Source organism: Nonomuraea sp. NPDC052634 (assembly GCF_040678535.1).
Classification (GTDB): domain Bacteria; phylum Actinomycetota; class Actinomycetes; order Streptosporangiales; family Streptosporangiaceae; genus Nonomuraea; species Nonomuraea fastidiosa.
Genome location: NZ_JBFATY010000003.1, coordinates 285,744 through 333,618 on the forward strand (window position 1 = coordinate 285,744; position 47,875 = coordinate 333,618).

Below are 47,875 nucleotides of genomic sequence, written 5' to 3' on the forward strand. Positions count from 1 at the left end.
TGCGCGGCGAGCACGGCACCCACCGTCTGGTGCGCATCAGCCCGTTCGACAACCAGGGGCGGCGGCAGACCTCGTTCGCGGGCGTCGACGTCGTGCCCGTCGTCGAGCAGACCGACCACATCGACATCAACGAGGACGAGATCCGCGTCGACGTCTACCGGTCGAGCGGCCCCGGCGGCCAGGGCGTCAACACCACCGACTCCGCGGTGCGCATCACCCACCTGCCGACCGGCATCGTGGTCTCCTGCCAGAACGAGCGTTCGCAGCTGCAGAACCGCGCCACGGCGATGGCCGTCCTGCAGGCCAAGCTGCTGGAGCTCAAGCGGCAGGAAGAGGCCGAGAAGATGTCGGAGCTGCGGGGCGCGACGACCACCTCGTGGGGCACGCAGATCCGTAACTACGTGCTGCACCCTTATCAGATCGTCAAGGACCTGCGCACCGGCACCGAGGCCGGCAACCCGTCAGCGGTGCTCGACGGCGACCTCGACGAGTTCATCGAGTCGGAGATCCGATGGATGCGGCGGCAGGAGTCAGGCGCCGCCGACTAGGTGCTCGGCGGCCAGCGTCAGCAGGAGCAGGGCGACGAGCAGCAGCGCGACGAGCGCGGGTGACAGCCCGGCGAAGCCGTGGTTGTGCATCCGCTCTCGGCTCGCCCGGCACATGGGGCAGCGTCCCTCGATCACGGGGTGGGCGCACTGCGCGCATACGAGGTGTTCGCAACTCATGACAGCCCCAAGTCTAGCCGCACAATCGTTTTGTTTCCGTTATGGACGTTCCATGCCAGTCTTCCCCCTAGACTGTCGTCTGGCCAATCGGAACGTCGATCATCAGTAAAGAAGACGTAACCGATGGTCGCCCGGCGGGAAGTGGGCATATGCCACCCTCGCTTCCGTCCTGACCCCTAGACTGGCATGCCGTGATGCTCTCGTGATCCATTTCGATAATGTCACCAAGGTCTACGCGAACCAGAACCGGCCCGCCCTCGACCACGTATCCGTTGACGTGGACAAGGGTGAGTTCGTGTTCCTCGTCGGTCCCTCGGGATCAGGCAAGTCCACGTTCCTGCGTCTGATCCTGAAGGAGGAGCGGCCCAACTCCGGCGCGATCCACGTCGCCGGCAAAGACCTGAGCCGCCTCTCCAACTTCAAGGTGCCGCACCTGCGCCGCCGCATCGGCTGCGTCTTCCAGGACTTCAGGCTGCTCCCGAACAAGAACGTCTACGAGAACGTGGCGTTCGCGCTCGAGGTCATCGGAAAGCCGCGGCGCTTCATCCGCAAGGTGGTGCCCGAGGTCATCGAGCTGGTCGGCCTCGAAGGCAAGGCGCACCGCATGCCCGACGAGCTGTCCGGCGGCGAGCAGCAGCGCGTCGCCATGGCCCGCGCCTTCGTCAACCGGCCCATGATCCTGCTGGCCGACGAGCCCACGGGCAACATCGACCCTGCGACGAGCATCGGCATCATGAAGGTGCTCGACCGCATCAACAGGACTGGCACCACGGTCGTCATGGCCACGCACGACGCGGCCATCGTCGACTCCATGCGTAAGCGTGTCGTGGAGCTGGAGGACGGCAAGATCGTCCGTGACCAGTCGCGTGGCGTGTACGGCCAGGCGTACTGACAGGGAGCTGCAGACAAGACATGCGGGCGAATTTCATCTTCTCCGAGGTCTGGATCGGCCTCCGTCGTAACCTGACGATGACGATCGCCGTGATCATCACGGTGGCGGTCGGTATGGCGATGCTCGGCGTCGGCCTGATGATCAACACCCAGGTCGGGCTGATGAAGGGCTACTGGGACGACAAGGTCGAGATCTCCGTCTTCCTGTGCAAGAAGGGGACGGCCATACCGGACTGCAAAGGCAAGGCGATCACGCCCGCGCAGATCAAGGCGCTCGAGCAGCACATCAAGGGCACCAAGGGCGTCAAGGAGGTGTTCTTCGAGACCGAGGCCGACGCGTACCGGAACTTCAAGCAGTCGTTCTCGTCCTCGAACCCGGCCCTGGTCGACGCGACCAAGGTCGAGGACCTGCCGCAGTCGTTCCGCATCAAGCTCGAGGATCCCGACAACTACCAGCCGGTGATCCAGGCCGTGACCGGGCAGCCGGGCGTGGCCCAGGTGATGGACCAGAAACAGCTCATCGCCCCGTTCTTCGACATGCTCGACAAGCTCGCGCTCGCCGCGCTGACCGTGGCCATCATCCTGGTGCTCGCGGCGGCGCTGCTGATCGGCAACACGGTGCGGTTGTCGGCGTTCAACCGGCGCCGCGAGACGGGCATCATGCGGCTGGTCGGCGCCTCCAACCTCTACATCCAGCTCCCCTTCGTCATGGAGGGCGTCATCGCCGGTCTCGTCGGCGGCGTCTTCGCGGCGATCATTCTGATCTGCGCGAAGGTGTTCCTCTTCGAGGAGATCGTCGGCTTCTTCGGCGGTGCCACGGCTCAGCTCAGCTGGAACGACCTGGCCCAGACGATCACCATCACCATGATTATCGGTGTCGTGATCTGTATCCTGGCCTCGTTCGTGACGCTACGTCGCTATCTGCGGGTGTAGCGGTGCGCATGGGCTGCGAGCGTCCCTGTCGCCGGTAAAGTCGAAGCATGCCACGTGAGACCGGGCGGAAGGTCATCGCCCAGAACAAGCGCGCTCGGCACGACTACCACATCGAGGACACTTTCGAGGCGGGTCTCGTGCTGCAGGGCACCGAGGTGAAGTCGCTACGCGAGGGCCGCGCCTCGCTCGTCGACGGCTACGCCACGATCGACGGCAACGAAGCGTGGCTGCTCAACGTGCACATCCCCGAATACGCGCAGGGCACCTGGACCAACCACGCGGCCCGGCGCAAGCGCAAGCTGCTGCTGCACCGCAAAGAGATCGACAAGCTCGCCGCCAAGATCAAGGAGGGCGGGCTGACGATCGTGCCGCTGTCCCTCTACTTCAAGGACGGCAGGGCGAAGGTCGAGATCGCCGTCGCCCGGGGCAAGAAGGACTGGGACAAGCGGCAGGCGCTGGCGGAGCAGCAGGCCAAGCGGGAGATGGCCCGGGCGCTGCGCTACCGCAACAGATGAGACGGCGGCACTGCGACCGATGAGACGCGGACCTTTCAGGCGTACGGCGATGCACCGCGCCCGCCGCCTGCTGGCGGCGACCGCCACGCTGGCGGTCGCCAGCACGACGCTGACCGGCTGCTTCGAGGAGTCGTCACCCCACGACGCGGTGCGCGACTTCCTCGTGGGCTGGCAGTCGGAGGACTACGAGCTGGCCGCCCGCCGCACCGACGGCGACCCGGCGAAGGTGCGCAAGGCGCTGGAGGACGCCAAGCTGGAGCTCGACGCCGCCTCCTTCCGCTTCAAGATCACGGCCATCAGCGTCGACGGCGACGAGTCGGAGGCCGACTTCCACGCCGAGGTCGACCTCGGGGAGAACAACCCGCTGTGGCAGTACGACAGCAAGCTGCCGCTCCACCTCGTCGACGGCGCGTGGAAGGTCCGCTGGTCGCCCTCCGTGCTGCACCCGCAGCTCAAGGAGGGCCAGCGCTTCGCGGTCGACACCGAGCCCAAGCCGCGCCAGCCCGTGCTCGACCGCGACAACGACCCGCTGCAGAGCGACACCATCCTCTACGTCGCCGGCGTCGTCCCCGACGAGCTGGGCGACCGGGCCGAGGAAGTGGTCGCCAAGCTGTCCGACGTCACCGGCTACGCCCAAGACCGCCTGCTCAGCCGGGTCAGGTCGTCGCCGCCCGACAAGTTCGTGCCGCTGGTGACGTTCGGACGCTCGCGCTACCAGTCGATGCAGACCAAGCTGGCGATCGACGGCATCAAGATCGTGTCGCAGAAGCAGCCGGTCAACCCCGACGCGCCGCGCCAGATCGTCGGCACCGTCAGCGCGCTCACACCCGAGACCGAGCAGAAGCTCGGCGGTCCGCAGCGGGCCGGCGACTCGGTGGGCAAGAGCGGGCTGCAGCAGGCGTACCAGGACTATCTGACCGGCTCCACCGAGACGAAGGTGATCACCCTCGATCTCAAGACCGGCCGGCAGGTCGCGCTGCTGGAGGAGTGGCCAGGACGGCAGAACGTCTCGGTCAAGACCACCATCGACAGGAAGGTGCAGGCCGCGGCCGAGCAGGCGGTGGCCGAGACCCAGACCAGCGCCCTGGTGGCGGTGCAGCCCGACACCGGCGAGATCCTCGCGGTCGGCAGCAAGGGGCTCCACCAGGAGCGGCATGGGCTGGCCGGGAAGTTCCCCGCCGGCACCGCGTTCTCGATCATCGCCGCCGACGCGCTGCTGAAGGCCGGGGTGAGCCCCAAGCAGCGGCTGGCCTGCCCGCAGGAGCGCACGGTCGGCGGCGCCAAGTTCGTCCAGGCGGCCCACAACGCCCCGCTGCCGGCGTCGGCCTCGTTCCAGGACAACTTCGCCAAGGGGTGCGTGACCGCGCTGGCCTCGCTGGCCCGCCGCGTCTCGGGTGACGATCTGCTCAGGAGCGCGCAGGCGCTGGGCTTGGAGCAGCCGTGGCGGCTGCCGCTGAAGTCGTTCAGCGGCAAGCTGCCGAGGCTGTCCAGCGACGCCGACAAGGCCAAGGCCATCGCGGGCCAGAGCGTCCAGGTGAGCCCGCTCAGCATGGCTCTGGTGGCCGCTGCGGTGGCGTCCGGGACGTGGCGGCCTCCCGTACTCGTGACCGAGCCCAAGACGCCCAGCGCGACCGCCACGGCGCCGCCCGCGACCCAGCCCGCGCCCCAGCAGATGGACCCGAAGGTGCGCGCGACGCTGACGACGATGATGCGCGCCGGTGCGGTCGGCTCGCCCGCGCAGGCCGGTAAGGCCAAGGTCTACGGCATCACCGCCACCGCGGAGGGCGGCCTCACCTGGTGGGTCGGCTGGCAGGGCGACGTCGCCGTCGCCGTCCTGGCGAAGAACCACGACGCCGGAGCCGTGGCGGGAGACTTCTTCGCGGGGCTCGCGGACTGACATCGCGGCCGAAGGTGAAAAAGTCGTGACGCTGAGCAACCATCCGGACTTCCCCCGGCGTCTTACTGAGTGACTGGGCCCGCTCGGGGGGTTGCGGTCCCAGTCGCCGTGATGAGATCAGGACTTCATCTCGGGGGAAGTCCTGCCGTCCGGACCGGCTCGACCCTGCCGGTCGGCCCCCGGGAGCACGTGCCTCAGCGCCGGGCTCCCGGGGGTTTCGGCGTTGCCGCGAGGTCCCGCGCCGGCGCGGAATTAAGTTGGCATCGGGGGCGTTGTCCGATGTACATTCCTGTTGCGCCGACCCTCGCGCGGGCCGGCGGTGACGGTTGACAACTGCACAGGGGGTGACTGGCTTCGACTTTGACCTTGCAAGCCAGGTGAAGCGGGCCGAGGACTGCGGACATAACCTCGTTAATCCTGTGACCGCAAACAATAAGTGCCAATTCTAAGAGCACTGTGGCCGCCAGGGACTCCCTGGCCCTCGCTGCCTGATCAGCGAAGCCACTGTCAGCCCGGGAGCGCCTTCGGCCCGGTGTCTGGCATCGCTAGAAGGCTCAACCGATCAACCCGGCCACGGGGGAGATCGGGAAATCTAACAGTGGCTGAGCCCGTCGGCGACTTGCCTGCGTGATCGCCGGGGCCGAGAAAAGCACAGCAGGCTGCGCCCGGAGAAGCCCTGACTTGGGGTTGAAGGACGCGGGTTCGATTCCCGCCACCTCCACCAGCTTTTCGCAACCGCCTCTTCGCCGCGGGCTTCCGCAGGCGAGGGGCGGTTTCGCGTGTCTGCGGTCCCTGCCTGCGTGCCCCCGCTCCCAGGCCGAGGTGCGCCTGCCCTCGCTCACCCATGCTCACGCGCGCCACGCGTGTCCGCGGCGCCGGGCCGCGGTGCCCTCTGCCTCTCTGCGGCCGCGCCGTGAGCGAGCGCCTGCGTGGAGATTCCGTACTGCTCGCCCGCGCTGTAAGGTGATCCGGGGTTTCGTGCGTTTCAGGACCGGTCTGGTCACAGATCTGCCACTCCGTCACTACCCACTGCTGCCGGTGTGCTTAGGTGTTGCTCTGACAATTCCTGTGCTGGAGTGGGGTTCAAGCGTGTCAAGGTTCGACTGGCGCCATTCGGGGTTCGCGCCGCTGGTGGGGCTTCTGGTGTCCGCGGTGCTGCTGATGACCGGGATGGTGCGCCAGTTACTGCAATTCGTGGGGGCGACCACGGCGCCGGGGGCGGCTGAGCTGGTGGTCACGTTGATCATCGCGGTGTTCCTCACCACGGTGTTGCGGATCGTACGGGCGGTGCCCGACATCAGGAAGGAGAGCGTCGCGACGGCCCGGGCCTCGGCCAGCGTGCAGGCCGTGCGGCCCAGCGATGACACGCTGGTCGGGCGGCGGCTGCGGCTGTTCAAGGAGGCGGCCGAGGCCGGCGGCGACGCCGAGGCGGTGCTGAGCGCGCGCTCCGCGCTCGACGACACCGAGATGGTCAACAAGCACCACATCGATCACGCCCTGATCTGGGCGCTGCCGGTCTTCGGCTTCATCGGTACGGCGCTCACCATGGCCACGATGGTCGGCTCGTTCGGCAACGCGCTCGACAACCGGGGCGACCCCGGCGTGCTCATCACGGCGCTCAAGCAGCACGTACTGCCCGAGCTGGCCTCCGCGTTCGGCGTCACCATGATCGCGCTGTTCCTGAGCGTGCTCGCGTTCGGCGCGATGGCGCTGATCGAGCGGGCCGAGCGGGCCAGCGTGGCGGCGGCCGACGAAGTGTTCCTCGTCTACCTGGCCCGGCTGCCCGGCGCCTCGAAGGGCGGCTCATCCGCGCCCGCCGGCCCCGAGCTGCGCGGGCTGACGCAGGAGCTGGCGCAGTCCAGGGACAGGACCGAGGAGCTGATCAAGGGCATCGACGCGCTGCGCACGGCGGTCGAGCGGCTGAGCGCCGTCGAGAGCAAGCCGCAGAAGTACACGCTGGTGAGGGAGCAGTGAGAAAGCAGGCCACGCGGTCGTTCGCGCCACCGCTCGACCTGCGGTTCATCGACCTGTTCATGGCGATCGTGCTCGCCCTGTCGTTCGTGGCGATCATGCTCACGGTCGTGGCGCGGATGCTGCCCACCGAAGAGACCACGCAGCCGCCGCGCAGGCAGACGGTGGCGCAGCTGGAGCGGAAGCTCCAGGAGGCCGAGCAGGCGCGGCAGGCGGCGGAGGCGGAGCTGCGCGCGACCAAGGAGCAGATCTCCGAGCAGACCGCGTTCGCGCTGCCGTGGTGGCTGATCGGGTTCTGCGCGCTGCTGGGCGTCCTGGCCGTGTTCATGAACTGGCGGGTGCGGCTGTGGAACAAGGGCAGCCTGCCGCGCTGGTGGACATGGGCGCTGGTCACCGTCGTGGTCGCGGTCGTCACCGTGGTGATCAGAGAGCTGAGCGACGGGCAGGGCTACCTGCTGCTCGCCGAGATCCCGTGGTGGGCGGCAGACGTGCTCTGCCTGGGGCTGCTGCTGGTGGCGTACGTGCTGATCACCGACATTCGCGACAGGCAGCGCGAGCTGCGCGATATCACGGCGAAGTACGTACCTGATCGGTAGTAGGGTTCCGGACGGACTGGCCGTGGGACTCCGGTGCGACTTCCGGAAACCGCCTTTACCGCGACCTTTCGCAGTTCGCGCCCCCATTCCCCGGCCAGTCCGAGACCACGTCCGGGGAGCCATGGAGACCTACGCCGATCTGATCGAGTGCGAGGACGTGCTGCTCTTCGCCAACGCCGCGATCACCTCGACCGGCCAGCGCGAGTTCCACAGCGACGCCGGGCGGCAGCGCCTCTCCCTGCGCTTCCTGCACGACTACATCCACACCAACTATCCCGGCCTGTACGCCGCCACGCTCGCCCTCGACATCAACGACCACAACGCGGCCCTCATCATCGCCGGGCTGCTGGGACGCAAGGGCGGCGTGGACGCGGGCGAGGCGCGGCTGATCTTCTGGCGGCTGGGCAGGATGAGCCCGCCCCGCGCGTACCGGCTCTTCGGCGAGCTGCGGCGGGCCGGCGTCAACAACCGGCGCACCCGCGCGATCGTCCGCGACTGGCTGGCCGCGCGGCCCGACCTGGCCTTCGACGCGGTGAAGTACCGGGCGGGGGTCAAGGCCGCGGTCCGGCACGCCCACCTGAGGCCGCCGGGCGAGCTGGGCGACTTCCTGTTCGCGCCGTTTCGCCGATCCCATTACGACACGCCGCTGCTGGAGGCGTGGCGGCGGGCGCACTACGACAAGAACGCCCTGTACGAGCTGCCGTACACGGTGGCCGAGGGCTTCGCCGCCCGCCACGGCATCCCCAGGGACCACTTCCTCGAGCACATCGCGCCCCGGCTGACCCGGCTCGAACGGCTGCGCCTGAGCGGTGCCGCCGAGCGCGACGGCCTCGGCACCGACGCGGATCTGGCCGCGCTGCCGCTGGTCAGGGTGGCCTCGTACGTGCTCTCGCTGGCGGCGGACGTACGCGAGCGGCGGCGCGACGAGCTGGTGTCCGCGCTGCGCGCGGCCGCGTCGCGGGCGGCGGGCACCCGGGCCGGCACCTGGGGCACGTGGTGGCGGTGCTCGACGACAGCTTCTCCTCCTTCGCCTCCCCGCAGAAGCGCCGCCGGCCGCTCGCGGTCGCGCTGGCCTGCCACTACCTGCTGGAGGCGCTGGCAGGTGACTACCACGGCCTGTGGCTGTCGCGGCGCGACGACCCGCTCCAGGCCCGCCCGACCGGCCCGACCCCGCTCGGGCGGCGCGTCATCGACGCCCTGGAACGGCGGCCCGGCCTGCTCGTCATCGTCTCCGACGGCTGGGACAACGCGCCCCCCGGCCTGGCCTGCGAGGTGCTGCGGGTGTGGCGGCGCAGGCTCGACCCGGCGCGCGAGGTGGGCATCGTGCACCTCGACCCCGTCTACGACGCCGAGCGGTTCGAGGTCCGGCGGCTGTCCCCTGTCGTGCCGACGGCCGGCATCAGGGACGCCGAGGACCTGCCCGCGCTGGTCGAGCTGGCCAGGTTCGCCGAGGGCCGCAGCGGGGCGGCCGAGCTGCGGGCGTACCTCGCCGAGCGGGCGGCGCGGGCGCTGGAGGCACGATGATCGACCTCACCGGGCTGGAGACGCGGCCCGCCCAGACCTGGGGCGCGCTGCGGCTGGTGCCGCTCGTCCGCCGCGCCCCCATCGAGGACCTGCGGCTGCACGCCAAGGTGTACGGCGACGAGCTCTCCGTGGTGACGCTGCCCGACAGGTCGCTCTACACCGCGTACGTGCCGCACGCGTTCGTCGCGTCGTGGACCGCCGACGGCACCCCGGCGGCGGCGTACGGCACCCAGCTCGGGCAGCCGCTGCGCCACGTGCCGATCAGGATCCGCCGCAGGATGGCCCGCAGGGCCGACAAGCACCGCCTGCGCTTCCTGCCCCTGCACCTGGCCGTCGAAGGCTTCCTCGCGCTCCACTTCGGCGGCCCTGAGACGGCCTGGGACGAGTGGTCGCGGCAGGCGCTCGCGCACGGCCTGTCACCGCGGATCGAGGAGGCGTACAGCGGGGCCGAGGTACGCGGCCTGGAGGACGCGCTGAAGGTCTTCGAGATCCACCCCGGCCAGTGCGGGCTGCTGCTCTACGCGGGTGACACGCTGGCCACGGCCTTCGTGGTGCCGCACCCCGAGGACTACCGCGCGCTGCACCCGACGCTCGTCCGCGACATGTACGGCGACCTGATCCACGAGTACGCGCTGTACTACCCGGCGCGGGATTTCACCGCCGAGCTCGACGCCGACGCCATCGGCTCGCTCGCCGACCTGCGGGAGGCGGCCGCCCGCGTCGAGCGGGAGTGGGCGGAGTTCCACGACTCGGTGATGGCGGCCGGGCCGCTCGGCGCACCCGACCGGGTGACACCGCCGCCGCGCTCGGCGTCACCGAGGCCGAGCTGGGGATGCGGCTCGCGCGGGCCGGGTTCGGGCACCTGCTGCGGCAGGACGTCCTGGACGGCTACCGCAAGGCGGTCAGTGACCGCAGCCGGCGTACTCGTCGAGGCGGCGCAGCATCGCCGCCAGCATGAGCGGGAACATCCCGACGTGCGCGACGAGCATGAGCACGCCGCCGTCGATGGCGCCCGCCCACAGCAGCGGGAACAACGGCACGGCCGGGGCGAACATGATCGCGCACATCTCCAGCGTCGGCGCCCAGCGGTGCCCGCGCACTCGCATCCACGCGGCCATGCCGATGGACATGTCGAGCGCCATCGCCAGATACCACAGCTCGGGCTGCTCGGCGTGCGAGAGGCCGAGGCCGGCGGCGGAGCGGAGCATGCCGATGAGGAGCATCCCGGCGAACATCGCGATGATCATTTCGACGTAGTGGAGGGCGAACCTGCCCCAGTTGCGGCCGGTACGGGCGGCGGTGGTGGTCGTCGTCATGTCCCGACTGTCGCCGCCGGGGTCCGCCGGGGCCAAGGAAGGCGGCCGGACATGTCCGGAAACTTGGGTTCTCGGTCCGCCGGACCTACAGTCGAGCCATGGACCGACGACGGTTCGTCGTGGTGGCGTACGAGGCGGCCGAGCTGCTCGACATCGCCTGCGTGACCTCGACGCTGGAGAGCGCCAACTGGCACGGCGCGTTGCCGTACTACGAGTACCGCGTCGCCACCCCCGGCGGACGCCCCGTCACCACCGGCACCGCGCTGCGCATCGACGCGCAGCTCGCGCTCGAACGCGTCAAGGGTCCGCTCGACACGCTGCTGATCTCCGGCGGCATCGGCTACGCGGACGCCGCGGCCGACCCGCTCGTCGTCGGCCACATCAGGCGGCTGGCCCGCGAGAGCCGCAGGGTGGCGTCGGTCTGCACCGGCGCGTACGTGCTGGCCGCCACCGGGCTGCTCGACGGCCGTCGCGCCACCACCCACTGGAAGCAGGCGCACGAACTGGCCGGGCGCTTCCCCGGCGTGACCGTCGACCCCGACCCGATCTTCATCCGCGACGGCAACGTCTCGACCTCCGCCGGCATCACCGCCGCGCTCGACCTCACACTCGCCTTCGTCGAGGAGGACAACGGCACCGAGCTGGCCAGGACCGTCGCCAGGAACATGGTCACCTACCTGCAGCGGCCCGGGAACCAGGCCCAGATGAGCATGTTCGTCGAGCCGCCGTCGCCCGCCGACGGCCTGGTCAGGCGGATCGTCGAGCACATCGCCACCCACCTGCGCGACGACCTCGGCACCGCCGCGCTCGCCGCCGAGGCGGGCGTCAGCGAACGCCACCTCACCCGCCTCTTCATCAAGCATCTCGGCCTGACCCCCGGCCGCTACGTCCGCAGGGCCCGCACCGAGGCCGCCGCCCAGCTGCTCGCCACGACGTCGCTGCCGTTGGCCGCGGTCGCCGCGCGCTGCGGGTTCAAGACGGCGGAGACGTTGCGGCAGGCGTTCATCGACCGGTACGGCATCCCGCCCTCCCGCTACCGGATGACCCAGGCCGCAGGCTGAGCCCGATACCGGAGACCTTGATGGCGCGGTTGAGACCGTTGTGCGAACTGTGGCAGAGTTTGACCCCACTTGGCGATGGCGCCAGGGCAGGGCGAGGCCGAAGGGCTCGCGCACAAGACGCGAACGCGGCGTGACCAGCGCGTGTGACCCGATCATCCGGACATCGAACGCCGCCCGCCTGTGGTGAGGCCGAACATCCCCGACGACGAAAGTGGACCACACATGCGAAAGTTGTTCGCACCGGCCGTCGCGGCTCTCGCGCTGGCGGGTTGCGGCGTGATCCCCGGCCCGCCGGGCACCGGTGACGGCGAGTCGCCCACGACCGGCGCCGCCGCCGCTCAGCCCACCCAGGAGACCTCCACTCCGGCGCAGCAGCCGCCCGCCCAAGAAGCCACCGTGATCGCCACCCGCACCGCCAAGGTCAGCGCCGGCGACATGACCGGCGCCGCCAGGGTGGACATCACCTCCCTGCGCCGCCAGGGCAAGACCGCCAGCCTCACCTGGACCATCACCGCCACAGAGGGCAAGGTCAACGTGCACAACGGCCTGGGCAAGGGGCCGCTCGACCTGACCGTCTCGAAGGTCTCCCTCATCGACCCCGTCAACGCCAAGCGCTACCGGGTGGCCCGCAACGGCACGACCGAGGACGCCGAGTGCGTGTGCTCCGGCACCCAGGGGCAGTTCCTGGAGCCGGGCGAGTCCTCCACGCTGTACGCGGTCTTCGCCGCGCCGCCGCCGGAGGTCACCAAGGTCGACATTGAGATGCCGATGTTCGGCGTGCTCGACGATGTTCCGATCTCTTAGCGTCGCGCTCGTCCTGGCCGCCGCGTCCGGCCTGATGCCCGTGTCCGCCGCGGCGGGGTTGTCGTCGGCCGCTGCGGTGGGGTCGCCGCCGGTCGCCGGGGCCGCGTCACCGCTGGTCGCCTCGTGGGGGGCGTCGCCGGTCGCCGGGGCCGGGTTGCCGCCGCTCGCCTCGTCGGGGGCGTCGCCGACGCCCGCCCCCACCGTGCCGGACGGCGCCGCCGGCCCCGTCGAGGACCTGGTACTGCCCGTCGAGGACATCATCGGCGAGGTCGAGTCGATGGACGGCACCGAGAGCGAGATCACCCAGGGCAAGCAGGTGACGGTCGCGGTGACCAGCGACGTGCTGTTCGCGCTCGACAAGTGGCAGCTCACCGCCAAGGCCCGCGACCGCCTCGCCAAGGTGGCGCGCAAGGTCCAGGACGAGGTTGACGGCGGAGTCGTCAAGATCGAGGGCCACACCGACGACCAGGGCACCGACGCCTACAACCGCACGCTGTCGATCCGCCGCGCCCAGGCGGTCGAAAAGGTCATGCGCGGCCTGCTCGCCGGCTCCGGCGTCACCCTCCAGGCCCGGGGCTTCGGCGAGAGCCGTCCCAAGTTGCCGAACGTGGTCAAGGGCAAGCCGGTGGAGGAGAACCGCGCCAAGAACCGCCGCGTCGAGATCATCTTCACCGCCAAGCAGTAGGACGCGCGGTCGCCCGGGAGCGGACCTCGGGGAGCCGCCCCGGAGCGGCGGCTTCGCGGCCGTCCAGGAGCGGTGACTGGGGGAGTGGGGCTGGCGCGGCGGCCGCGGGAGTCGTCCGGCAGAGGAGGCTCCGCCCGGTCACCCCAGGAGGAGTAACCGGCTGAAGCAGCGGCCTGGCTCTGGTCGCTCAGTCGGCTTGGAGTTCTCCAAGGGTGACGGTGACGGTCTCCTCTGTGCCGTCGGCGCGGATCAGGCCGACCTTGACACGAGCGCCGGGCTTGAGCGTGGTGATGGTCTCGGCCAGGGCCGCCATGGTGGGCGTCTCCTTGCCGTTGATCGAGGTGATGACGTCGCCGGGCCGGATGCCGGCCTTCTCGGCGCCGCCGCCGCTCTCGACACCGGCGACCCCGACGCCGCTCGGCTGGCCGTCCGCGTCGATGACCGTGCTGCCCCTGATGCCCAGGGCGGCGCGGTGGCTGTTGGTGACCTTGCCGTCCCTCACGATCTGGCGGGCGATGTCGGTGGCCGTGTTGCTCGGGATGGCGAAGCCGATGCCGGGCGCGGCCCCGCCGCCGAGCTGCGGGTCGGTCGCGGCGAGCGTCGGGATGCCGATCACGTTCCCCGACAGGTCCACGAGCGCGCCGCCGCTGTTGCCGGGGTTGATGGCTGCGGAGGTCTGGATGGCGCCCGCGATGGTCGCGCCGGGCGAGCCGGGGTCCTGGGGTTCGGTGACCGTACGGCCGAGCGCGGAGACGATGCCGTCCGTCACGCTGCCGGACAATCCGAGCGGGTTGCCCATGGCCAGCACGATCTGCCCCACCCGCACCTTGGACGAGTCGCCGAACCTGGCCGGGCGCAGCCCGTCCGCCTTGTCCACCTTGATGACCGCGAGGTCTCCGGCCGGGAACGCCTTGACCAGCCGGGCCGTCCTGGGCGCGCCGCCCGTGGCGATGGTGACGCTCATCCGCGTGGCCTGCCCGACCACGTGGGCGTTCGTGATGATGTGCCCGCTGCGGTCGAACACCACGCCAGAGCCCAGCCCGACCTTCGTGTTGATCTGCACGATGGACGGCAGCACGTCCGTGATCACCTTCTCGTACGCCGCCTCCAGCGCCTGAGGCGTGGACGCGGGAGAGGGCGTGGCGGTGGACGGGGGCGTCGCCGTGGAGGCAGGAGCCGAGGTGGTGGGCGTCGTGGCGGCGGGAGTGTCCGTACCCGTGGTCGTAGGGGGAGGACCGCAGCCTGCGAGCAGCACTCCGGCGGCGGCGAGTCCTGCGGCCATTCCCCTCATGGGGATGTGAACTGCCCAGCCGACTCAGAAAGATACGCTTCCCGGACGTTTCTCCTGCTCAGCTTGCCGGTCGGCGTGCGGGGCAGCGACTTCCGGTACTCGATCACCCGGGGGTGCTTGAGCCTGGCCAGGCGCGGCGCGCAGTGGCGCAGCAGCTCGGCGGTCAGCTCGTCATCGCCCCTCACCCCGTCGGCCGGCTGGATCAGCGCCACCACCTTCTGCCCCCACTCCGGGTCGGGCACGCCGATCACCGCGACGTCGGCCACGGAGGGGTGTTCGAGCAGCGCCGCCTCGACCTCCGCCGGGTAGATGTTGACGCCGCCGGAGATGATCAGGTCGGTACGCCGGTCCAGCAGGAACAGGTAGCCGTCCTCGTCGAGGTAGCCGATGTCGCCCGGCGTGTAGTCGCGCCCGCGCATCGACGCGGCCGTCTTGTCGGGGTCGCCGTGGTACTCGAACCGGTTGATGCCGCCGATGTAGACCAGGCCGGGCGTGCCCGGCGGCACCTCCTTGCCGTCCTCGTCGACGATCGTGAACGACATGCCGTCCAGCGCCTTGCCCACCGTGCCCGGCTTGGCCAGCCACTCCTCCGACGACACCATGGTGGCCACCGCCGCCTCCGTGGAGCCGTAGTACTCCCACAGCACCGGGCCCAGCCAGTCGATCATCGCCTTCTTCGTGGCCGGCGGGCAGGGGGCGGCCCCGTGGTAGAGGTGCGTCAGCGAGGACAGGTCGTACTTCTCCTTGTCCGGTACGTCCAGCAGGCGGTGGAACATCGTGGGCACCATGAACGCGTTCGTCACCCGGTACCGCTCGATCAGCTCCAGCGTGGCCACCGCGTCGAACCGCTCGGGCGCCACGATCGAGTGCCCGAACTGCAGCGCCATCATCGCCTGGCCGTACGGGGCCGAGTGGTAGAGCTGCGAGCACACCAGGTGCACGCCGTCCATCGGCAGCCCGAAGTGCCGCCAGCTCTTGCGCATGAGGATCGGGTACAGCTCCTCCGGCGTCAGGTCCAGCAGGCGGCGGCGCACGCCCTTGGGGCGGCCGGTCGTACCCGAGGTGTAGAGCATCATCGAGCCGGCCTTGCGCAGAGCCGGCGGGGTGGCGGGCCGGCCGTCGATCAGCTCCGCCACCGTGAGGGCGTCCGGCGAGATCACCGCCTTGGCCTGACAGTCGGCCACGATGTAGTCGATCTCCTCGGTGGTGAAGTGCCAGTTGACGGGGACGAGGTAGACGCCGATCTGGTACGTCGCCAACATCATCGTCAGGGCGTCGAGCCCGTTCTTCAGCACGGTCACCACGCAGTCGCCTTGGCCGGCTCCGAGCGAGGTCAGGCCGTTCGATGCGCGGTTGACGCGATCGAGCAGCTCTCCGTAGGTCGTGCCCTCGTCGCCGAGGAGGGCGGGGCGTTCTGGGTCGTGGGCCGCGATCTCGTAGAAACCCCTCATGCTCCGTGAGATTACAGAATCATCTTCTGGTGGGGGAATAGCGGAAATATCGTGCTCCTGGGTGCCGTAACCTCATGGCCATGGCGGACGACGGCGACCAGACACCTACGAATGACCCACCCACCACTCCGTTCCGCAAGATCGTCCTGCCCGCGGAGGAGACGGTCAAGATCTCCCTTCCGTCGGCGTCCGACCCGTCCGCCCCAGTGAAGCCCGGCACGTCTGACCACGCCGCCGAGGGGTCGGGCAAGAGCACCGCTGCAGGAAAGGGCGCCGGGCCGGGCAAGGGCTCGGCCGCGGGCGCGGGCGGCGCCGGCGGCGGCCAGGCGACCGGCTCCAAGCCGAGCGCCGCTCCCACCAAGAGCGCCGCTCCGGACAAGAGCGCTGCTCCGGACGCCGCTCCGGATAAGAGCACTGCGGCGAAGCCGGGAGCCGCTTCCGGAGCAGGCGGTACAGCCCAGCAGGGCGCTGCTTCTGGGCCGGGTGGTGCGGCCAGAGAGAGCGCCGGCGCTGGATCGGGTGGTGCCGCCCAGCGGGGCGTTGCGGCCGGGCAAGACGGTGCGGCGAAGCAGGGTGCTGAGGTCGGGGTAGGCGGTGCCGCTCAGCAGGGCGCCGGTGCCGGGCCGGGTAGCGCTGCCCAGCAAGGTGCTGCTTCGGGGCCGGGTGGTGCGGCGGAGCAGGGTGCTGCTGGGCAGGGCACCGGTGCCGGGAAGGGCGCCGGTTCGGGAGCGGGCGCTGCCTCAGGAGCGGGTGCTGGTGGTGCGGCTGCCGGGAAGGGTGCCGGTGCTAGGGCGAAAGCCAGGCAGGGGCATGTCCCGCCCGTGGGCACCGAGACGGAGCTGGGGCGGCTGGTTGCGCCGCTCCCGCCGGCCGGGCAGGACACCGGGCGGAAGGGCGCGCCTGGACCGGCTACCGGTGGCAACGCGGCTCAGGGCGCACCGCCTTATGGCGCGCCGGGGCCGGTCTCGGGACCGCATCCGGTGCCGCCGGGCACCGCTCCCAATGTCGGTGCCGGTCCTAACACCGGGCCGAACGCCGCGCCCAACGCGGGGCCGAATGCCGCCCGTAACGCGGGGCCTGGGCCGTATCCGGGTGGGCCTGTGCCGCCGCCGGGTGCGGGGCCGATTGCCGGTGCTTGGCCGAACTCGGGCGGGCACGCCGTCCCGGGGCCTCATGCGGGGCCGGGCGGTCACGGGTCTGGGCCTCAGGCGGGGCCGGGCCCGCAGGGTTCAGGGCCTCATGCGGGGCCGGGCGGTCACGGGCCTGGGGCTCAGGCAGGGCTGGGCGCTCAGGGGTCAGGGCCTCAGGGGCCGGGCATGGGTCCGGGGCCGTATGTCGGGCCTGGCCCGAACTCCGGGGCGAACCCTGTGCTGCCAGGTGTCGGCCCCCACGGGCCTGGGCCGCAGACCGGCCAGCCGATGCCGCCGGGCAGCGGTCCCAACGTCGCACCCAATGCGGGGCCGGATGCCGCCCCTAACGCGGGGCCTGGGCCGTATCCGGGTGGGCCTGTGCCGCCGCCGGGTGCGGGGCCGATTGCCGGTGCTTGGCCGAACTCGGGCGGGCACCCCATCCCAGGGCCTCAGGCAGGGCTGACCGGTCACGGGCCGGGGGCTCAGGCGGGGTCAGGTGGTCACGGGCTTGGGCCTCAGACGGGGCCGGGTGCTTACGGGCCGGGGTCTCAGGGGCCGATGCCGGGCTCCGGACTCAACCCGATGCCGGGCTCCGGGCCCAACCCGATGTCGGGTTCGGGGCCCAATCCGGTGCCGCCCCATGGGCCGGGCATGCCCCCGGCCGGGCACCCCATGGGACCGGGCCCGCAATCCGGCCCCAACCCAGTCCCGGGCACCGGTCCGCAGGCAGTGCCTGGCACCGGTCCGCAGGCGGTGCCTGGCACCGGTCCGCAGGCGGTGCCTGGCGCCGGTCCGCAGGCAGTGCCCGGCACCGGCGCGCAAGCAGTGCCTGGCACCGGCTCGCACGCAACGCCTGGCACCGGCTCGCAGGCAGCGCCCGGCGCCGGCTCGCACGCAACGCCTGGCATCGGCCCGGCCGCACCGGGACAGGCCGCAGAGCCGGCGGCCGGGGTGGCTCAGGCTCCGGGGCAAGGACCCACTCAAGGGCCAGGGCAGGGGCCCGCCCAAGGGGCGAATGTCGGTCCGGGGCAGGGGGCCGTCCAGGGGGCGGGTGCCGGGGTCGCTGGTGTGCCTGACGCCGGAGCGGCCGGTGTGCCTGACGCCGGAGCGGCCGGTGGGCCTGACGCCGGGGCTGCGGGTGGGCCTGATGCCGGAGCGGCCGGGGGGTCAAGCGCCGGAGCCTCCGGCGGGTCTGACACCCCGGCGGCCAATGGGCTCAACGCCGGGCCGGGGCAGCAGCAACCTGAAGAGCAGCGGTTCGGGCAGCCGGGGGTGCGGCCGTTGGTGCCGCCGCCGAAGCGGCGCGGTATCGGCGACATCCCGATCAGGGTCGTCTACCTGTTCGGTGCCATTGTGGCGACCGTGCTGGCCGTTCTGCTGGTGTTCGTCGTCTTCTCCGGTGACGTGCCGAAGAACGAGCCGGAGGAGGTGGTGCAGGTGGCTCCGGTGCCGACGACGCCGACGCCGACGGCGTCTGCGACGGCGAGCCCGTCGCCGACGCAGAGTCCTATCGTGCTGCCACCGGCCCCGGCGAGCAAGAAGTTCGCGACGTTCTCCGGCAAGGCGTCCGCGGTCACGGGCACGATCACCGACAGGAAGGCCGGTATCACGTATCCGCGGCTGGCTTCGCCGTGGAAGGCGAGGTCGTATTCGCCGTTCTCGGTGGCGCAGCGCATCGGCAAGGTGGAGGCGCCGTACACGGTGATCGCCTCGGCGATGCTGCCGGGCGAGGCGCCGGAGAAGAAGCCGTCGTCCAACGCCGACTACCGGGAGATCGCCACGCAGGCGGCCCGGTGGACGATCCGCACCCAGTTCCCGGAGGGCGCGACGCTGGAGGAGTGGACGGCATCGATGAAGAACCCGGTGGGCAAGGGCTGGACGCTGGGCTTCAAGGTGACGTACACCTCGGGCGGCAAGAAGCAGACGGCGCAGGCGATGGTCTCGGTGGTCGAGGTGGGCAAGACGAAGCCGGCGATGCTCATGGCCTCGATCCCCGAGGCGAACAAGGCACGCTGGCGAGATCTGAACACGCTCGCGCAGCAGGTTCGCCCGATCTGACGGGCAGCCTAGGCCAGAAGCATCCTCTAGAATATGGTTCTGCGCATGACTCGGACCTGGCTGGAGGATGAGTAATGGCGATCGGGTTGAGCGAGGAGCACGAGGCGCTCCACGAGTCGGTGAGCGGCTGGGCCGAGCGGAACATCCCCTCGGAGCTGGTGCGCGCGGGCTCGCAGGGGCGCCCGCCGTTCTGGACGGGCCTGGCCGAGCAGGGGCTGCTCGGCCTGCACGTGCCCGAGGAGCACGGCGGCTCCGGCTACGGCCTGCTGGAGGCGGCCGTGGCCATCGAGGCGCTGGCCGAGCGCATGGCGCCCGGCCCGTACGTGCCGACGGTGCTGGCCAGCGCGGTCATCAACGCCTCGAAGCGCCCGGAGCACCTGGAGCGGTACGCCGACGGCACGCTGACCGCCGCGCTCGCGCTGACGGGGAACCTGACCGGCACGCGTACGGAGGACGGCTCGCTGGTCGTCTCCGGCACCGCCGAGCCCGTGCTGGGCGGTTCGCTCGCCGACTCGCTGGTGCTGCCGGTCACCACGGACGACGGCGAGGAGTGGGTGCTGATCGAGGCGGCCTCGGCCACGGTCACCGAGCTGAAGTCGCTCGACATCACCAGGCCGGTCGCCAAGGTCGAGCTGGACGGCGTGACCGTGCCCGCCTCCGGCATCCTGGGCGGCGTGCAGCGCTCCGACGTGCGCGCGATCGCGGCGATCCTGCTCGGCGCGGAGGCCACGGGCCTGGCGTCGTGGTGCGTGACGGCCGCCGCCGAGTACGCCAAGGTGCGCGTGCAGTTCGGCCGCCCGATCGGCCAGTTCCAGGGCATCAAGCACAAGCTGTCGCGCATGCTGGTGGCGCTGGAGCAGGCCCGCGCCACGGTCTGGGACGCCACCCGCGCCGAGGGCAAGGAGCTGGAGTTCGCCGCCGCCGTGGCCGGGGTGATGGCCCCCGACGCGGCCGTGCGGTGCGCGAAGGACGCCATCCAGACGTTCGGCGGCATCGGCTACACGTTCGAGCACGACGTTCACCTCTACTACCGCCGCGCGCTCACCCTGCGCGCGCTGCTCGGCTCGTCGGCCGACTGGGCGGCCGAGGTGGCCGAGCTGGCCCTCTCGGGCGTGTCGCGGGAGATGGAGATCGACCTGCCGGAGGGCGCCGAGGAGCTGCGCGAGTCGATCCGCGCCGAGATCGCGGAGATCGCGCGGCTTGAGGGCAAGGAGCAGAAGCGGGCGCTGGCCGATCGCGGCTTCGTCATGCCGCACCTGCCCAAGCCGTGGGGCCGCGGCGCCAAGCCGCTCGAGCAGGTGCTGATCGCGCAGGAGCTCAAGGCCGCGAAGGTACGCGTGCCCAACATGATCATCGGCGCCTGGGTGGTGCCGTCGATCGTCGCGTACGGAACGCCGGAGCAGCAGCAGCGCTTCCTGCCCAAGACGCTCAGCGGCGAGATGATCTGGTGCCAGCTCTTCTCCGAGCCCGGCGCCGGCTCCGACCTGGCCTCGCTGCAGATGAAGGCGGAGAAGGTCGAGGGCGGCTGGAAGCTCAACGGCCAGAAGATCTGGACGTCGGTCGCTCACGTGGCCGAGTGGGGCATCTGCATCGCCCGTAACTCCAACGAGGGCTCCAAGCACGAGGGCATCACGTACTTCCTCGTGGACATGAAGGCCCCGGGCGTGACGGTCAGGCCGCTGACGGAGATGACCGGCGAGAACCTGTTCAACGAGGTGTTCCTGGACGACGTGTTCGTGCCGGACGACCTGGTCGTGGGCGAGGTGGGCCAGGGCTGGAAGGTGGCGCGCAACACGCTGTCCAACGAGCGCGTGTCGCTGTCGTCCGGCTCGGGCGGCACGGGCGCGTCGGTGCCCGACCTGCTGGGCCTCGCCTGTCGCCTCGGCAGGGAGCTGACGCCGGTCGAGAAGCAGCGGCTGGCCGAGGTGGTCTGCGAGGGCCACTCGATCAACGCGCTGTCGCTGCGGGTGACGCTCAAGCAGCTCGCGGGCAGCGAGCCCGGCGCGGACGCCTCCGTACGCAAGCTGCTGTCCACCTCGCACGCCCAGCACGTGTCGGAGACGGCGGTCGAGCTGCTCGGCGCCTCCGCCGTGATCGCCGCCGACATGAAGCTGGGCGACGCCGGCTACTGGAACAGGGCGGTGCTCGCGACCCGCGCCATGACGATCTACGGCGGCACCACCGAAGTGCAGCTCAACATCATCGGTGAGCGCATGCTCGGCCTGCCGAGGGACCCCGAGCCGGGCAAGTAGTCCGGAGGCGGCCCGGTCGTTCCAGGGGGCCGGTCGTTCCAGAGGGCTCGGTCATTCCAGAGGGATGGCCGGGCCGTCCTCGTCGGGGACCGGGTGGCCGATCCTGATCTCGCCGACGCAGGCGGCGGGACCTTCCGGCACGCGCAGGAACAGGTCCGTGCCCTGGCCGTGGACCTGCACGAACGTCCTGCCCAGGTCCTTCCCGGCGGGCACGCGGGCCTCGCCGGGGCCGCCCAGCCGGACGGCGAGGGTGGTGGGGGCGGCGTTCAGGTAGGAGATCTGCGCGGTGTAGGCCCCGCCGGGCAGCGGCGCGGGCAGACGGAAGCGCACCTCGCCCGGCCCGACGGGCACGCACGCGCGCTGCGGCACCCGCAGCCCGCGCACGGTCACCGGCCGCAGCCGGCCGCGCGCATCGAACGTCAGCGGGTCGCGCACCGGCCCGGACAGCTCCCGCGTCCACGTCACCGGCCACGGGCGCGGCACGCCGAGGAGCCTGGAGTGCCGGGCGTACTCGTGGAAGAAGGCCGGGGAGGCGACCTCGGGCGGCACGTACGTGTCCAGCACCACCGCACCCGCCGGAACCTGCGCCAGCGCCCGCGAAGCCGTCCTGACGTAGTCGCGCACGGGACCGCCGAGCGGCCGGTCGGCGTACGCGGCCACGGACCACACCGAGCCCGCGGCGACGGCGGCGGCCAAAGGCGCCCACGCCCACCGCCACCGGGGGAGCGGCCGCCGCCACGGGTGCTCCTCGCCGTCGAGCGGGATGAAGGCGAGAGCGGCCGCCAGCGACACGACGGTGGCGGTCGCGGCGAGGTAGCGCAGCTCGTGGCCGAGCACGCCGGGCCCGAGCAGCTCGATGCGGCCGAGCAGCACCGGCACCACGTCCGCGAGCAGGAAGTAGCCGAGCAGCGTCAGCCAGGCCGCCCAGGCGCGCCGCCGGTGCCGCAGCGACACCGCCACCGCGACCGCCGCCACGGCCAGCGCGGCCCAGGCGAGCGGCGCGGGCGTGGCCGACATCGCGTAGTCGTCGCCGATCGGCCGCCACTGCCAGGGCCCGCCGAGCGCCGACGGCACCAGCGCGCGGAAGCCGAGCACCCACGCGAACTCGGCCGCCGTGCCCGCGCCGGGCAGCTCGGGCGTCTGCGTTCTGTCGTTGAGCTGCACGGACCCGTAGAGGCCGGTGAAGAACACCGCCGCGTACGCCGCCAGGATCACCGCGTACGGCACCCAGGCCCGCCAGAGCCGCCACCACCCGCGCGGCCGCAGCCAGACGGCGGTCACCACCAGCAGGAGCACGGGGATGAACGCGGCCTTGACGAAGAACAGCAGCCCGAACACCGTCCACGCGCACGCCGCCACCAGGTGCCGCGCCCGCCCGCGACGCACGTACAGGGTGTGCGAGGCGAGCGCCATCGGCAGCGCGAGCTGCAGCGGCAGCGTCTCCAGCACCGCCGCCCACCACGACAGCGACGGCACGGTCATGGGCGTCACCAGGTAGAGCCCGAGCGGCACGAGGATCGCGGGCCTGGGGCCGAACAGCACCCACAGCAGCCGCAGCATGGCCAGGCTCGCCCCGGCCTGCAGCGTCATCGTGGTGGCGTGGGCGAGCGGCTCGTTGTAGCCGCCGAGCCTGGCCATCGCCCAGGAGATGCCGAAGCCGCCGGGCAGCAGGTGCCCGACGTCCACCCACATGAGGTAGTCCCAGGTGAGGCCGCTCTCCTGGCCGCGGATGATGTAGTGGAAGTCGTCCTGGCGGAAGTACGTCCGCCTGACCAGCTCGTACTTCCACACGAGCTGCACGACGACCATCACGAGACCCGCCGCCAGCACGGCGTCGCGCCCGCGCAGGCGCTGTAAGACGCCTTCGTCCATGATCACCCCGTTCTCCCCCGCGCGCAGCGTAACCAGGGATGGTCCTCAGGGGAACGGCCGTGTCCCGGTTGTGATGTCATAGCGGGATGTCCCAGTCCGCCCGCGCCGGGCTCGCCGCCGCCCTGCTCGGGCTCGTGCTCGGCTGCCTGGCGCTCGGCCCGGCCCTGGGCTGGGGATTCGTGCTGATCCAGGACATGGTGTTCGTGCCCGAGCCGGAGTTCTCCCGGTTCACGTTCGGGCTGGCGGGCGGGGCGCCGAGGGTGGTGCCGAGCGACGCCGTGGTGACCGCGCTCGCCCAGGTGCTGCCCGCCGAGCTGGTGCAGAAGGCGATCCTGCTCGGCATCTTCGTGCTCGGCTGCTCGGGCACGGCGCTGCTGGTGCCGTCGGCGTCGCTCGGGCCGCGCCTGGTCGCGGGCGCCTTCTACGTGTGGAACCCGTACGTCGCCGAGCGGCTGCTCATCGGCCAGTGGGCGCTGCTGCTCGGCTACGCCGGGCTGCCCTGGGTGGTGCGCGCGGTCTGGTCGCGGCGGCGGATCGCCCTGGCGATGCTGCCGGCCGCCGTGGGCGGGTTCGCGGCGATGACGGTGACCGCGATCACCGCGCTGCCGGCCGCCCTGTCCACTGCCCTGTCTTCTACCGAGGGGTCCGCCGCTGGGCCGCGCTGGAGGACGGTGGCGCGGGTGGCGGCGCTGCTCGCGCTGTTCAGCCTGCCGTGGCTGGTGCCGGCGGCGCTGCGGCCGTACGGGATCGAGGGCGACCCGGTGGGCGTGGCCGCCTTCGCCTCCAGGGCCGACACGCCGTTCGGCGCGGTGGGCAGCCTGCTGTCGCTGGGCGGGATCTGGAACGCGTACGCGGTGCCGCCCGGCTACGGCAACCCGGTCGGCGCGGCGGCCAGGCTGGTGCTGACACTGGCGGGCGCGGTCGCGTTCCTGCGCGGCGGCATGCCGGGCAGGTGGGGACTCGCCGGGGCCGCCGCCATCGGGCTCGCGGTGGCGTCGGTGGGGGTGACCGGGCCCGGCAGGGCGGCGTTCGCGTGGGCGGTGGAGCTGTGGGGCGGCTTCGGGGTCTTCAGGGACGCCCAGCAGTACGTGGCGCCGCTCGCGCTGATGGCGGCGCTCGGTCTCGGCCTGCTGGCCGAGCACGTGGCGGCGAGGAAGGCGTGGGTGGCCGCGCTGGTGCTGGTGCCGGTCGCGGTGCTGCCCACCCTGGCGTGGGGCGCGCTGGGGCGGCTGGAGGCGGTGCGCTACCCGGAGGGCTGGACGGCGGCGCGCGAGATCATCGAGCGGGACCCCGAGCCGGGGGAGGTGCTGGTGCTGCCGTTCGAGTCGTACCGGCGCTTCCCCTGGAACGGGCACCGGGCGGTGCTCGATCCGGCCCAGCGCTTCTTCGCGGTGCGGGGGCGGCGGGTGGTGACCAACGACGCCGTACGCGTCGGCGACATGGTCGTGCGCAGCGAGGACCTGCGCGCCCAGGAGGTAGAACGCGTACTAGTCGGGCCCGCGCCGGATCTCCGCGCCGCGGGATTCCGCTACGTGATAGTGGACGCCGGGACAGTTGCGGAACGTGAGCGCTTCGCGCAGTGGCTACGCAGCGCAAGGGTCCTGGTCGATACCGGTGACCTGCGGTTGTACCGGTTCGGCGGCCGGGTGGCGGCCCCCTGACGCCGATCGGTACGCTCGTCAGCGGTTTTGTTAGAGTTTGGCCTAGCTACTTCCCAGTAGCAAGAATTGGTTCTAAGTTGAGGGACGCCCGCACTACCCGCCCGCTTCAGGAGGAACCCCGTTGATCAAAGTCCTCTTAGCAGCGATCATCGGCGTAGCCGTGGCGGCACTCGTGGCCACGGTCACGACCGTGTCCTTCACCGGCGCCACGGCCACGCCGGTCAACCAGCCGCTCTACAACTACGGCGACCGGTAACCAGAAGCGCCATGCCACCCTCTCCGCAAGGGGACGAGGGCACGAGCCGGCGACCACTGCTTGAGATCGTCATTCCCGCCTACAACGAGGAAGGACGACTACCCGGGGGGCTCCTGCAGCTGTGCGCGAAGCTCGCCCGCATGCCGTTCCCCGCTTCCGTCATCGTCGTGGACAACGCCAGCACGGACCGTACGGCCGAGATCGTCGAGAACTGGCCGCGCGGCGACGTCCCCGTCCGGCTCATCCGGTGCGCGAAGCCCGGCAAGGGAGCCGCCGTACGTGCCGGCCTGCTCGGCACCAGCGCGCCCTTCGTCGGCTTCTGCGACGCCGACATGGCCACCGACCTCGACGCCATCGACCTGGCGCTCGGGCTGCTGCTGTCCGGTGAGCGCGTGGTGATCGGGTCGCGGGCACACCGGGACTCCCACGTGGAGAACCGGCACAGCCGGATCCGCGAGCTGGGCGCGTACGGGTTCCGCGCGCTGGCCGGCGCGCTCGTCCGCGGTGTCGGCGACACCCAGTGCGGCTTCAAGTTCTTCGACGGCCCGCTCGCCCGCGAGTGCGCCGAGCTGCTGCGCACGCCCGGCTTCGCCTTCGACATCGAGCTGCTCGCCCGCTGCGCCGAGCGGGGCGGCCGGATCACGGAGATCCCCGTGCGATGGCGCGACATGCCGGGCTCGCGCTTCTCCCCGGCCCGGCACACCGCCGGCATCGTGCTGGAGCTGGGCAGGATCTGGCTGCGGCTGCGCACGAGGCCGGCGTCCGCCGCGCGGCCGGCGTGGGAGCCGCCGCTCGACCCCGTCGGATTTCCGTGAAGATCGCTGTCGTCAACTGGCGCGACCCCTGGCACCCCCAGGCGGGCGGCGCCGAGACCTTCGCCTGGGAGTCGGCCCGCCGTTTCGCGCGGGCCGGCCACCAGGTCACGTACGTCACCGCGCGCGCTCCCGGGCAGCGCAGGAGCGAGCTCGTGGAAGGGGTGCGCTTCGTGCGGATGGGTGGTGTCTTCACCGTCTATCCGCTGGTGCTGGCCTGGCTGCTGCTGCGCAGGGGCCGCTTCGACGCGGTGCTCGACTGCCAGAACGGCATCCCGTTCTTCACGCCGTGGGTGGTGCGGCGGCGCACGCGGGTGGTCTGTGTGGTGCACCACGTGCACGACCGGCAGTTCGGCGTGCACATGCCGGGGTGGCTCGCGGCCTTCGGGCGCTTCCTCGAAGGGCCGGTCTCGCGGTGGAGCTACCGGCGGCACGCGAGCGTGGCCGTCTCGCCGTCCACCGAGCTCGCCATGCGCGAGCGGCTCGGGTGGCGCGGTCCCGTCCACGTCATCCCGAACGGGGTCAGCGTCGTTCAGCCGGGCCCCGTCGAAAAGAGCCGCGAGCCGCGCCTGGTCTGCCTCGGGCGGCTGGTCGCGCACAAGCGGGTGCACCTGCTGCTGGACGCCGTCGCCGAGCTGCGCGAGCACCACCCGGATCTGACGGTGGACATCATCGGCCGCGGCCCTGAGGAGGCGGCGCTGCGGGCCCGGCTGCCCGAGGGCGTCACGCTCCACGGCTACCTGCCTGAGGAGGAGAAGGCGCGGGTGGTCGCGCGGGCCTGGCTGCACATCAGCGCCTCCCAGGGCGAGGGCTGGGGGCTGAGCGTGCTGGAGGCCGCCGCGCTGGGCGTGCCGACGGTGGCCTTCGACGTGGACGGGCTGCGCGACGCCGTACGGCCGGGGGAGACCGGCTGGCTGCTGCTGGAAGACGGCGAGCCTGTTCAGGGGCTGGCCAAGGGGATCGCCGCCGCACTCGACGAGCTGGACGAAACTTATAGCGTGAAATGTCGGGCATGGGCTGACCGCTTCTCCTGGGACCACAGCGCCGAACGCCTCCTCGCACTCCTGCGCGGCGACGACCCAGGCGCCGACCCGGCCTTCGGGCTCTCCGAGGGCCTCGCCGACGGCCTGAGCGAGGCGCGCGCCGGCGACCCGGGCGAGGTCCGCAGCGGCGGTTGCGCCGGCGACCCGGCCCTCGGGTGGGAGCGCCCATGACACCGCCCGAGAGGCCGCCCGCGACCGGGCGGGTCAGGACCCTGCTGCCCGCGCCCACGCTGCTGCCCACCGACAAGCTGGTGGCCGGGCGGCGCATCGGCGCGGGCCGCCCGGTCGGCGAGGCGACCAGGCGGCGGTTCTGGCTGCTGCTGTGCTGCTTCGGCTTCGCGCTGCTCGCCTTCACCACCCGGCCGGGCCACCTCATCTCCGACACCAAGATGGACCTCGCGCTCAACCCGGTCGGCTGGCTCGAGCGCGCCGCCCACCTGTGGGACCTGCAGCACTTCGGCCAGCTCCAGAACCAGGTGGCCGGCTACATCTTCCCGATGGGCCCGTTCTTCGCGCTGGGCGACCTGGCGGGGATCCCGCCGTGGGTGACGCAGCGGCTCTGGCTGACGCTGCTGATGTGCGTGGCCTTCCTCGGCGTCGAACGCCTGGCGGGACGGCTCGGCATCGGCTCGCCGGGCACCAGGATCGCGGGGGCACTGGCGTACGCGCTGGCCCCGCGCACGCTGTCGATCATCGGCGAGATCTCCGTCGAATGGCTGCCCGCCGCGATGCTGCCGTGGATCCTGCTGCCGCTGCTCACCGCGTCGGAGACCGGCCAGCGGGCGCGCGGCGCGATCAGGTCGGCGCTGGCGGTGGCGCTGTGCGGCGGCGTGAACGCGGTCGCCGTGCTGGCCGTGCTGGTCGCGCCCGTGCTCTACATCCTCACCAGGCCGCGCCCGGTGCCGCGCTGGCGGCTGCTCGGCTGGTGGTCGGGCGCGGTCGCGGTGGCCACCCTGTTCTGGTCGCTGCCGCTGCTGCTGATCGGCCGGTACGCGTTCTCGTTCCTGCCGTACACCGAGACCGCCGAGACCACCACGGCCGTCACCTCGCTCACGAACGTGCTGCGCGGCGCCTCCGACTGGGTGCGCTACCTGCCGCTGAACGGCGTCCTGGAGCAGCCGCCGGGGTTCAGGATCGCGACCGCGGCCTCGATGGTCGTGGTCACGGGCGTGATCGCGGCGCTCGGCCTGGCCGGTCTCGCCCGCCGCGACCTGCCCGCCAGGGGCTTTCTGGTGACGCTCTTCCTGGTCGGCGTGGTCGCGCTGGTCGCCGGGCACGCGAGCGCGCTGGAGCCGGTCACCGCGGAGGCGGTGCGCTGGCTGCTCGACGGGCCGCTCGCGCCGCTGCGCAACCTGCGCAAGTTCGACCCGCTCGTCCGGCTCGCGCTCGCCTTCGGCTTCGCGCACCTGCTGGCGCGTCACGCCAGGCTGCCGGTCCGTACGATCGCCGTCGCCGCCTGCACCGCGCTCGTGCTGCCGGTCTTCAACCAGGGCCTGGCCGCGCCCGGCGACTTCAAGGAGGTGCCCGCCCACTGGCGCGAGGCCGCCGCCTGGCTCGACCGCAACGCGGGCGACGACGGCGTGCTGGTCGTGCCGGGCGCGAAGTTCGCCGAGTACGTCTGGGGCCGTCCCGTGGACGAGCCGCTCCAGGCGCTGACCACCGCCCGCTGGACCACCAGGAAGATCGAGCCGCCCGGCTCGGTCGGCCTGACCCGGCTGCTCGACGCCATCGACCTGCGCCTGGCATCTGGGCGCGGCTCGGCGGGGGTGACCGAGGTGCTGCGCAGGCTGGGCGTGCGCTACCTGCTCGTCAGGAACGACCTCATCCGGCCGAACCTCCAGGGCGCCTGGCCGTCGCGCGTCTACGAGGCGCTGCGCGAGTCGCCCGGTATCACCAAGGTGCGCTCGTTCGGCGAGCCGGTCGGCGACCGGGAGGCCGACGACGCGGTGAACGCGCTGGACCCGGCCTTCCCCGCGCTGGAGCTGTACGAGGTGACGGGCGCCTCCGACCTGGTCTCCGTGCGCCCCGCGGCCGACGCGCTGGCCGTGCGCGGCGCGCCGGAGTCGCTGCTCGCGATGGGCGACCTCGGCCTGCTCGACGACGAGCCGGTGCTGGTCAACGGCGACGCGGGCACCCGCGAGGCGCCCACCGTGGTGAGCGACGCGCTGCGGCTGAAGGAGCGCTCGTTCGGCGAGCTGCGCACGAACCGGTCGCCGACCCTCACCGCCGACCACAAGAGCGACTTCGACGGGGTCAGGGCGCTGGACCTGCTGGAGAAGGGCTGGCTCGACGAGGCCGCGGTGGCCGAGTACGACGGCATCGCCCGCATCAGCGCCTCCTCGTCGGTCGCCGACCCGTACGCGCCGGCCGGGATCAGCAGCACCGGGCGCGGCCCGTACGCCGCCATGGACGGCAACGCGAAGACCGGCTGGGAGAGCGACGGCACGAAGGACCCGCGCGGCGAGTGGCTGCGGGTGGACCTGCGCGGCCGGATGCGAATCCCGTACGTGAACGTCATGTTCGCGCCCGACCTGCTGCTCGGCCAGTCCGTCTCCCGCGTGGCGGTGGAGACCGAGGCGGGCAGCCTGGTGCAGGACGTCGCCCGTACGACGGACCCGCAGCGGCTGCGCGTGCCCGACGGGCCGACGAGCTGGGTGCGGATCAAGGTGGCCGCCACGGCGTCCGGCACCTGGAGCTACGGTCAGCGCGTCGGCGTGGTCGAGCTGTCGATCCCCGGCGTCACGGCCGGGCGTACGATCCGGCTGCCCGGCGAGGGCGGCGACGTGTACGTCATGGACCGCGGCCTCGACGGCCGGCCCGCCTGCATGCGTAACCCGCAGCGCTGGGTGTGCAACGAGGTCGCGCTGGCCGAGCAGAGCGAGGAGACCGGTTTCGACCGCACCTTCCGCGCCGGCGACGCGGCGAGCGTGACCGTACGGGGGACGGCCGTGCTGCGCGACCCCGAGCTGATCGACCGCTACACCCGCATCCGTGCGGACCTGACCAGCGTGACCGGCTCGTCCCAGCTCAGCGAGGACGCCGTGGTCTCGCCCAGGTCGGCCTTCGACGGCGACGACAGCACCACCTGGATCCCCGACGCCGACGACAAGGAGCCCGTGCTCACCGTCGCGTGGAAGAAGCCGATCACGGTCTCCCGCGTCCAGATCGGCCGCCCTGGCGGCGACCAGGCCACGCTGGACGTGATCGTCAGCGGGGACGGCGGCCAGGTGCGCGGCGGACGCGTGGACGAGCACGGCATCGTGACGTTCAAGCCGATGAAGACCCGCACGCTCAAGCTCCGCTTCACGCCGTTCTCGCAGCGGTTGCAGGTGACCGAGCTGGTCATCCCCGGCGTCGATCCGGTGGGGCGGCCCGCCGACGTGCCGCTGCGGCTGGCGTGCGGCTTCGGCCCGACCATCGAGGTGAACGGCCGCACGATCCCGACCAGCGTCACCGGCACCCACGCCGACCTGCTCGAACAGCGGCCGGTGCGGATCACGGGCTGCGCGAAGGCGGCACTCGCCGCCGGCGACAACCGGGTGCGGGTGGCGGGCTGGGATCCGTACGCGATCGACGCGCTGGTGGTCGGGGCGCTGCCCGAGCGGACGCCCGGCGTGGAGGGCGGCGTGGTGCAGAGCACCTGGACGCCCTCCAAGCGCGAGGTCGCCGTCAGCGCGCCGAAGGACTCCTTCCTCGTCGTCAACGAGAACTTCAACGCCGGCTGGCGGGCGAGCATCGGCGGCGAGACGCTCAAACCGGTCAGGATCGACGGCTGGAAGCAGGCGTGGGAGCTGCCCGCCGGGACCACGGGCACCGTGACGATGGAGTACCTGCCCGACCGGCTCTACCGGCTCGCGCTCGTGCTTGGCCTCGCCGGGATCGCGCTGCTCGCGCTGGTCGCCGTGGTGCTGCGGGGGCCGCGTCCCGAGCACGTGCGCGAGACCGCCGCCGCATCCGCCGCCCGGCTGTCGCGGCCGCGGGCGCCGTACGTGGTGGTGGCGGCGCTGGCGTTCGGCGGCTGGACGGCGAGCTGGCCCGGCATGCTGGCGGTGCTCGGCGCGCTGCTGGTGACCCTGCTGCTGCGGGCCAGGCGGTGGCCCGCGCACTGGGCGGCGGCGGGCGCGTTCTGCGCGGCCGCGCTGTCCCTGGCCGCCGCGATGACGCTGCGGAACTACGGCATCGACGTCGAGCTGCTCATGGATCAGGTGCCGCAGCTCGCCTCCTGCGCGGCGGTCGGCGTGCTGTTCGGCCAGCTCGTCAGCGAGCCGGCGCGGCGGGAAGAGCGGCGCGAGCTGCCGGCGGCGAGGCAGGTGCTGACCGGTGTCGGCTGAGCTTGAGCGCGCTCACCTCGATGAGGTGGTAGCTGCCGACGCTCAGCAGCATGGTCACCACGAACGAGACCACCGCGACGCTGGTGAAGTCGGCCTGGAACGGCTGCGCGCCGGTCAGCTTGAGCTGCAGCGTGATCACCGGCGCGTGCCAGAGGAAGAAGCTGTAGGAGATGCGGCCCAGGTAGGCCGCGACGGGGTTGCCGAGCACCCGGTTGCGCAGCGACTCCGGCCTGGACGCCAGCGCGAACGGCGCCACCAGCAGCACCGACACCGCGGTCTCCAAAGCCAGCCGCCACAGCGACTGCGACAGCGTGGGCAGCACGAGCGTGCGCGGGCCGGCCAGCTCGGTGCTCAGCAGCACGTACAGCAGGCCAGCGAGCACCAGGAGCTGCGGGGCCAGCGACTCGATGACCCGGCTGTGCCCGATCCACACCGACAGCACCGCCATCGCCATGCCGCAGCCGAAGAACACCAGGTGGTACGGCAGCAGCAGGGCGAGGTCCGGCAGCTCCGCCAGCCGGGCGACGACCACGGTGACCACCGAGATCAGCGGCAGCACCGAGATGCCCGCGAGCAGCCGCACCGGGCGGTTGCCGCCGCGCGCCCACCGGTGCAGCGCCCAGGCCAGCACCGGCAGCAGCACGTAGAAGGACATCTCGATGGGCAGCGTCCACATTTGGTAGAGACCGTCGGGCGTCGGGTCGTCGGGGAAGAAGTTCTGCGCGAGCAGCATCCACTTCAGCCAGCCGGTCCAGTCGTACGAGGTCCACGCCCACAGGGCGAGCGCGCTCACCAGCCAGTAGACGGGCATGACGCGCAGCACCCGGCGCCACAGGTAGCCGAGCGGCCGCGGCCGTGGCGTATCCTCGATCACCGCGCGCGCCCACGGGCGGTAGAGCAGCAGGCCCGACAGGAGGAAGAAGATGGGGACGGCGATGCCCAGGCGGCTCATCAGCCAGTTGAGCATGCCGTCGCGGTACATGACGCCGGTGTTGCTCCCGACGTGCAGCAGCCAGACGCCGAGCGCGGCCACCGCGCGGATGCCGTCGAGTGCGGCGTCCCTGCCCTTCATCCACGCTCCAGATGTCCGCTGCCGGTCTCCGAAACTACGATAGAACTTGTTTCTATCAATTTGGTTGCGGTGGTTCCGCCGCCGCTGACCGGCTGCACCCCCTGTCATACTTTGATGCTCGACGAACGCACCGAACGACAACATGTTCTACAATGCGGAGGCCTCGATGGGTCGCATCTCCACGCTCGTCCTCATCGGGTTCGGGGCTTTCTTCATCGCGTTGGCGCCGCTGCTGAGATTCTGGGCGGCCGACAAGATCATCTCCGCGCCCGCCGACCAGTTCGGCATCTCGCGGCTCGAGGCCAAGAACGCCCGGTACTTCTCGCTGCAGGACCTCAAGGTGCTGACCGGTGATCTCGACATCATCGTCACCACCCGCGGCGACGTGAAGGAGGCCACCAGTGAGCGGGTGGTCTGGGACGAGGCCATGGTCGTCAACGACGTGACCAACAAGCGGCCCCTGATCGAGCTGTCCGAGCGGCGCAGCGCCTTCGACCGCTACACCGGCGAGGCCCTGAACTGCTGCGGCGCGAGCGTCGAGAAGACGCCGGTGCAGATGGAGGGGCAGGTCTACAAATTCCCGTTCAACGTGGAGAAGAAGACGTACAAGGTGTTCAGCGCCACCGCGCAGAAGGCGTTCGACGCCACGTTCGTCCGCGAGGACACGGTCAACGGCCTGCCGGTCTACGTCTTCGAGCAGCAGGTGCCGCCGACCAAGACCGAGACCCGCACCGCGCCCGCCAACGTGCTCGGCATCAAGGACGCCACCGGCGACGTGCAGGTCGACCGCTGGTACGATGGCAAGACCACCTACTGGGTCGAGCCGGTCACCGGGTCTCCGGTGCGGCAGGAGGTGCAGCGTCACGAGGTGCTGAAGACGCAGGACGGCGTCGAGCGCTCTGAGGCCTTCGTCGCGACCGCGAAGATGACCGACAAGACCGTGGACGAGCTGGTCAAGAACGCCGAGCAGTCCAAGAACGCCATCAACCTGCTGAAGAACGTCATCCCGCTGGTGCTGCTGATCGTCGGCGTCGTGCTCGTCGTGGCCGGCGTCATCCTGGGGCTGCGCCGCCCGGCCGCGGCCGCCTGAGTACCGCAACGCTTTGAGGGCCCGTTTCGAACGGGCCCTTTTTCATTGACGCGAAGCTTGACTAGAACGGGTTACAAAAGCTTGTTACCCGCCAGTAGTAGTTTAAAGATTCTAGGCTAGAACACGTTGCAGTTCGCTGTATCGCGGACGTATCGTCAGGCCATGCGGACACGCGTCACGGACATGTTCGGAATCGAGCTACCGATCTTCGCGTTCAGCCACTGCCGGGATGTGGTCGCCGCCGTCAGCAAGGCCGGCGGCATGGGCGTGCTCGGCGCGCTCTACTTCACCCCGGAAGAGCTCGAAGTCGAGCTCACGTGGATCGACGACCACGTGGACGGCCGGCCGTACGGGGTGGACGTCGTCATGCCGGCCTCGTACGAGGGCGCCGACTTCGCGCCCGACGAGCTGGTCGGCCGCCTCCAGGCGATGATCCCCGACCGTCACCGGGCGTTCGTCGAGAACCTGCTGGCCAGGCATGGCGTGCCGCCGCTGTCCGCGGACGCCGACCCCGGCAAGGTGCTGCTCGGCTGGACGGACGCCACCGCGCGCCCGCAGGTCGAGGTCGCCCTGCGCCACCCCATCGCGCTGCTCGCCAACGCGCTCGGCCCGCCGCCCGCCGACGTGGTCACGCTCGCCCACGCCCACGGCGTCAAGGTGGCCGCGCTCGCCTCCACCCCGCGCCACGCGCTCAAGCAGGTCGAGGTCGGGGTGGACGTCGTGGTCGCCCAGGGCACCGAGGCCGGCGGGCACACCGGCGAGATCTCCACCATGGTGCTCATCCCGCAGGTCGTGGACGCGGTGGACGTACCGGTGCTGGCGGCGGGCGGCATCGGCAACGGTCGCCAGATGGCCGCCGCGATGGCCCTCGGCGCCGAGGGCGTGTGGACGGGCTCGATCTGGCTCACCGTCGAGGAGGCCGACACCCCCGAGATGGCCAGGCGCCGCATCCTCGACGCCACATCCCGCGACACCGTCCGCTCGCGGAGCTGGACCGGCAAGCCCGCCCGGCTGCTGAAGAACGCGTGGACCGAGGCGTGGGAGTCGGAGGAGTCGCCGGGCACGCTGCCGATGCCGCTGCAGTTCATGCTGGTCTCCGACGCCCTGCGTCGCATCGGCCGCTCCGGTGCCGCCGAGCTCGCCACGTTCCCCGCCGGCCAGATCATCGGCATCATGAACCAGGTCAAACCCGCCAAGGACGTCGTCTACTCCCTGGTCGAGGAGTACGCCGAAGCCTGCGCCCGCCTCCAGCGCCTCACCACCGACTGACCCGCACGCTTGGCACGACACCGTCACCCGCCGCGGCCGCACCTGTACGACAGCGTCGCGCCACGGCAGGGCCCCGGCGCGACTCGCCGTGCCGCGATCAGCGACGGTGTCGTCCGGTGGAAGCCGGCGCGCTCGCCGGATGTCGGCTCCCGGTGTCACCGGCCCTCGTAGCGGGCGGGGCGGTTTTCGCGCCAGGCGCGGGTGCCCTCCTTGGCGTCCTCCGAGCCGATCACCGGCCAGCCCAGCTCGTCCGACACCTTCAAAGCCTCAGGCTCGGGCAGGCCGAGCGTGTCGCGGTAGGTGCGCAGGATCGCCTGAACGGCGAGCGGGCCGGAGGCGGCGACGTCGTCGGCCAGCTCGCGGGCCACCGCCAGCGCCTGGCCGTCGGGGACGACGCGGTTGACCAGCCCCATCGACAGCGCCTCCGCCGCCGTGATCGCGCGCCCGGTCAGCAGGAGGTCCATGGCGTGGCAGTACGGGATCTGGCGCGGCAGCCGTACGGCGCTGCCGCCCATCGGGAACAGTGCCCGCTTGGCCTCGAAGAGCCCGAGCGTCGCCGACTCGGCCACCACCCGCAGGTCGGTGCCCACCAGCAGCTCGGTGCCGCCGGCCACCGCGTAGCCCTCGACCGCGCTGATGACCGGCTTCGTCGGCAGGTCCTCGCGCAGCAGGCCCTTCCAGTGGAAGTCCGGGATCTCGGCGGCGCGGGCCTGCACCTCGGGGTCGCTCGACGGCTGCCCCATCGCCTTGAGGTCGGCCCCGGCGCAGAACGTGCCCTCCGCGCCGGTCAGGATCGCCACCCGTACGCAGGGCTCCTCCGAGGCGTACGCCCACGCCGAGGCCAGGCCGATCAGCATGTCCGCGGAGAGCGCGTTGCGGGCCTCGGGCCGGTTCATGGTGACGATGAGAACGTGGCCGTCGCGTTCGATCCGGCAGTGCGGCGTGCTGATCGGCAAGAGCTCCACGATGCCTCCGTAAGTCGCTAGATCAAGCGCTTGCTACGGACTTTGGCCCAGGATACGCTCCCACCAGAAACGAGAACAGGTTCCTGTTTTGCCCGCCCAACGCTGAGGAGATCAGATGGGCACGCTCGGTTTCTGGAGGCTCGCGCAGGCGGATCCCGAGTGGATCGCGGCCGTGGACCCCGATGGCAGGCAGCACCGCGCGGGCGATCTCCTGGCCCGCTCCAACCGGCTCGTGCACGGGCTGCGCGCACTCGGCCTCCGGCCCGGCGACGGCATCTGCGGCCTGGTGCCCAACGGCGCCGACGGCCTCGTCCTCTACCTGGCGGCCCTGCAGGCGGGCTGGTACTACACGCCGGTCAACTGGCATCTCACCGGCCCGGAGATCGCGTACATCGTCTCCGACAGCGAGGCCGAGGCGTTCTTCGTGCACCCGCGCTTCCTCGCCGAGGGCACGCGCGGCGCCGAGGCCATCGCGCCCGACCGGCGCTTCTCGATCGGCGGCGACGCTCCCGGGTTCCGCCCGGAGAGCGACCTGACCGGCGGCCGGCCGGACACCGCGCCAGGCGACCGCACCGCCGGCGCCACCATGCACTACACCTCCGGCACCACCGGCAAGCCCAAAGGCGTCAAGCGGCCGCTCAGCGGCCTCGACCCGGACGACGGGGCCGAGCTGATGGCGTTCCTGCTCACGCTGTTCGGCATCACGCCCGGCCGCCCCAACGTCCACCTCGTCACCTCGCCGAGCTACCACACGGCGGTCACCCAGTTCGGCGGCACCGCCCTGCACATGGGCCACACGCTCGTCTACATGGACCGCTTCGACGCCGAGGAGATGCTGCGCCTGTGCGAGCGGCACCGCGTCACCAGCTCCCACCTGGTGCCGACGCACTTCAAGCGGCTGCTCGCGCTGCCGGAGAAGACCCGCACCGCCTACGACCTGTCCTCGCTGCGCTGGATGATCCACGCCGCCGCGCCCTGCCCCGTCCCCGTCAAGCGGGCGATGCTCGACTGGTGGGGCGACTGCGTGTACGAGTACTACGCCGCAACCGAGGGCGGCGGCACCCTCGCAACGCCCGGGGACTGGAAGGCGCACCCCGGCACGGTCGGCAAGCCCTGGCCCATCAGCGAGCTGCTGATCGTCGACGAGCAGGGCGAACCGGTGCCCAACGGCACGCCCGGCACGATCTACATGAAGATGATGGGCGCCACGTTCGAGTACAAAGGCGACCCCGGCAAGACCGCCGCGAACCGCCTCAAGGACTTCTTCACCGTCGGCGACATCGGCTACCTCGACGAGGACGGCTTCCTCTACCTCTGCGACCGCAAAGCCGACATGATCATCTCCGGCGGCGCGAACATCTACCCGGCCGAGATCGAGAACGAGCTCATGGTCCACCCCAAGGTGGCGGACGTCGCCGTGTTCGGCATTCCCGACGAGGAGTGGGGCGAGCAGATCAAGGCCGTCGTCGAACCCGCCCCCGACGCCGTGCCCGGCCCGGAGCTGGCCGCCGAGCTGCTGGCCTCGCTGGAGGGCCGCCTGTCCAGGATGAAGTGGCCCAAGAGCATCGACTTCATCGCCGAGATGCCCCGCGAGCCCAACGGCAAGCTGCTCAAACGCAAGCTCCGCGCCCCGTACTGGGAGGGACACGACCGTGCCATCTGAGCCCCTGGCTGATCCCCCGGCCGATCCGCTGGTCGCGCAGCACGTCCTGGAGTTCCCCGGCGGCTACACCCGTACCACGGGGCCGGTGATCGGCCGGTTCCTCAGCGAGTTACGCGCCCGCCGCCTCGTCGGCGTGCGCACGACGGAGGGCCGCGTGCTGGTGCCGCCCCTGGAGTACGACCCCGCCACCGGCGATCCGGTCACCGGCGAGTACGTCGAGGTCGGCCCCGCCGGCACGGTCACCACCTGGGCCTGGGTGGCCGAGCCGCTGCCCGGCCACCCCCTCGACCGCCCCTTCGCCTGGGCGTTCATCCGCCTCGACGGCGCCGACACCGACCTCGTGCACGCCGTGGACCCCGGCCACCCCAAGGCGCTGCGGCAGGGCCTGCGCGTCTGGCCGGTCTGGCGCGAGAAGCCCACCGGCCACATCACCGACATCTCGCACTTCGTCCCCGAGGTCTCCCAGATCCGCGCCGACGTCCGCACCGAATACCGCATCAAGGCGGGCGGCGCGCTGCGCGTCTTCCTCGAAGGCATCGCACGCGGCGTCTTCCTCGGCGGGCGCTGCGAGCGCTGCGCAAAGGTGTACGTGCCGTACCGGTCGGCCTGCCCCGAATGCGGCACCGCCATCCCGGACACCGTCGAGGTGCCCGACACCGGGACCGTCACCACGTTCGCCATCAACAACCTGCCCGACCCGAGGGCGCCGCAGGTGCCGTTCGTGTCGGCGTACATCCTGCTCGACGGCACCGACATCCCCATGATCGCGCTCGTCGGCGATGTGCCCGCCCACGAGGTACGGCAGGGCATGCGCGTCAAGGCCGTCTGGGTCCCCGAGAGCGAGCGCACGGCGTCCATGGCGAACATCCGCTGGTTCGCCCCCACCGGCGAGCCCGACGTGGAGCTGTCATGAGAGAAGTGGCGATCGTCGCGTTCGCCCAGACGCGGCACACCGATCACGACACCGGCCTCAGCGAACCCGAGATGATCACCCCGGTCATCAACGAGGTCAAAGAACGCACCGGGCTCACCCGGTTCGGTTTCACCTGCTCGGGAAGCTGCGACTACCTGGCGGGGGCGCCGTTCTCGTTCGTCTCCGCGCTCGACGCGCTGGCCGCCTGGCCGCCCATCTCCGAAAGCCACGTCGAGATGGACGGCGCTTGGGCCCTGTACGAGGCGTGGGTCCGCCTCCAGCACGGCGACGTCGACACCGCCCTCGTCTACGGCTTCGGCAAGTCGTCGCTCGGCGACCTGCGCACGATCATGACGCTCCAGCTCGACCCCTACTACCTGGCCCCGCTCGGCCTCGACCTGCTCTCCTACGCGGCGCTCCAAGCCGCCGCCGTCGGCGCGGAGCCCAAGGAGCTCGACGAGATCGTCCGCCGCAGCCGGGCCGACGGGCGCGCCAACCCGTACGCGCTGGACCTGCCGGAGCCCGAGGCCCACGGAGAGGAGGATTACGAGGACTACGAGGACTACGCGGTACGGCCGCTCAGGAGGATCGACGTGCCGCCCGTCACCGACGGCGCCGCCGCCGTCGTGCTCGCCGCCGGAGAGCGCGCCGGAGAGCTGTGCGACAGCCCCGCCTACATCACCGGCATCGCACACCGCGTCGAACCCCACTACCTCGGCCTGCGCGACCTCGCCAGATCCGGCTCGGCCGCCGACGCCGCCCGCGCCGCGGGCGTCGCCAAGGGCCCCGTCGAGGTGGCCGAGCTGCACGCCCAGTTCCCGCACGAGGAGCTCATCCTGCGCGAGGCCCTGGAACTCGGCGGCGACACCGTCATCAACCCCTCGGGCGGCCCGCTCGCCGCCAACCCCGTCATGGCCACCGGCCTCATCCGCATCGGTGAGGCCGCCCGCCGCATCCACGACGGCACCGCGCGCCGCACCGTCGCGCACGCCGCCGCTGGACCCTGCCTGCAACAGAACCTCGTCACCGTCCTGGAGGCCCGATGAACAGGTGCGCGGTCATCGGCGTCGGCCAGACCCGCTACACCACCAAGCGGCGCGACGTCTCCATCGCCGGGCTCGTCCGCGAGGCGGCGCTGCGGGCACTCGACGACGCCGGGCTGACGTTCACGGACATCGACGCGGTGGTCGTCGGCAAGGCGCCCGACCTGTTCGAAGGCGTGATGACGCCCGAGCTGTACCTCGCCGACGCGCTCGGCGCGGCGGGCAAGCCGCTGATGCGCGTGCACACCGCGGGCAGCGTCGGCGGCTCCACCGCCATCGTCGGCGCCTCGCTCGTGCAGGGCGGCGTGCACGACCGGGTCCTCGTCGTCGCCTTCGAAAAGCAGTCGGAGTCGAACGCCACCTGGGCCCTGTCCACCCACTTGCCGTTCAGCTCCTCGCTCGTCGTCGGCGCGGGCGGCTACTTCGCCCCGCACATCCGCGAATACATGCGCAGAACCGGCGCGCCCGGCCACATCGGCACGCTCGTCGCGGTCAAGGACCGGCTGAACGCGCTGAAGAACCCGTACGCGCACCTCAAGATCCCCGGCATCGACCAGAAGATGGTCGAATCCACGCCCATGCTCTGGGAGCCCATCCGCTACCTGGAGACCTGCCCCTCCAGCGACGGCGCCTGCGCGCTCGTCCTCGCCTCGGAACGGGCCGTCACCGGCACGCCCGCGTGGGTGCATGCCACCGCCATGCGCTCCGAGCCGATCTTCCGCGCCGGACGCGACACCGTGAACCCGCAGGCCGGCAAGGACTGCGCCGCCGACGTCTACCGCCAGGCCGGCATCACCGACCCGCGCCGCCAGATCGACGTGGCCGAGGTGTACGTGCCGTTCTCCTGGTACGAGCCGATGTGGCTGGAGAACCTCGGCTTCGCCGCCGAGGGCGAGGGCTGGAAGCTCACCGAGTCGGGCGCCACCGCGCTCGGCGGCGACATCCCGTGGAACGCCTCCGGCGGCGTGCTCTCCAGCAACCCGATCGGGGCGTCCGGACTGATCAGGTTCGCCGAGGCCGCGCTCCAGGTGCGCGGCATGGCCGGTGAACACCAGGTGGACGGCGCCCGCCTGGCGCTCGGCCACGCCTACGGCGGGGGAGCCCAGTTCTTCGCGATGTGGATCGTCGGACGGGAGATGCCCTGATGGAGTTCAACCACGCCGACCTGTTCGAGGGGCTCGCGGACGCGATCGGGGAACGCACGGCCATCGTCTGCGGCGACCAGCGGCGCACGTACGCCGAGCTCGACGCCGAATCCAACCGGCTCGCCCACTACCTCATGGACCTCGGCGTCCAGCCGAACCAGCACGTCGGGCTGCACCTGTGCAACGGCGTCGAGTACGTCGCCGGGCTGCTCGCCGCGCTGAAGATCCGCGCCGTGCCGATCAACGTCAACTACCGCTACGTCGAGGCCGAGCTGCTCTACCTCTACCGCGACGCCGACCTGCGGGCGCTGGTCTACGACGTGGAGTTCGAGCCGCGCGTGGCCGCCGTCGCCGGGCAGGCGCCGCTGCTCGACCACCTCATCGCCGTGGGCGGGCCACCGGCGATCGGCGGAGCCGTGCCGTACGCGGACGCCCTGGAACGCGGCAGGGCAGAGCGCGGCTTCCCCGCCCGCTCCGGCCAGGACATCTACATCATCTACACCGGCGGCACCACCGGCTTGCCCAAGGGCGCTATGTGGCACGTCGAGGACCTGTTCATGGGCTTCGGCGGCGGCAATCCGTACGGCGAGCCGCGCGCCACCCCGCAGGAGGTCATCGACGAGGCGGTCAAGGCCAGCCCGATGGTGATGATGGCCGCGCCGCCGCTCATGCACGGCGCCGCGCAGATGGCCACGTGGATCGCGTTCTGGATGGGCTCGGCCATGGTGTACGTGCGCAAGTTCGACGCCGCCGAGGTGTTACGCACCATCGGGCGCGAGCGCGTGACCACGATCAACATCACCGGCGACGCCATGGCCAGGCCGATCGCCGACGAGCTGGAGTCCGGCTCGTACGACGTGTCCTCGCTCTTCGTGATCAGCTCGACCGGCGCGATCCTGTCGGGCGCCGTCCGCGACCGGCTTCAGGAGCTGCTGCCGAATGTGATGATCCTCGACAACTTCGGCTCCACCGAGTCCGGCTACACCGCCTCCGCCGTGGCCGGGTCATCGCCTGAGAAGGGCCTGCGCTACCAGCCCAACGCCGTCGTCCGGCTGGCCGTGCTCGACGAGCGTGGCCGGCCCGTCGAGCCGGGCTCCGGGCGGATCGGCACCGTGGCGCGGTCGGGGCGGGTGGCGTTCGGCTACTACAACGACCCCGAGAAGACGGCACGCACGTTCGTCACCACCGAGGACGGCACCCGCTGGCTGCTCACCGGCGACCTCGCCACCGTCGAGAAGGACGGCACGGTGAACGTGTTCGGGCGCGGCTCCCAGTGCATCAACACCGGCGGCGAGAAGGTGTTCCCCGAGGAGGTCGAGGCGGTGCTCAAAGGGCATCCGGCCGTGTTCGACGCGGTGGTGACCGGGGTGCCGGACGAGCGGTGGGGGAGCCGGGTCGCCGCCGTCATCGAGCTGCGGCCCGGCGTGGAGGTGACGCGGGAGGAGCTGGACGCGCACTGCAGGACGCGGCTGTCCGGGTACAAGGTGCCTCGGACGTACGCGTTCGTGGACGAGATGGTGCGCTCGCCGGCCGGGAAGGCCGACTACCGGTGGGCCAGGGAGACCGCCCAGAACGCCTAGCAGGGCTCCCCTTCCGTGCCGGTTCCGGCTTCGATCGGTCAAGGGGCCAGGGGTGCTTCCGGCTTGGATCGGTCAAGGTCAGGGGCCGCTTCCGGCTTCGACCGGTCAGGGGGCCAGGCGGGCCAGCTCGTCCTGGATCGCCTGCGCCTCGGCCGACCGTCCCGCCTTCTCCAGCAGCGCGAGCCTGCGCCGCAGCACGTCCTGGAGCAGATCCGAGGTGGCCTCGCGGGGCAGGCCGCGCAGCAGGTCGGCGGAGACGCGCAGCGCGGCGTCGGCGGCGTCGTCGCGCCCCAGGTCCTGCTGGCACGCGCCGAACCGGGCGTGCGCCACCGCTCTCGCCAGCGGGTCGCGCGTGACCTGCGTACCGCGATGGAACACCAGCCCCGCCTCCAGCGCCCGGCCCGCCTCCATCAGCGCGTCGCCCAGCATGAGCATCGCCCTGGACAGCAGCCCTGCCTGCATCGGGTTGCCGGGCGAGAAACGTTCGAGCGCCGCCACCGCCTCCCGCAGCGGCTGCACCGCCTCCGCCGGCCGCCCCCGCATTCTGAGCGCCCCGGCCAGCGTCAGGCACGCGCCCGCCCGGCTGATGTGCAGGGCCTGCGCGTTCGTGCCCGCGGCCAGCAACTGGTCGTAGACGGTGATCGCCTCGCGCGCCCTCGCCTCCGCCTCGCCGCCGTCGTCCAGCCCGAGCAGGGGCAGTAGCTCGGAGCTCTGCGCCAGCGAGTCCGCCAGGATCGCCCGGAACGTCAGGTCGCCCGGCGTCCGCCTGGCCACCGGGATCAGGGCCTCCACCAGCGTGTTGGCCTCGGCCAGGCGGCCCAGCATCATGTGGCACCTGATCAGCCGCTGGGTGGCGAGGACCCGCTGGACGGTGCCCTGTTCGTGGGTGTTCGCGGCGATCTCGGCGTACTCGACGGCCTGCTCTGGGCGGCCCTCCGCCAGCAGGTCGTCGGCGATCAGCGCGGCCGTCTCGGCGGCGGCCTGCGGCTCGGGCAGCCTCCTGAACAGCCGCAACGCCTCCACCAGGTGCGCCAGCGCCTCCTGCCCGCGCCCGGACATCCGCAGCACCCTGCCGCGCACCTGGATCGCCCGCGCCCGCACGAGCGGCAGCTCCACGTCCTCCTCGGCGGCCCTGTCCACCTCGGCCAGCGACCACGCGATCGCCTCAAGCGCCGCCTGCGGCCGGTCGAGCGCGGCCAGCGCGGAACCGAGCCGCGCGAACACCGCCGCCGCCACGGCCGGATCGTCCAGCTCGTCGCACAGGTCCGCGGCCCGCTCGCAGTGCGCCAGCGCCTCCACCGCCCGGCCCTGGTCGAGCAGCGCCCCGGCGTAGTCGTGCAGGATCTCCGCCAGCAGGCGCGGGTCGCGGTCGTCCAGCAGCGCGACGGCCTGTTCCAGTACGGGCAGCGCGGGACGGGCGGCGGCGAGTGCGGCGAGCGCCCGGCCGAGAGATGCGCGGCAGGCGGGGGAGACGGCGGCGAGCCCCCGGTACACGCGCACGGCCAGCTCCGCCACCTGGGCGGCGCTCCGGTCCGCGGTGGCCACGAGGATCATCAGGCAGCGGCCGTAGCGGTCGTGCACGTCCTTGCCGCCCTCGCCGCTGAGCGGCACCTCGCGCTCCAGTGCCTCGGTGAACGCGGCCAGCGGCTCGACGAGCCCGCCGATGTCCACGAGGGCACCGGCGTCGGGTTCACACCCGTCAGGGTCGCCGGGCTGGGCCGCCCGCACATCACGGGCGTACTCCTCTATCGCCGTGATGAGGGCGTCGAGCGCGTCCGCCTCCGGCAGCGGACGGATGCTGAGGATCCGCGCGTACAGCTCGATCCCGGCGGACGGCCCCTCCTGCTCCACCCGCAGCCGCGCGAGCCGGACCAGCGCCAGCACGTGAACGCTCATGAAGTCGTCAGGTACCCGCCCGGCCCGCGCCGCCAGCTTCGCCGTGCCGTCGGCCAGTCGCGCCTCGGCCGCCTCCGGCTCGTGCAGCTCCGCCAGGCACAGCCCGGCCAGCTCGTGGCATCCGGCGGCGAGCAGCAGCTCGTCGTCGTCCGCGGGCAGCGGGAGCAGGGCGAGCGCCCGGTCGGCGGAGGCCAGCGCGCCCGTGATGTCCTGCCGGGCGAAGCGGATCCCGGCCTGCAGCCGCAGCGCGCCGGCCAGCGCGATCGGACGGGCCGCGCCCTCGTTCACCAGCGACGTGTACAGCTCGACCAGCCGCCCGGCCGCAGCATCCGCGTCCGACGGGCAGTCGGCGCGCGACAGCGCGAAAGTCTCCAGGATCAGCAGCTCGGCCAGCTCAGCGCGGGCGCCCGCCTGCGGCCGGCTCGCCTCGATCGCGGTCAGCAGGTGCGGGATCGCCTCCTTGTACCGTCCGAGCCCGACCAGCGAACGGCCGAGCGCCGCCGCCACCATGCCCACGGCGATGGCGTGCGGCCGGTCGGGCGCGGCATGCCGTTCGAGCAGCTCGGCCGCCTGCATGGCGAGCGCGAACCCCTCACCGGCCCGTCCCGTGTCCGCCCACACCCGGGCGAGGTCCGCCTGAGCCGACAGGTACGCATGAATACGCTCGATCTCCGGCGTACCGGCGCTTTCCACCGCCTCCCTGCGCTCGGCGAGCCGCCGTTCCGCCCTGGCCACCGCCTCCTCCGGCCGGTCGAGCACCATCCGCAGCAGCCACGGCTCGTCGGCGGGCCGGTCCTGCTCACCGCCCCTGCGCAGCCGCGCCCGCACCTCGGGGCCGTACCGGCGGTAGGAGGGATCCTCGACGCTCAGCACGTCGTACAGCTCGGCCGCCATCTCCAGCTGCGCGAGGCCGTCGGACGTGCGGCCCAGGCCGTCCAGGCACAGGCCGAGCAGCCGGCGGCCCCTGGCCTGCGTCGCCCGGTGCCCCTCGACCGCCTCCACCGGCACGGCCATCGCCTCCTGCAACGGCTCAAGCGCCTCATCAGGGCGGTCGTCGGCCAGCAGCAGCTCGCCCAGGTCGAGCAGCCGGCCGGCCAGGGCGTTCCGGTGCTCGGCGGGGTCGAGCGTCACGAGGGATCGCAGGTTCCGTACGGCCTCCGCCGCCGCCCTGATCGCCGCGTCCAGGTCGTCGAGCCCCGCGTGCAGCCTCGACACCACACTCGCCGCCGACGCCAGCATCGCCCGCAGCTCCGGCTCCTCGGCCGCCAGCCCCCGCAGCCGCGCCACCGCCTCCCCGGCCGGGGCCAGCGCCTCGGACCGCCTGCCGTTCGTCTCCAGCCAGGCGGCGACGAGGTGCAGCCCGTGCGCCACATCGCGGTTCGCCGGCGCGACGCCCCTGAGCGCGGACGTGACCGCGACCGCCAGGCACCCCGCCAGTTCGGGCAGCACCTCCGCCGTACCGACCTGGTCGAACGGCGCCAACGGCTCCGGCCCCGCCACCACCTCCTGCGCCCCGGCGAGCAGCAGCCCGCTGGGGGTCACCGCCGCGCCTTCACTCGCCACCGCCGCCGCAGCCCCGCTCGCGCTGGTGAGCCCGCTCGCGCTGGTGGGCCTGCCCGTGCCGGTGAGCCCGGTCGTGCCCCACGCGGCGAGGCCATCCGTGGCGTGGCCGCCGGGGCCGGGTGCGGGCGCGCTTGTGCGGTCCCCGCTTCCTGCCGCGAGGTTTCCTGCTGCGAGGCCGGTTGCGTCGGGGCCGGGGCCGGAGGAGGGCAGGACGGCGAGGAGAGCCGTCAGGTAGGACGCGAAGCCGGGGTGCCCGCCCGCCGCCTCGAACGCCGCCACCGCCTCATCAAGCCGCCCGCTCTCCAGCAGCGCACACGCCACGTTGTACTGGGCACGCGCCGCCGGCCAGGCGTAGCGGGGGTCGTCCTCGGCGAGCACGCTGAACCGGGCCGCCGCTTCTCGGGCGGGCTTGAGCGCCCCGGCGGCCTCGCCACCGAGCAGCAGGTACGCCCCGAGCCCGAACAGCGCCTCCGCATGCCCCGCCGCGTCCTCGTACGGGGGAGCGCCCGCGTACACCTCCACGGCCTCACCCGCCGCCGCGACCGCCTCGCCCACCCTGCCGACGGCCGCCAGCCCGCGCGACCACCACGCCAGCGCCCCGGCCAGCGCGGCCCGCTCGCCGGTGGTGCGCCGATGCCGCACGGTCAGCTCGGCGAGCGTCACGTCCAGCGCCCGCAGGCCGAGCCCGCCGTTGCGGAGGCCGGGACCGGCGTTGCCCGGCTGCGCCACGGGCAGCGCGGCCACCGCCTCGGCGAGCTGCCGATCATCGGCGAACAGGGCCAGCGCGGCGTTGAGCACGTCGCCGAGCCTGCTCGCGGGATCGGCGACGGCCGCCGCGACCAGCCGGCCGATGCGGCTGGCGATCAGCGACCACAGCGCCGCCCGCACCCGCTCGCGACCGGCCGCGAGGCGCAGGACGTCCAGCATCCGTACGAGGTGCGCCGTCGTCCGTGCCTCGTGGTCGTGTACGGCGAGAACGAGCGCGTCCAGGTCCTCGGTCTCGTCCAGCAGGAGCTCGGCCACCACATCGAACCCTTGGGCCGGCACCCCGAGCCGCCCCAGCCACCGGGCCACCTCCCCGGCGACACCCCCCGTGCCGGTGCGGATGCCAGGGACGGCCGTGAGCAGCGCGGGCAGCTCGTCGGCGCGGGGCTCGGTGAGCACCAGCACGGCCACCGCCTGCCACGCCGCCAGCTCCCCTAGCCGCCTCAGCCCCTCCGGCCGGCGCTCGGCCCGGCTCTCGAACCACTCGAACGCGCCGGGTTCTGGAGCGAGCACATCACCGGAACGGTCGTCTCGCTGAGGGCCGTGGCCGGGCGCGACGCCGGGCCGCTCGTGCTCCTCGGGCAGGTGAACGGCCGCCTCGCCGGGCCGTTCGTGTGCGCCGGGCTGATGAGCGATTGCGTCGCTGGAGCGTTCGTGAGCCCCGGGCTGATGAGCGGTCGCGTCGTCGGGCCGGTTCGGATCGTCCGGCCAGAGCCGGAGCCAGCGGGCCCACTCCCGGGTGAGGAACCGGCCGATCAGCTCCTCGCCACTCACGTGAGGCGCGCCGTCCAGCCGCAGCAGCGCGGCCAGATGGACGTGGAGGGGGAGGCCGTACTCCGGGTCGTCGAGCCGAGGCGGGCCGGGCAGCGCGGCCTCGGCCCCGGGCCCTGTGGGATCAGGCCCTGTGGGATCAGGTCCTGTGAGATCAGGCAGCGTGAGATCAGGCAGCGTGAGATCAGGCAGCGTGAGATCAGGCAGCGTGAGATCAGGCAGCGTGAGACCGGGCTCAGACGGGCCGGAGGCCGTGGCACTGAGGGAGGTGAAGGCTCGCATCGCCGCCAGCGCGTGCTGCCGGCGTTCGGGGAGCGTCAGCGGGTGGGCGTTGAGCTGGACCGTCGTGGTGTTGAGACGCCTGAGCCTGCCGCCGGCCGCCGTGTCCAGGCGGCGCCACCAGTCGCCGTCGCCGGGTTCGCGGGCGACCAGCAGCAGCCGTACGCGGGGGTTGCGGCCGTGCCGGGCCAGCCGCCGTACCAGCTCGCCCACCAGCGGCGGCGACGCCTCGGGCCCGTCGAGCACGATCAGCGTCGGGCGTACGGCCTCCAACCTGACGCCTTGCCCCGCCGTGCCGTTCTCCCTGAGGTCGCCGGTGTGCGGCGCGGACAGTACGGCGGCGAGCGTGTCCAGCGGCAGGAAACCCGCGTCCCAGCCCAGCGCCTCCAGCTCCGCGCACAGCTCACCGGCCAGCCGCGTCTTTCCTGTCCCGCCTCGTCCGGTCAGTACGGCGATCGACAGCGATGACGCCTCACCGGCCCACGCCCGCAACTCGCCGAGCGGCCGTTCCCGCCCCAGGAACGGCACCACAGCACGCCCCGCCGCCAGCTCGGCCCACCCCGCCGCGCCTGGCACGCCCGGCGAGCCCTCCGGGCGCGGGAAGACCAGCGGGTCCGGCGAGGGCGGGTGAACCTGCGCGTCCGGCGGGCCCGGCGGAGCGGCCGAGCCGGGGTAGGCCGGGGCGGCCAGTGGGTCCGGCGAGGGCGGGTGAACCTGCGCGTCCGGCGGGCCCGGCGGAGCGGCCGAGCCGGGGTAGGCCGGGGCGGCCAGTGGGTCCGGCGAGGG

The 47,875-nt window shown here is 72.1% G+C and carries 35 protein-coding genes and 1 other RNA gene (1 of these 36 running past the window's edge); 27 read left to right on the plus strand and 9 right to left on the minus strand.

The genetic code is table 11. The features are described from left to right. Positions 1–548: the 3' portion of a peptide chain release factor 2 gene (gene prfB, locus AB0K67_RS17260; RefSeq protein ID WP_364060307.1), read on the plus strand. 571 nt of this gene lie to the left of the window's left edge; the window shows 548 of its 1,119 coding nt (coding positions 572–1,119); the start codon falls outside the window, past its left edge; the stop codon is at positions 546–548. Here prfB and AB0K67_RS17265 read toward each other — a convergent pair. Then, positions 531–725 (minus strand): hypothetical protein, encoded by a 195-nt coding sequence (locus AB0K67_RS17265; protein ID WP_364060310.1) that lies wholly within the window; start codon positions 723–725, stop codon positions 531–533. The genes prfB and AB0K67_RS17265 overlap by 18 nt on opposite strands. 202 nt (positions 726–927) lie before the next feature. Here AB0K67_RS17265 and ftsE point away from each other — a divergent pair, with 202 nt between their 5' ends. The 7 genes from ftsE (at position 928) to AB0K67_RS17300 (ending at position 7,528) form a co-directional block, all read left to right on the plus strand. Further along, positions 928–1,617, plus strand: a complete 690-nt coding sequence (gene ftsE / locus AB0K67_RS17270; RefSeq protein ID WP_127939948.1) for a cell division ATP-binding protein FtsE — start codon at positions 928–930, stop codon at positions 1,615–1,617. Between the two features lie 20 nt (positions 1,618–1,637). Continuing rightward, positions 1,638–2,549, plus strand: a complete 912-nt coding sequence (gene ftsX, locus AB0K67_RS17275; RefSeq protein WP_364060313.1) for a permease-like cell division protein FtsX — start codon at positions 1,638–1,640, stop codon at positions 2,547–2,549. A 47-nt stretch (positions 2,550–2,596) separates the two neighbouring features. After that, entirely contained in the window at positions 2,597–3,064 is a 468-nt protein-coding gene (gene smpB / locus AB0K67_RS17280; RefSeq protein WP_364060315.1) for an SsrA-binding protein SmpB, read from the plus strand. 19 nt (positions 3,065–3,083) lie between these two features. Continuing rightward, positions 3,084–4,961 (plus strand): penicillin-binding transpeptidase domain-containing protein, encoded by a 1,878-nt coding sequence (locus AB0K67_RS17285; protein WP_364060318.1) that lies wholly within the window; start codon positions 3,084–3,086, stop codon positions 4,959–4,961. A 340-nt stretch (positions 4,962–5,301) separates the two neighbouring features. Next, positions 5,302–5,685: a transfer-messenger RNA gene (ssrA, locus tag AB0K67_RS17290) on the plus strand. A 365-nt stretch (positions 5,686–6,050) separates the two neighbouring features. Further along, positions 6,051–6,935, plus strand: coding sequence for a hypothetical protein (locus AB0K67_RS17295; RefSeq protein ID WP_364060321.1), 885 nt, complete (start codon positions 6,051–6,053; stop codon positions 6,933–6,935). Next, complete coding sequence (locus tag AB0K67_RS17300; protein ID WP_364060323.1) at positions 6,932–7,528, plus strand: hypothetical protein; 597 nt, start codon at positions 6,932–6,934, stop codon at positions 7,526–7,528. Before AB0K67_RS17295 ends, AB0K67_RS17300 begins: the two co-directional genes overlap by 4 nt. Before the next feature lie 55 nt (positions 7,529–7,583). On the opposite strand, the gene AB0K67_RS17305 is transcribed toward AB0K67_RS17300, so the two are convergent. Further along, a complete protein-coding gene (locus AB0K67_RS17305) occupies positions 7,584–8,162 on the minus strand; it encodes a hypothetical protein (RefSeq protein WP_364060326.1) in 579 nt (192 codons plus the stop codon). 38 nt (positions 8,163–8,200) lie between these two features. Next, the gene (locus tag AB0K67_RS17310; protein WP_364060329.1) at positions 8,201–8,521 is read right to left on the minus strand and encodes a hypothetical protein; all 321 of its coding nucleotides are present in this window, start codon (positions 8,519–8,521) and stop codon (positions 8,201–8,203) included. Here AB0K67_RS17310 and AB0K67_RS17315 point away from each other — a divergent pair, their 5' ends adjacent. The 5 genes from AB0K67_RS17315 (at position 8,522) to AB0K67_RS17335 (ending at position 12,918) form a co-directional block, all read left to right on the plus strand. Next, on the plus strand, positions 8,522–9,052 hold the full coding sequence (locus AB0K67_RS17315) for a hypothetical protein (RefSeq protein WP_364060332.1): 531 nt from the start codon (positions 8,522–8,524) through the stop codon (positions 9,050–9,052). Then, the gene (locus AB0K67_RS17320) at positions 9,049–10,533 is read left to right on the plus strand and encodes a hypothetical protein (protein WP_364060335.1); all 1,485 of its coding nucleotides are present in this window, start codon (positions 9,049–9,051) and stop codon (positions 10,531–10,533) included. The genes AB0K67_RS17315 and AB0K67_RS17320 overlap by 4 nt, the downstream gene beginning before the upstream one ends. Next, positions 10,467–11,429, plus strand: coding sequence for a GlxA family transcriptional regulator (locus tag AB0K67_RS17325; protein WP_364060338.1), 963 nt, complete (start codon positions 10,467–10,469; stop codon positions 11,427–11,429). The genes AB0K67_RS17320 and AB0K67_RS17325 overlap by 67 nt, the downstream gene beginning before the upstream one ends. Positions 11,430–11,651: 222 nt before the next feature. Next, entirely contained in the window at positions 11,652–12,233 is a 582-nt protein-coding gene (locus AB0K67_RS17330; protein WP_364060341.1) for a hypothetical protein, read from the plus strand. Beyond that, positions 12,217–12,918, plus strand: coding sequence for an OmpA family protein (locus tag AB0K67_RS17335; protein ID WP_364060344.1), 702 nt, complete (start codon positions 12,217–12,219; stop codon positions 12,916–12,918). Before AB0K67_RS17330 ends, AB0K67_RS17335 begins: the two co-directional genes overlap by 17 nt. A gap of 187 nt (positions 12,919–13,105) precedes the next feature. Here the strand turns inward: AB0K67_RS17335 and AB0K67_RS17340 are convergent, their stop codons facing one another. Further along, positions 13,106–14,200, minus strand: a complete 1,095-nt coding sequence (locus tag AB0K67_RS17340; protein ID WP_364060347.1) for a trypsin-like peptidase domain-containing protein — start codon at positions 14,198–14,200, stop codon at positions 13,106–13,108. A gap of 5 nt (positions 14,201–14,205) precedes the next feature. Then, complete coding sequence (locus tag AB0K67_RS17345; RefSeq protein ID WP_364060350.1) at positions 14,206–15,660, minus strand: AMP-binding protein; 1,455 nt, start codon at positions 15,658–15,660, stop codon at positions 14,206–14,208. 2,411 nt (positions 15,661–18,071) lie between these two features. On the opposite strand from AB0K67_RS17345, the gene AB0K67_RS17350 reads away from it, so the two are divergent. Continuing rightward, on the plus strand, positions 18,072–18,848 hold the full coding sequence (locus AB0K67_RS17350) for a hypothetical protein (RefSeq protein WP_364060353.1): 777 nt from the start codon (positions 18,072–18,074) through the stop codon (positions 18,846–18,848). 74 nt (positions 18,849–18,922) lie between these two features. Continuing rightward, positions 18,923–21,100, plus strand: coding sequence for an acyl-CoA dehydrogenase (locus AB0K67_RS17355; RefSeq protein WP_364060356.1), 2,178 nt, complete (start codon positions 18,923–18,925; stop codon positions 21,098–21,100). Between the two features lie 51 nt (positions 21,101–21,151). Here AB0K67_RS17355 and AB0K67_RS17360 read toward each other — a convergent pair whose 3' ends face one another. Beyond that, positions 21,152–22,978 (minus strand): hypothetical protein, encoded by a 1,827-nt coding sequence (locus AB0K67_RS17360; RefSeq protein WP_364060359.1) that lies wholly within the window; start codon positions 22,976–22,978, stop codon positions 21,152–21,154. 80 nt (positions 22,979–23,058) lie between these two features. Here AB0K67_RS17360 and AB0K67_RS17365 point away from each other — a divergent pair, with 80 nt between their 5' ends. The 5 genes from AB0K67_RS17365 (at position 23,059) to AB0K67_RS17385 (ending at position 31,075) form a co-directional block, all read left to right on the plus strand. Further along, positions 23,059–24,633 (plus strand): hypothetical protein, encoded by a 1,575-nt coding sequence (locus AB0K67_RS17365; RefSeq protein WP_364060362.1) that lies wholly within the window; start codon positions 23,059–23,061, stop codon positions 24,631–24,633. A 121-nt stretch (positions 24,634–24,754) separates the two neighbouring features. After that, positions 24,755–24,889 (plus strand): hypothetical protein, encoded by a 135-nt coding sequence (locus AB0K67_RS17370; protein ID WP_329584535.1) that lies wholly within the window; start codon positions 24,755–24,757, stop codon positions 24,887–24,889. Between the two features lie 11 nt (positions 24,890–24,900). Beyond that, positions 24,901–25,704, plus strand: a complete 804-nt coding sequence (locus AB0K67_RS17375) for a glycosyltransferase (protein WP_364060365.1) — start codon at positions 24,901–24,903, stop codon at positions 25,702–25,704. Then, positions 25,701–26,915 carry a glycosyltransferase family 4 protein gene (locus AB0K67_RS17380; RefSeq protein WP_364060368.1) on the plus strand — a complete coding sequence of 405 codons (1,215 nt, stop codon included), beginning with the start codon at positions 25,701–25,703 and terminating at the stop codon, positions 26,913–26,915. The genes AB0K67_RS17375 and AB0K67_RS17380 overlap by 4 nt, the downstream gene beginning before the upstream one ends. After that, the gene (locus AB0K67_RS17385; protein ID WP_364060371.1) at positions 26,912–31,075 is read left to right on the plus strand and encodes an alpha-(1->3)-arabinofuranosyltransferase family protein; all 4,164 of its coding nucleotides are present in this window, start codon (positions 26,912–26,914) and stop codon (positions 31,073–31,075) included. The genes AB0K67_RS17380 and AB0K67_RS17385 overlap by 4 nt, the downstream gene beginning before the upstream one ends. On the opposite strand, the gene AB0K67_RS17390 is transcribed toward AB0K67_RS17385, so the two are convergent. Continuing rightward, positions 31,002–32,147: an acyltransferase gene (locus tag AB0K67_RS17390; protein ID WP_364060374.1), complete on the minus strand. Its 1,146-nt coding sequence runs from the start codon at positions 32,145–32,147 to the stop codon at positions 31,002–31,004. The genes AB0K67_RS17385 and AB0K67_RS17390 overlap by 74 nt on opposite strands. 166 nt (positions 32,148–32,313) lie before the next feature. Between AB0K67_RS17390 and AB0K67_RS17395 the strand changes: the two genes are divergently transcribed. Then, positions 32,314–33,237: a DUF3068 domain-containing protein gene (locus AB0K67_RS17395; RefSeq protein WP_364060377.1), complete on the plus strand. Its 924-nt coding sequence runs from the start codon at positions 32,314–32,316 to the stop codon at positions 33,235–33,237. Positions 33,238–33,399: 162 nt separating this feature from the next. Next, positions 33,400–34,506 (plus strand): nitronate monooxygenase family protein, encoded by a 1,107-nt coding sequence (locus tag AB0K67_RS17400; RefSeq protein WP_364060380.1) that lies wholly within the window; start codon positions 33,400–33,402, stop codon positions 34,504–34,506. A 155-nt stretch (positions 34,507–34,661) separates the two neighbouring features. Here the strand turns inward: AB0K67_RS17400 and AB0K67_RS17405 are convergent, their stop codons facing one another. Beyond that, the gene (locus tag AB0K67_RS17405) at positions 34,662–35,471 is read right to left on the minus strand and encodes a crotonase/enoyl-CoA hydratase family protein (RefSeq protein WP_364060383.1); all 810 of its coding nucleotides are present in this window, start codon (positions 35,469–35,471) and stop codon (positions 34,662–34,664) included. A gap of 115 nt (positions 35,472–35,586) precedes the next feature. Between AB0K67_RS17405 and AB0K67_RS17410 the strand changes: the two genes are divergently transcribed. Genes AB0K67_RS17410 through AB0K67_RS17430 form a run of 5 tightly spaced genes read left to right on the plus strand, consistent with a single transcriptional unit; the run spans position 35,587 to position 41,815 of the window. After that, positions 35,587–37,134, plus strand: a complete 1,548-nt coding sequence (locus tag AB0K67_RS17410) for an acyl-CoA synthetase (protein WP_364060386.1) — start codon at positions 35,587–35,589, stop codon at positions 37,132–37,134. Next, positions 37,124–38,047 (plus strand): OB-fold domain-containing protein, encoded by a 924-nt coding sequence (locus AB0K67_RS17415; protein WP_364060390.1) that lies wholly within the window; start codon positions 37,124–37,126, stop codon positions 38,045–38,047. The genes AB0K67_RS17410 and AB0K67_RS17415 overlap by 11 nt, the downstream gene beginning before the upstream one ends. Then, complete coding sequence (locus AB0K67_RS17420; protein WP_364060393.1) at positions 38,044–39,093, plus strand: lipid-transfer protein; 1,050 nt, start codon at positions 38,044–38,046, stop codon at positions 39,091–39,093. Before AB0K67_RS17415 ends, AB0K67_RS17420 begins: the two co-directional genes overlap by 4 nt. Further along, positions 39,090–40,235: a thiolase domain-containing protein gene (locus tag AB0K67_RS17425; protein WP_364060395.1), complete on the plus strand. Its 1,146-nt coding sequence runs from the start codon at positions 39,090–39,092 to the stop codon at positions 40,233–40,235. The genes AB0K67_RS17420 and AB0K67_RS17425 overlap by 4 nt, the downstream gene beginning before the upstream one ends. Further along, entirely contained in the window at positions 40,235–41,815 is a 1,581-nt protein-coding gene (locus AB0K67_RS17430; RefSeq protein WP_364060398.1) for an acyl-CoA synthetase, read from the plus strand. The genes AB0K67_RS17425 and AB0K67_RS17430 overlap by 1 nt, the downstream gene beginning before the upstream one ends. A 105-nt stretch (positions 41,816–41,920) precedes the next feature. On the opposite strand, the gene AB0K67_RS17435 is transcribed toward AB0K67_RS17430, so the two are convergent. Next, a complete protein-coding gene (locus AB0K67_RS17435) occupies positions 41,921–47,665 on the minus strand; it encodes a tetratricopeptide repeat protein (RefSeq protein ID WP_364060401.1) in 5,745 nt (1,914 codons plus the stop codon). Positions 47,666–47,875: the final 210 nt, after the last annotated feature.

Coding starts and splice junctions, on each gene's coding strand:
- AB0K67_RS17265 (WP_364060310.1), bottom strand. CDS start 725: ATGAGTTGCGAACACCTCGTATGCGCGCAGTGCGCCCACCCCGTGATC.
- ftsX (WP_364060313.1), top strand. CDS start 1,638: ATGCGGGCGAATTTCATCTTCTCCGAGGTCTGGATCGGCCTCCGTCGT.
- smpB (WP_364060315.1), top strand. CDS start 2,597: ATGCCACGTGAGACCGGGCGGAAGGTCATCGCCCAGAACAAGCGCGCT.
- AB0K67_RS17285 (WP_364060318.1), top strand. CDS start 3,084: ATGAGACGCGGACCTTTCAGGCGTACGGCGATGCACCGCGCCCGCCGC.
- AB0K67_RS17305 (WP_364060326.1), bottom strand. CDS start 8,162: ATGGGATCGGCGAAACGGCGCGAACAGGAAGTCGCCCAGCTCGCCCGG.
- AB0K67_RS17320 (WP_364060335.1), top strand. CDS start 9,049: ATGATCGACCTCACCGGGCTGGAGACGCGGCCCGCCCAGACCTGGGGC.
- AB0K67_RS17325 (WP_364060338.1), top strand. CDS start 10,467: ATGGACCGACGACGGTTCGTCGTGGTGGCGTACGAGGCGGCCGAGCTG.
- AB0K67_RS17330 (WP_364060341.1), top strand. CDS start 11,652: ATGCGAAAGTTGTTCGCACCGGCCGTCGCGGCTCTCGCGCTGGCGGGT.
- AB0K67_RS17335 (WP_364060344.1), top strand. CDS start 12,217: ATGTTCCGATCTCTTAGCGTCGCGCTCGTCCTGGCCGCCGCGTCCGGC.
- AB0K67_RS17340 (WP_364060347.1), bottom strand. CDS start 14,200: ATGGCCGCAGGACTCGCCGCCGCCGGAGTGCTGCTCGCAGGCTGCGGT.
- AB0K67_RS17345 (WP_364060350.1), bottom strand. CDS start 15,660: ATGAGGGGTTTCTACGAGATCGCGGCCCACGACCCAGAACGCCCCGCC.
- AB0K67_RS17355 (WP_364060356.1), top strand. CDS start 18,923: ATGGCGATCGGGTTGAGCGAGGAGCACGAGGCGCTCCACGAGTCGGTG.
- AB0K67_RS17365 (WP_364060362.1), top strand. CDS start 23,059: ATGTCCCAGTCCGCCCGCGCCGGGCTCGCCGCCGCCCTGCTCGGGCTC.
- AB0K67_RS17375 (WP_364060365.1), top strand. CDS start 24,901: ATGCCACCCTCTCCGCAAGGGGACGAGGGCACGAGCCGGCGACCACTG.
- AB0K67_RS17385 (WP_364060371.1), top strand. CDS start 26,912: ATGACACCGCCCGAGAGGCCGCCCGCGACCGGGCGGGTCAGGACCCTG.
- AB0K67_RS17390 (WP_364060374.1), bottom strand. CDS start 32,147: ATGAAGGGCAGGGACGCCGCACTCGACGGCATCCGCGCGGTGGCCGCG.
- AB0K67_RS17395 (WP_364060377.1), top strand. CDS start 32,314: ATGGGTCGCATCTCCACGCTCGTCCTCATCGGGTTCGGGGCTTTCTTC.
- AB0K67_RS17400 (WP_364060380.1), top strand. CDS start 33,400: ATGCGGACACGCGTCACGGACATGTTCGGAATCGAGCTACCGATCTTC.
- AB0K67_RS17410 (WP_364060386.1), top strand. CDS start 35,587: ATGGGCACGCTCGGTTTCTGGAGGCTCGCGCAGGCGGATCCCGAGTGG.
- AB0K67_RS17420 (WP_364060393.1), top strand. CDS start 38,044: ATGAGAGAAGTGGCGATCGTCGCGTTCGCCCAGACGCGGCACACCGAT.
- AB0K67_RS17425 (WP_364060395.1), top strand. CDS start 39,090: ATGAACAGGTGCGCGGTCATCGGCGTCGGCCAGACCCGCTACACCACC.
- AB0K67_RS17430 (WP_364060398.1), top strand. CDS start 40,235: ATGGAGTTCAACCACGCCGACCTGTTCGAGGGGCTCGCGGACGCGATC.